At 39.8% G+C, this 57,671-nt stretch carries 43 protein-coding genes (1 of these 43 cut by a window edge); 20 read left to right on the top strand and 23 right to left on the bottom strand.

What is annotated here, in order from left to right; all coding sequences use genetic code 11:
- The 10 genes from ACFE6N_RS01755 to ACFE6N_RS01710 all read right to left on the bottom strand — a co-directional run.
- On the bottom strand, positions 1 to 463 hold the beginning of the coding sequence (locus ACFE6N_RS01755) for an L-serine ammonia-lyase (RefSeq protein ID WP_378933208.1). 965 nt of this gene lie to the left of the window's left edge; the window shows 463 of its 1,428 coding nt (coding positions 1–463); the start codon lies at positions 461 to 463; its stop codon lies beyond the left edge, outside the window.
- A 568-nt stretch (positions 464 to 1,031) separates the two neighbouring features.
- The gene (locus tag ACFE6N_RS01750) at positions 1,032 to 1,691 is read right to left on the bottom strand and encodes an MgtC/SapB family protein (RefSeq protein WP_090983549.1); all 660 of its coding nucleotides are present in this window, start codon (positions 1,689 to 1,691) and stop codon (positions 1,032 to 1,034) included.
- Positions 1,692 to 1,714: 23 nt separating this feature from the next.
- The gene (locus tag ACFE6N_RS01745) at positions 1,715 to 2,728 is read right to left on the bottom strand and encodes a PorP/SprF family type IX secretion system membrane protein (protein ID WP_166672346.1); all 1,014 of its coding nucleotides are present in this window, start codon (positions 2,726 to 2,728) and stop codon (positions 1,715 to 1,717) included.
- Between the two features lie 3 nt (positions 2,729 to 2,731).
- Entirely contained in the window at positions 2,732 to 8,695 is a 5,964-nt protein-coding gene (locus tag ACFE6N_RS01740; protein ID WP_378933204.1) for a PKD domain-containing protein, read from the bottom strand.
- 293 nt (positions 8,696 to 8,988) lie between these two features.
- On the bottom strand, positions 8,989 to 10,623 hold the full coding sequence (gene groL / locus ACFE6N_RS01735; RefSeq protein WP_090983555.1) for a chaperonin GroEL: 1,635 nt from the start codon (positions 10,621 to 10,623) through the stop codon (positions 8,989 to 8,991).
- A 104-nt stretch (positions 10,624 to 10,727) separates the two neighbouring features.
- Positions 10,728 to 11,018, bottom strand: coding sequence for a co-chaperone GroES (gene groES / locus ACFE6N_RS01730; RefSeq protein ID WP_025141798.1), 291 nt, complete (start codon positions 11,016 to 11,018; stop codon positions 10,728 to 10,730).
- A 234-nt stretch (positions 11,019 to 11,252) separates the two neighbouring features.
- Positions 11,253 to 12,014, bottom strand: coding sequence for a TIGR03915 family putative DNA repair protein (locus ACFE6N_RS01725; protein ID WP_378933201.1), 762 nt, complete (start codon positions 12,012 to 12,014; stop codon positions 11,253 to 11,255).
- Between the two features lie 156 nt (positions 12,015 to 12,170).
- Entirely contained in the window at positions 12,171 to 13,427 is a 1,257-nt protein-coding gene (locus tag ACFE6N_RS01720) for a putative DNA modification/repair radical SAM protein (protein ID WP_378933199.1), read from the bottom strand.
- A gap of 102 nt (positions 13,428 to 13,529) precedes the next feature.
- Complete coding sequence (locus ACFE6N_RS01715; RefSeq protein WP_378933196.1) at positions 13,530 to 14,174, bottom strand: HD domain-containing protein; 645 nt, start codon at positions 14,172 to 14,174, stop codon at positions 13,530 to 13,532.
- Between the two features lie 70 nt (positions 14,175 to 14,244).
- A complete protein-coding gene (locus ACFE6N_RS01710) occupies positions 14,245 to 14,520 on the bottom strand; it encodes a helix-turn-helix domain-containing protein (protein WP_090983563.1) in 276 nt (91 codons plus the stop codon).
- Positions 14,521 to 14,634: 114 nt separating this feature from the next.
- Between ACFE6N_RS01710 and ACFE6N_RS01705 the strand changes: the two genes are divergently transcribed.
- A complete protein-coding gene (locus ACFE6N_RS01705; protein ID WP_378933193.1) occupies positions 14,635 to 14,793 on the top strand; it encodes a hypothetical protein in 159 nt (52 codons plus the stop codon).
- Between the two features lie 35 nt (positions 14,794 to 14,828).
- Here the strand turns inward: ACFE6N_RS01705 and ACFE6N_RS01700 are convergent, their stop codons facing one another.
- Both ACFE6N_RS01700 and ACFE6N_RS01695 read right to left on the bottom strand, forming a co-directional pair.
- Positions 14,829 to 15,323 carry a hypothetical protein gene (locus ACFE6N_RS01700; protein WP_090983565.1) on the bottom strand — a complete coding sequence of 165 codons (495 nt, stop codon included), beginning with the start codon at positions 15,321 to 15,323 and terminating at the stop codon, positions 14,829 to 14,831.
- Between the two features lie 62 nt (positions 15,324 to 15,385).
- Positions 15,386 to 16,564: a class I SAM-dependent RNA methyltransferase gene (locus ACFE6N_RS01695; protein WP_378933827.1), complete on the bottom strand. Its 1,179-nt coding sequence runs from the start codon at positions 16,562 to 16,564 to the stop codon at positions 15,386 to 15,388.
- A gap of 71 nt (positions 16,565 to 16,635) precedes the next feature.
- Between ACFE6N_RS01695 and ACFE6N_RS01690 the strand changes: the two genes are divergently transcribed.
- The 3 genes from ACFE6N_RS01690 (at position 16,636) to ACFE6N_RS01680 (ending at position 19,917) form a co-directional block, all read left to right on the top strand.
- Positions 16,636 to 17,001: a DUF3127 domain-containing protein gene (locus tag ACFE6N_RS01690; protein ID WP_090983567.1), complete on the top strand. Its 366-nt coding sequence runs from the start codon at positions 16,636 to 16,638 to the stop codon at positions 16,999 to 17,001.
- Positions 17,002 to 17,242: 241 nt separating this feature from the next.
- Entirely contained in the window at positions 17,243 to 19,063 is a 1,821-nt protein-coding gene (locus tag ACFE6N_RS01685) for a sensor histidine kinase KdpD (RefSeq protein WP_090983569.1), read from the top strand.
- Positions 19,064 to 19,221: 158 nt separating this feature from the next.
- Positions 19,222 to 19,917 carry a response regulator transcription factor gene (locus tag ACFE6N_RS01680; RefSeq protein ID WP_293742371.1) on the top strand — a complete coding sequence of 232 codons (696 nt, stop codon included), beginning with the start codon at positions 19,222 to 19,224 and terminating at the stop codon, positions 19,915 to 19,917.
- Between the two features lie 94 nt (positions 19,918 to 20,011).
- On the opposite strand, the gene ACFE6N_RS01675 is transcribed toward ACFE6N_RS01680, so the two are convergent.
- Positions 20,012 to 20,860: a menaquinone biosynthesis family protein gene (locus tag ACFE6N_RS01675; protein ID WP_378933189.1), complete on the bottom strand. Its 849-nt coding sequence runs from the start codon at positions 20,858 to 20,860 to the stop codon at positions 20,012 to 20,014.
- 118 nt (positions 20,861 to 20,978) lie between these two features.
- Positions 20,979 to 21,602, bottom strand: a complete 624-nt coding sequence (gene mqnB, locus ACFE6N_RS01670; RefSeq protein ID WP_378933186.1) for a futalosine hydrolase — start codon at positions 21,600 to 21,602, stop codon at positions 20,979 to 20,981.
- Positions 21,603 to 21,807: 205 nt separating this feature from the next.
- Between mqnB and ACFE6N_RS01665 the strand changes: the two genes are divergently transcribed.
- From ACFE6N_RS01665 to ACFE6N_RS01650, 4 genes are all read left to right on the top strand, one after another.
- A complete protein-coding gene (locus ACFE6N_RS01665; protein ID WP_090983578.1) occupies positions 21,808 to 22,218 on the top strand; it encodes a 6-carboxytetrahydropterin synthase in 411 nt (136 codons plus the stop codon).
- Positions 22,219 to 22,230: 12 nt separating this feature from the next.
- Entirely contained in the window at positions 22,231 to 22,866 is a 636-nt protein-coding gene (folE, locus tag ACFE6N_RS01660) for a GTP cyclohydrolase I FolE (RefSeq protein WP_090983580.1), read from the top strand.
- A gap of 84 nt (positions 22,867 to 22,950) precedes the next feature.
- Positions 22,951 to 23,832, top strand: coding sequence for an ACP S-malonyltransferase (gene fabD, locus ACFE6N_RS01655; protein ID WP_186462300.1), 882 nt, complete (start codon positions 22,951 to 22,953; stop codon positions 23,830 to 23,832).
- An 89-nt stretch (positions 23,833 to 23,921) separates the two neighbouring features.
- The gene (locus tag ACFE6N_RS01650; RefSeq protein ID WP_378933182.1) at positions 23,922 to 27,653 is read left to right on the top strand and encodes an ATP-binding protein; all 3,732 of its coding nucleotides are present in this window, start codon (positions 23,922 to 23,924) and stop codon (positions 27,651 to 27,653) included.
- 40 nt (positions 27,654 to 27,693) lie between these two features.
- Here the strand turns inward: ACFE6N_RS01650 and ACFE6N_RS01645 are convergent, their stop codons facing one another.
- The gene (locus tag ACFE6N_RS01645) at positions 27,694 to 28,596 is read right to left on the bottom strand and encodes a hypothetical protein (protein WP_293742366.1); all 903 of its coding nucleotides are present in this window, start codon (positions 28,594 to 28,596) and stop codon (positions 27,694 to 27,696) included.
- Between the two features lie 204 nt (positions 28,597 to 28,800).
- Between ACFE6N_RS01645 and ACFE6N_RS01640 the strand changes: the two genes are divergently transcribed.
- Complete coding sequence (locus ACFE6N_RS01640; RefSeq protein WP_378933179.1) at positions 28,801 to 30,345, top strand: glycoside hydrolase family 10 protein; 1,545 nt, start codon at positions 28,801 to 28,803, stop codon at positions 30,343 to 30,345.
- A 6-nt stretch (positions 30,346 to 30,351) separates the two neighbouring features.
- Here the strand turns inward: ACFE6N_RS01640 and ACFE6N_RS01635 are convergent, their stop codons facing one another.
- The 3 genes from ACFE6N_RS01635 to nagB form a co-directional block, all read right to left on the bottom strand.
- Positions 30,352 to 31,371, bottom strand: a complete 1,020-nt coding sequence (locus ACFE6N_RS01635; protein WP_378933176.1) for a LacI family DNA-binding transcriptional regulator — start codon at positions 31,369 to 31,371, stop codon at positions 30,352 to 30,354.
- Between the two features lie 39 nt (positions 31,372 to 31,410).
- Positions 31,411 to 32,571 carry an acyltransferase family protein gene (locus ACFE6N_RS01630; protein ID WP_378933173.1) on the bottom strand — a complete coding sequence of 387 codons (1,161 nt, stop codon included), beginning with the start codon at positions 32,569 to 32,571 and terminating at the stop codon, positions 31,411 to 31,413.
- 210 nt (positions 32,572 to 32,781) lie between these two features.
- On the bottom strand, positions 32,782 to 34,707 hold the full coding sequence (gene nagB, locus ACFE6N_RS01625; protein WP_090983594.1) for a glucosamine-6-phosphate deaminase: 1,926 nt from the start codon (positions 34,705 to 34,707) through the stop codon (positions 32,782 to 32,784).
- A 151-nt stretch (positions 34,708 to 34,858) separates the two neighbouring features.
- Between nagB and ACFE6N_RS01620 the strand changes: the two genes are divergently transcribed.
- Positions 34,859 to 36,055, top strand: coding sequence for an anhydro-N-acetylmuramic acid kinase (locus ACFE6N_RS01620; RefSeq protein WP_378933170.1), 1,197 nt, complete (start codon positions 34,859 to 34,861; stop codon positions 36,053 to 36,055).
- A 139-nt stretch (positions 36,056 to 36,194) separates the two neighbouring features.
- On the opposite strand, the gene ACFE6N_RS01615 is transcribed toward ACFE6N_RS01620, so the two are convergent.
- On the bottom strand, positions 36,195 to 36,941 hold the full coding sequence (locus ACFE6N_RS01615; protein ID WP_090983597.1) for a DeoR/GlpR family DNA-binding transcription regulator: 747 nt from the start codon (positions 36,939 to 36,941) through the stop codon (positions 36,195 to 36,197).
- A 237-nt stretch (positions 36,942 to 37,178) separates the two neighbouring features.
- Here ACFE6N_RS01615 and ACFE6N_RS01610 point away from each other — a divergent pair, with 237 nt between their 5' ends.
- From ACFE6N_RS01610 to ACFE6N_RS01600, 3 genes are read left to right on the top strand one after another with little or no spacing between them, the layout of a single operon-like run.
- Positions 37,179 to 40,262 (top strand): SusC/RagA family TonB-linked outer membrane protein, encoded by a 3,084-nt coding sequence (locus tag ACFE6N_RS01610; protein ID WP_378933166.1) that lies wholly within the window; start codon positions 37,179 to 37,181, stop codon positions 40,260 to 40,262.
- A gap of 11 nt (positions 40,263 to 40,273) precedes the next feature.
- Positions 40,274 to 41,824, top strand: coding sequence for a SusD/RagB family nutrient-binding outer membrane lipoprotein (locus ACFE6N_RS01605; protein WP_378933163.1), 1,551 nt, complete (start codon positions 40,274 to 40,276; stop codon positions 41,822 to 41,824).
- Positions 41,825 to 41,844: 20 nt separating this feature from the next.
- Positions 41,845 to 42,651, top strand: coding sequence for a DUF4397 domain-containing protein (locus ACFE6N_RS01600; protein WP_378933160.1), 807 nt, complete (start codon positions 41,845 to 41,847; stop codon positions 42,649 to 42,651).
- 419 nt (positions 42,652 to 43,070) lie between these two features.
- Here the strand turns inward: ACFE6N_RS01600 and ACFE6N_RS01595 are convergent, their stop codons facing one another.
- Positions 43,071 to 43,673, bottom strand: a complete 603-nt coding sequence (locus ACFE6N_RS01595; RefSeq protein ID WP_378933157.1) for a porin family protein — start codon at positions 43,671 to 43,673, stop codon at positions 43,071 to 43,073.
- 246 nt (positions 43,674 to 43,919) lie between these two features.
- On the opposite strand from ACFE6N_RS01595, the gene ACFE6N_RS01590 reads away from it, so the two are divergent.
- From ACFE6N_RS01590 to ACFE6N_RS01570, 5 genes are all read left to right on the top strand, one after another.
- The gene (locus ACFE6N_RS01590; protein WP_145857900.1) at positions 43,920 to 44,135 is read left to right on the top strand and encodes a hypothetical protein; all 216 of its coding nucleotides are present in this window, start codon (positions 43,920 to 43,922) and stop codon (positions 44,133 to 44,135) included.
- 88 nt (positions 44,136 to 44,223) lie between these two features.
- Positions 44,224 to 45,057: a prolyl oligopeptidase family serine peptidase gene (locus ACFE6N_RS01585; RefSeq protein ID WP_378933154.1), complete on the top strand. Its 834-nt coding sequence runs from the start codon at positions 44,224 to 44,226 to the stop codon at positions 45,055 to 45,057.
- A gap of 191 nt (positions 45,058 to 45,248) precedes the next feature.
- Positions 45,249 to 46,940 carry a S41 family peptidase gene (locus ACFE6N_RS01580; protein WP_378933151.1) on the top strand — a complete coding sequence of 564 codons (1,692 nt, stop codon included), beginning with the start codon at positions 45,249 to 45,251 and terminating at the stop codon, positions 46,938 to 46,940.
- A gap of 23 nt (positions 46,941 to 46,963) precedes the next feature.
- On the top strand, positions 46,964 to 48,289 hold the full coding sequence (locus tag ACFE6N_RS01575) for an alpha-L-fucosidase (RefSeq protein WP_378933148.1): 1,326 nt from the start codon (positions 46,964 to 46,966) through the stop codon (positions 48,287 to 48,289).
- Between the two features lie 322 nt (positions 48,290 to 48,611).
- On the top strand, positions 48,612 to 51,218 hold the full coding sequence (locus ACFE6N_RS01570) for a glycosyl hydrolase 2 galactose-binding domain-containing protein (protein WP_378933146.1): 2,607 nt from the start codon (positions 48,612 to 48,614) through the stop codon (positions 51,216 to 51,218).
- 520 nt (positions 51,219 to 51,738) lie between these two features.
- Here ACFE6N_RS01570 and ACFE6N_RS01565 read toward each other — a convergent pair.
- From ACFE6N_RS01565 to ACFE6N_RS01555, 3 genes are all read right to left on the bottom strand, one after another.
- A complete protein-coding gene (locus ACFE6N_RS01565) occupies positions 51,739 to 52,065 on the bottom strand; it encodes a 2Fe-2S iron-sulfur cluster-binding protein (protein WP_025141835.1) in 327 nt (108 codons plus the stop codon).
- Between the two features lie 36 nt (positions 52,066 to 52,101).
- On the bottom strand, positions 52,102 to 53,112 hold the full coding sequence (locus tag ACFE6N_RS01560) for an NAD(P)/FAD-dependent oxidoreductase (protein ID WP_378933142.1): 1,011 nt from the start codon (positions 53,110 to 53,112) through the stop codon (positions 52,102 to 52,104).
- Between the two features lie 309 nt (positions 53,113 to 53,421).
- Positions 53,422 to 55,548: a prolyl oligopeptidase family protein gene (locus ACFE6N_RS01555; RefSeq protein WP_378933139.1), complete on the bottom strand. Its 2,127-nt coding sequence runs from the start codon at positions 55,546 to 55,548 to the stop codon at positions 53,422 to 53,424.
- Positions 55,549 to 55,582: 34 nt separating this feature from the next.
- Here ACFE6N_RS01555 and ACFE6N_RS01550 point away from each other — a divergent pair, with 34 nt between their 5' ends.
- Positions 55,583 to 56,278: a hypothetical protein gene (locus ACFE6N_RS01550; RefSeq protein WP_378933137.1), complete on the top strand. Its 696-nt coding sequence runs from the start codon at positions 55,583 to 55,585 to the stop codon at positions 56,276 to 56,278.
- 245 nt (positions 56,279 to 56,523) lie between these two features.
- A complete protein-coding gene (locus ACFE6N_RS01545; RefSeq protein ID WP_378933134.1) occupies positions 56,524 to 57,273 on the top strand; it encodes a UDP-2,3-diacylglucosamine diphosphatase in 750 nt (249 codons plus the stop codon).
- Positions 57,274 to 57,671: the final 398 nt, after the last annotated feature.

The following is a 57,671-nucleotide window of genomic DNA, read 5'->3' as shown; positions in this document are numbered from 1 at the left end:
CAAAACCACCGCCAATGGAGTAATAGGTTTCTGAAAAAGCTTTTCCATCTGTTAAAAACGCCTGAAAAGTAACGGCATTGGGGTGAAAGGGTAAACTTTCGGCAAAGAGAAAAAGCAGATCGTTATCGTAATCAAAATCAATAGTTAATTGATCAGCAAGATTTAATTTTTTATCTCTTTGGATACTTTCGAAGGTAGGGGTAACTGCATCCACATCAAAAGTTACCGGATCTGCGCCTGTTAATCCCAATAAAATGGCAACATCGGTTCCATGACCTTTGCCTGTTTTGGCTAAAGAACCATACAGCAATATTTTGATGCCCTCAACATTGTTGATCAGGTTGTGCTGTGTAAGGGAAGCCGTAAATTGCTGGGCAGCCCGCCACGGGCCTAAAGTATGTGAACTGGATGGTCCGATACCAATTTTAAAAATATCGAAAACCGAGATTTGTTCCTTGATCATGATGAAAGTTAGTTATACAAAGCTATGATTGTTTTATGATTTCGGCTAAATTTATTTTAGGCTGGAAAACGAAAATATTATCTTAGGGCAATCCAATCCCAACACGCCAAAAATGGACTTCAACTATCATGCTCGGGAAATCGACCTAAGCTATTGTCGCGCCAGCTCAGGTAAAAGATTTGCTGGTGATGTCATCGACCTGATTATTTCTACGTTTTTCTTTTTGGTATTACATCTGTATCGGAATTTTTTTGCCTGGAACTTTAGATGGAACCGATGATTTTGTAAACAGGTTGGTTGTGATGGTTTATTATAGTTTGTAATGTGTTTAACAGAAGCTGTTTCACGTGGATCAATCCGAAAACTTAGTACAGGAGCTAAAGCCGTAAACTTAGACGGTAGTGAGATTGATTTTTATGAGCATTTACAAGGAATATGATCCGTGCGATTCCCTTTAATGCAATCAGTGCAATTCCTGAGGTCTATGGCACGATTGACTTTCGAACGCGATGGTGGTTGATGAGAAAATTAGCGCTGCAAACCCAAAGGGCAGAGCTGTTTGATTCACTTAAAAATCAAACTCAATAATATCTTCGTCTTTAAGCATTCGCTCTACAAATTTCTGGTGGTTTTGCGGTGTACCGGTAGCCGTCCAGTTTCCGGTAATAATATTGTTTACCAGCTGATGCTTGCCACGTTGGGGTTTCAGTTTACTTTCCCTAAAAACTTCTTCGTAACTTTCTAAATCGCCGTGTGTATGTTGTTTTTTAACAATACGGTAAATCCTTTTGGTAAAGCGCCGGTCGCCAATTTCTTCTAAAAAAGGGAAGATGATCAAAGCCAGCATCACCACGGCGGTAACACCAATGGCTTGTTCATAATAACCAGAACCTACTGCCATGCCAATGGCGGCCACGATCCAGATGATACAGGCTGTGGTAAGGCCTTTAACGCGGTTTTCTTCCTTAAAAATTACGCCAGCACCAAGAAAGCCAATGCCTGTAACAATATTCGAAGCAATCCTATCCTGGCTGGTAGGGCCTATTTTGATGGATAAAATAGTAAACAGGGTTGCGCCTAAACCAATCATCATCATGGTTTTTAATCCGGCAGACTTACTTCTGTATTCGCGTTCTGCTCCAATTATACCGCAAAGTAGAGTTGCCAATAAAAATTTATTGATTTCACTTTGGGTAATGAAATGGTTTTGATCTATAATTTCATTCATCGCCTTTTGTTATCAACGGCAAATTAATAAAAATCATAACATCTCAGTCCGTTTGCGCGGCCACCGTTTGAACTATTTGGAAAATATTTTTCGTAACCTACACCAATTTCGGATGTTCCACCTGTATTGCTATAATTAATTTTTGAAGTTGTAGCATCGTGACTGATGCCTAACCTAAATTTTTCACCATTGGTTCTGCGGTTAAAAATATCAAAGATTACCGAAAATACAATTGCATCATTTCCGTTCGAACTGCCATCATTGCGGTACCAGATGCCTGCATTTATACTGGCATACTTATATTGCATGCCCGCGCTAAACGATTTAATGTTACCTTGTTTATAAGCAATAATAGATGGGATAAGGTAATTTCCATCCCGGTCGTACTCATCTGGCACCAAAGTTAATTTGTAACTTAAATTACCCGATATGCGCATGGGTAACTTAGCCTGAAAACCAGATAAAGATTCATCCGGACGATTAAGGTGATGCATGGCTAATCCCATCATGAATTTTCCGACCACGAGATTGGCGCCCGCATTTGAATCGAAATAATATCGGCTATCTACACTTGGCCTTTCTGCACCCGAAATACTGCCCGGAATATAGCCAATGACATCGATCTGATCGCCAAACACGAGTTTGTCCCAATTTAGCTTTTGGTTGGTAATGCCTGCCTGTAATCCAAATGATAGGGCAAAATCGTCTCCTCCGATGATATAGGAATAGCTTAAGGCAATGTTGTTCTTCACCAGGTAGGCGGTTCCTTCGCTGCTGCGGTTAAAAATAATTCCAACACCACTGTTTAGGCTACTCAGGTTGAGATCTCCGGAAGCGGACATGTACGAATAATCACTGGCCAAGCCTGTCCACTGGTTACGGTAAAGCGCATTAAACCTGATGTCGCCTTCAAACTGGCCTGTAAGTGCCGGATTTAAGTAAATTGGCGCATTGTAAAACTGTGAGTAAATATGGTCTTGTGCCCATGAAACAATTGGCAGTAACCAAAATAAAATTATGATTATCCTTCTCCTCATTATCTATCTGATTAAATATATTACACCTGTTTTTTTCGGGGGAGATGAATCGTGGCTTATGCCTCTCCAATCGCTTCCATTAATAAATTTTACGTCAACTTTCCAGTAATAAATGCCCTGCGGCTGATCCTGGCCTTTATAAGTTCCATCCCAACCTTCCACAGGAGCACCATCATCCAATTTGCTCGTTTCCCAGATTAACTTGCCCCATTTGTTGAAAATAGACATGTTCCATTCTTTAATGCCGCGACCTTTGGCCATAAAGGTTTTAATTTCATTTTTAGCGCTCGGCGGCATAAAAGAGTTGGGAATACTTAAGTTGCCAGGTACACTAATAATCCTTACTGATTGAAATGTATTAGCCGAGCAGTTTTCCTTATTTAATACTTTTAAGGTTACAGTATAAGTACCTTCGTTCGCATAAGTATGGTTAGGGTTTTGCAAGGTAGATGTAGTTCCATCGCCAAAAGACCATTCCCAGCTTACCGCTCCTGTACTGGTATCTTTAAAGCCAAAGCTATAGTTTGGAGCGGAAAGTTCATTGCCAGGAATTACTACGAACGTAGCAACAGGAGGAGCTACAAGCTGAATATAATCAGCCAAGCTCAATGTGTTTTGGCATCGCTGGCTGTTTATTGCGGTAAGGGTAACTTTATAGTTTACGCCTGAGCCCGTGTAAGTGTGCTGAGGCTCAAAATCTGTTGAAGTTGGCGAACCATCACCAAAATCCCATACATAGGCAACTGCACCAACGCTGGTATTTTTAAATTTAACGGTAAGATTAGAACAGCTAATTGTTTTATCGGCCATAAAACCAGCGGTTGGTTGTGGCAGGATTGTAACGGTTTCGCTTATTGAGCTTTTTGAGCAGTCGTTTTCTGCATCTAATCTAATGGTGTATTTCCCGGGCTTGTCGAAAGTTTTTGGAAAAACACCTGTAGTATTGGAATACGCCGTACTGATTTTGCCCGTATCGTCATTCGTAAATGTGTAGGTAAAATTGCTTGCGCCGCGTGTATTATTGATGAAGTTAACGGTAAATGGTACGCAACCAACCTTCTCGTTACCGTTTACTACGAGTCCTGGAGTGATATCATTCGGTGAAACCCTGATGATTACTGGGATTGCATTTGCCTCGCCGCAACTGCTTTTAGCGGTCATGGTTACCGTAAAATCTTTTACTACAAGCGTTTTGAAGGTATGGCTTATTGTTCTTCTATCTGTTAGGGGGCCTGACGATGTGCCATCACCGAAATCGTAGGTATATGTTGTGCCTGCACTTTCCGGGCTGTTATTTACAAAGGTAACAAGGAGATCAGCGCATCCTCTTGTTTTATCAGGCGAGAATATGGCAACAGGTTTAGCATGTACAATAACCGTTGCCGATGTAACCACAGCCGGACCGCATGGTAAGGTTGTGGTTAGCGTAATTTTATAGGTTTTATCTTTCCCGGTTGGGTCAGCCAGAAAAGTTATTGCTTCAGGTTGCGCGAGGTTAGAAGATTGTCCATTACCAAAATCCCAGGCATAGGTGGCACTATTAAGCGGACTGGTGGTGTTGGTAAAAGTAACGCTAAGAGGTCCGCAACCTTCTGTTATGCTTTGTGTAAACGCTGGGGTAACAACAGGAAAAGTGCTGAATACCTCGCTTTTTTCATCTGAAGTACAACCCAGGCTACTGGTAACAATAAGTTTTATGGTCACACTTTCGTTGCCATTTGCAATGGTATAACCTGGAAATATTGGCCCTACTCCGATTGGTACATTATTGGCAAACCAGGTATAAGTACTGTTTCTATCAGGATATAAGGTTGCGGCAATATTGTTAGCGTCGAGTATAAAAGGAGCACAACCTGTTTTAGTATTGTAGGTTATTTCGGCTTTTGCATTTGGGTTTACCGTTATCTTAATTTGGTTGCTTAAAATGTTGCTGCAAACCCCACTGGCTACCGATCGGCGGTAATAAATGCTCACTTTCGGTGTTGGCGGTGTAAAGTTTATACTGTTAGCGCCCAGTACATCGCTCCAGGCAGTTCCATTTAGACTTGATTGCCATTGATAGGTGTAAGTTCCGCTACCGCCGCTGGGTGTAGAGCCTGTTAAAGTTGCAGCAGCTGTGCCGACACAAATATTTTGATCGGCAGAAATGGTATTGTTGGTTAGCCCTGGTAAAACGGTAACCTGTACCGAATTGCTGATCGAAGTACAAATGGTGCTGTTAACCAATCTCCTGAAATAGGTAGAAACTGTGGCCGTTGTGGTTAAGTCCTTATCAATAGCTGATGGGATGTTGGCCCATGTATTGCCATCGGCACTGCTTTGCCATTGGTAGGCAAATGTTCCTGTACCTCCAGTTGGTTTATCGCCTGTAATGGTGATGGTTTGTTCGGCACAAACCGGAACTGCAGATGCGGAAATGTTATTGGTAACCGGCGAATAATAAGTAATGACTACATCATCGGTAGAAGGAGGGCAACCACTAAAACCAGTAATGGTCCACCTGAAAGTATAAGTCTGACCAGGTACAAGGCCCGTAACATCAGTATTTCTACGTGTGGGCTCAATGATGGTCACGCCAGTTTGTGCAGATACCAGTGTCCACATACCACTATTGGACAATGGATCGTTGCCGTTTAATGTGATGCCATTGCCACTGCACAAGCTTTGGTCTGAGCCAGCGTTCGCTGCAACTGTGCCAGGATTAACCGTGATGGTAGTTACCGTTGATACGGCTTCTGCACAACTGCCACTTTGTACTACCGCACGATACTGCGTGGTAGTGGAAAGGTTGGAAAATACATAAGGATTTGCATTTGAAGTAATGGTCGACCAGTTTGTCCCATTATCTATGGAGCTTTCCCAGCGGATAATGTTGCCAACCTGCCCGGTTAAATTGATATTTCCATCGTTTGCACCCGCACACACACTTACATCGCCTGTTGTTGTGCCACCAACACTGATTGGATTTACGGTAATCTGTACATCATCGCTTGATGTGGAGCAATTGGCATCGCTTATCGTCCATTTTAAAGTATAGCTGTTTCCAGCCTGTAATCCCGAGATTGTTGTATTATGCTGCGTGTCATCAGCGAACGTTACAGTTGTCGGTGCAGAAACCACGGTCCATTTACCTGTTCCCACTACCGGACTGTTTCCTTTTAAGGCGTAAGATGTGGCATTGCATACCGCTTCATCCGGGCCCGCATTGGCTAGTGTTGCATTGGGTAAAACAGTAATGGTAATGGTTGTGGGTGTGCCGGGACAGCCGTTTGTAGATATTGGGCTGATGGTATAAGTTACTGTACCTGATGTGGTACCCGAATTGGTTAAAATATCATTAATCCCGGTATCTGCAGATGCCGTCGCTCTGTCGCTATTACCCGTTATTGCACCTGTCACTGTACTGGTATAGGTATAATTAATGTCTGCTAGATTTGCTGATAAAGTGATAGCAGATGAAGTGCCATTACAAATTGTTGATTTCGCTGCCGTTGCGGTTGCAATAGGATTTGGTTTAATTACAACGAGCAGTGAAAAAGGTGTGCCATTGCATCCGTCCAAATGAGGTGTAATGGTATAGGTAACGTTGGCATCTGCATTGATATCATTATTAGTCAATACATCATTAATATCACCTGTTCCGGTTGTAGTCGTGTAGCCAGCGGCAGATGCTGTTCCTGTGGCCGTCCAGGTATAGGTAACACCTGGAACTGCGGAGGTTGGGGTATAAGCCACACTATTCCCTGTACAAATGGTTTTGCTTGCACTACTTGTTAAGCTGATATCTGGTTTGATTTTTAAGATGACCTCATCATCGATCTGGTTGCACGGAGTAGCCAATGCGGTGGTAACCCTTAATGTTAAGGTAACCATACCAGCTGCTTTTTCGGCAGCAGTAGGGGTGTAAGTTGCATTCAGGTCGTTTCTACCTGGATTAAATTGACCTTCACCCCCAATCCATGTTTGTGTGGTTGTAGTTCCGTTTATTGTGCCGCTTAAAGTAAAGCCTGGATCATTAAAGCAGATGTTTTGATCTGGGCCGGCATCAACTATAGGAGCGGTACTGAAAGTTAATACCTGGGTATCTTCGGCCGTGCCGCAGTTGTTTTTATGGACAACTTTTACGGTATAGGTATCATAGCTGTCAAATTTTATCGATGGATACTTTGAATTGGCAGTTGTATTGTCAGTAAAGCTATAGGTTCCTGTTCCAGAAGGAACAACCGTCCAGGTATAAGTATCGGGTAGATCTTGTGTGGTACCTGTAAGTAACGTTTGGGTTGGTCCTGTTGTGGTATTGTTAAAATTGTAAGTGGCCAGGTTGCAGAGCGTAATATCGGGCGAAAGTGTAGCCTTTGGACTTTCGTTTACTACAACAGTTTGTGGCGGGCTGGTAATTAGTCCGCATGATGGAGTAGCGGTGCTTAAGGTGATGGAATATGTCCCTGCCGTAGGAAAGCTGAATACAGGTTCTTTGCTTGCTGCACTTGTGCCTCCTGCAAAATCTACAGCTGGGCTAACAGACCAGGAATATGTGTTAGCGGCATCGCAGATATTATCGAAAACAGAAAGATCGGTTGCTTTTAATGTTGTTCCGGCACAAATTGTATTTGATGGCAAACTGAAATCGGGCTTTGGCGAATCTTGGATGCAGATTTTCATTTCTACAGGATCGGCGTCGCATTCACCGGTGATATTCTTTGACTCCAATCGGATAACATGCTCGCCATGACTGGAAAAAACATATTGAAAGTTGAATGATTTTGGTCTGTCTGCCGCTTTAAGTACACCATCTACATACCAGTTGTAGGTAACATTATTCGGTGCGCAGGCTGCGGTATTGGTGTTTGGGTTTTCGCCCAAAACAGATGTATTGGTAAATACAATATTGGCATTGGTACAACCCGGGCTAGTGAAGGTAAAGGAGTTTACTGGTTTTGTTACTACTTTGGCCGAAGAAGAAACTGGTGTGCCCATCGTTGGGCAAAATGCATTTGATACCTTAATGGATACATCAAAAGCATTATAAATTGTTCCCGAGCTGGAGCTGGAGACACTGCCGCATGAGGAGCGTTTGTAAAGGTGTTCAACTAAGCCGTTATTGTTAATGATTTCGCAGAGCGTATACGTTGTAGTGGTTTGATCTCCCCATGCAATTGTATAAATATCACCCGGGTAGTTGTTTTGTATACCCGAGGCAGAAGTTACATCAACGTTAAATTTAAAAGTAGCTGATGGAAGGCATAATACATTATTCCCTGAGTTGGCAAAAGCCGTAATCGCTTTGTTATTGATCAAAAGATAAGCCTTTGTAGCAACCGTTCCATCGGGCATTACCGCTTTTGTATAAATGGTATAATGTGATTGCTGGGCGGTAAAAGATTGTAAAGGTGTAGCAAAAGAAATAGTAGCTGATGTAGAGCCAGTCATCTCGTCAGTAACTGTTGCGGTTACCGAAGTGTTTGCAGTAGATTCATTGTTGAGGGAAAAAGTATTATTCGCTCTGCTGGTACAGTTTCCGAATGTCTCATTATTCACATTCTCATTTAATAGTGTAGAGGTTAATTTTGCTTCTACAGCTGGCCCCGCCTTCACTTCAAAAGGCGAAGATTGCGCACTTACTGTAGCAGGGATGGTTGTTTTTACCCGAACCCGGTAACCTGTACCCGGTGTTAGGTTGTTAGGAAGTAATCCGTTTATGTAAGTGCTGTAAAAGCCTGCGTAATTGCCTATAAGGATTTCTGTAGCGAAATTTCCATTCTGATCTGATAAGTAGAGCTGGAACTGATTGCCTTGCGATATACAGCTTGTTGGTACTTTAAACGGAACAGCAATGGTGCTGCCTGGGGTATATGGCCCCGGATCTACCGGGCCAATGCTTACCTGAGCTAAAACGTTCGACGTGAGTAAAAATGTCCAAAAAAATAGGACAAAAGAAAACCACTTCCTTTTACAACGAATCTTCATAGACATTTAATAATAAGGATTGATTTTTATTGCGTTCCGGGGGGATTCATTAGTTACCTGATTTTATCAATATCAGAAATGAGTACTAGGCCTAAGACACATCAATAAATATTCGCTTTAAAGTACGTAGTTTTTGGCTTACATCGCCAAAATTTTACACCAAAAATACTGAACCTGTAGGTGAAGGCGTGATAAAGCTTCTTTATGATATAATAAGGCATAAAAAAAACCCTCAGGTAATTATACCTTGAGGGTTTTTTTACACGAAATTATTTCGCTGCGATAGAATGGTATTACATCATACCACCCATGCCACCGCCGCCCATTGGAGGCATTGGAGCACCACCTTCTTCAGGTTCATCTGCTAAAACAACTTCTGTGGTTAATAACATGGCTGCAATTGATGCTGCATTTTCTAAAGCTACACGGCTTACTTTGGTTGGGTCGATAACACCAGCGCCAATTAAGTTTTCGTAAGCACCGGTACGTGCATTATAACCAAAATCAGCAGTACCTTCCTTAACTTTTTGTACTACGATTGAACCTTCAATACCTGCGTTTTCGCAAATTTGACGTAATGGTTCTTCAATAGCACGGCGGATAATCTGAATACCTGTGTTTTCGTCTTCGTTAACACCTTTTAAATCAGCGATAGAAGCTACGGCGCGGATGAAAGCTACACCACCACCTGCAACAATACCTTCTTCTACAGCCGCACGGGTTGCATGTAAAGCATCATCAACACGGTCTTTTTTCTCTTTCATTTCAACCTCACTGGCTGCACCAACATAAAGTACTGCAACACCGCCAGCTAATTTAGCTAAACGCTCCTGTAATTTTTCTTTATCGTAGTCAGATGTAGTGGTTTCGATTTGCGCTTTAATCTGGTTAACACGTGCTTTAATATCATCTGTGTTGCCTGAACCGTTAATTACAGTCGTATTGTCTTTATCAACAACAACTTTCTCTGCAGAACCTAAGTAAGTTAAATCAGCGTTTTCTAATTTGTAACCTCTTTCTTCAGAAATAACAGTACCTCCGGTTAAGATCGCGATATCTTCTAACATTGCTTTTCTTCTGTCGCCAAATCCTGGAGCTTTAACAGCCACAACTTTCAATGACCCACGGATTTTGTTTACTACCAATGTAGCTAAAGCTTCTCCATCTAAATCTTCTGAAATGATTACTAATGGTTTACCTGTTTGAACAGTTTTTTCTAAAACCGGCAACAATTCTTTCATGTTGCTGATTTTTTTATCGTAGATTAAAATGTAAGGACTGTCTAATTCAGCTTCCATTTTATCTGCATTGGTAACAAAGTATGGAGATAAGTAACCTCTGTCAAACTGCATACCTTCTACTGTTTTAACTTCAGTTTCAGTACCTTTTGCTTCTTCAACGGTGATTACACCATCTTTACCAACTTTGCCCATTGCTTCAGCAATTAGCGCACCGATTACTTCATCATTGTTAGCAGAAATAGACGCAACCTGTTTGATTTTGTTATTATCTTCGCCAACTGTTTGTGATTGTGTTTTTAAGTTTTCTACAACAGCAGCAACGGCTTTATCGATACCACGTTTTAAATCCATTGGGTTTGCACCGGCGGCTACGTTTTTAATACCAGTAGTAATAATTGCCTGAGCCAATACAGTTGCAGTAGTAGTACCATCACCCGCAATATCAGCTGTTTTAGATGCTACTTCTTTAACCATTTGAGCCCCCATGTTCTCAACCGCATCTTTTAATTCGATTTCTTTCGCTACCGTAACACCATCTTTGGTAATTGCTGGTGATCCGAATTTTTTATCGATAATTACGTTACGTCCTTTTGGACCTAAGGTTACTTTTACTGCATTTGCAAGAATATCAACACCTCTCTTCAGGGCGTCGCGTGCTTCTACGTTATATTTTACTTGTTTAGACATTTTAAATTTTGTTTTTAAAGTTTTAATGTTGGAAGGTTGAAATGTTTCAATCCATCCGATTTATACAACATTGTAACATTCAGCGTTACAACATTTCAATTGATCTACCCAACAACAGCGTAAATATCGGTTTCGCGCATGATCAGGTAATCTTTACCTTCATAAGGGAACTCTGTACCACCATATTTACCATAAATTACAACATCGCCAACTTTTACGCTCGCTTTTTTACCTTCAGAATCTTCTTCAGAAACAGAAACTACAGTTCCTTTAGATGGTTTTTCTTTTGCAGTATCAGGGATATACAAACCTGATGCAGTTTTTTCTTCAGCTGCGGCCGGTTCAACGATTACTCTGTTCGAACTGCCAGCAATTGGTTTAAGGTTTAACGCCATAACTTTTATTATTTTTTATTTTGATTTGAATTTTTAACTATGCATACAATTAACACTTTTTATGCCAAGTGATTTTCAGGGACAAATTTTCACCAAACTGTCAATCTTTTCATGCTAATGGTTTGTGGGTGTGTCAGCATGGCAGTTTGTTACGGCTTTTAGCTAACCTGTTTATTCAATGAGGCCGGAGATCACGTTTTGCGTAAATCGACATTAATGATAGTAGAATCCTAACTATAGTTCCTTTTCAGTTAAATATTTCCAATACCTTTTGGGCACGTGCTGAACATGAAGTTTAGTATTTTTACGGGCTACAATATTGGCGCTTTTGAAATAATCTTTCCAGAGTGTTGCATACAAAGCTTCGCTATCATCCATTAAAATTGATGCCGGGCTCTGTTTGTTTATTCCATTGGTAAAACTGATCGTAATTTCTTCAACCGAGGTTAAATTATAATGCAAACCATATTTCCGTTTTAAATCATAAATAACCCATTGCTGGTCGGCATACCGGTACTTAAAATGATTGGATATTAAAGGTAGCACATTAAAATCAGGATCGATACCTGCATAAAATATACCATCTCCGGTTTTCTGAAAGCGGATAAAGGCCTCCATCCGGTGTTTTTCCCGTTCTACGCTTTTAGCATATTTAGAAAGGGCAATGATATGCTCGTTTCCATAATTGCTTTCCGCACCTGAAGCATGGTTAAAAATGTAAATTGAGAATTGAAAAAGATGATTGTAAGCTTCGGGAATTTCGGATAGATAGCTGCAATAAAATTTGCGGAGCCAGTCTTTCTTTAACTTTTTCTGAAGTCCGGCCCAAACACGGTCGGCCTTGGCTCCATCAGTAATTACCGTAAAACTTTCTGCAAAAGCTTCCGGCTGGAACATTTCGGTGGATTTGAGCATCACCCTGCCTGGTTTGCGTTCAAACCATTCAAAAACGGCTGTTAAAAGTCCTTGTAGCGAACCATCAAAAATGTAGGTCATATTTTTATTTACAGGTTTTACATCAGTCGTCATTCCAGCACAAGGGGGGATATTAGTGCAATAGCTTTAAGATTATTGATAAGTATTCCCTTATTTCAAAGGCATTGTGTTCCCGATCAGTTGGGGCTGGTGCATCTCCCTGAGCGGACAGCGCAATTAAAACAAAATCATCTGGTTACTATCGGTTTTTAGATATTTACTTTTGCTTTCGGCCAGAATAAAAGCCTTGATCTGCGTACCTTGATAATCTTTTAACTGATAAGGGCTATCACAGCAAACAATAAAATGTTTGGCTTTATTGTAGGCTATACCTATTTTTCTGAGCTGATCAATCCTGAGTTTACCAAATTTACGCGCCTGAACAATTTTCTTTGCCGACATTACACCGATTCCGGGCACCCGCAGTATCATTTTATAATCAGCAGTGTTGATATCCACCGGAAAATGTTGCATGTTTCTGATTGCCCAGCTTAATTTTGGATCAATATCAATATCAAGGTTAGGATTAGCATCGTTTAAAATTTCCTGTACTTTAAACCCGTAAAAACGCATCAGCCAATCGGTTTGATACAAACGGTTTTCCCGTAACAACGGTGGTTGGGTACCCAATATAGGCATTCTGGTATCGTTGCTGATGGGTACATAACCGGAATAGTATACCCGTTTTAAAGAAAAATTTTTGTAAAAGGCATTAGCTGTGTACATAATGTCTTTATCACTTTCCGGTGTGGCGCCAATAACCATTTGGGTGCTTTGTCCTGCAGGTACAAATTTCGGGATATGTTTGATCAGTTTTTTATCTGCTGAAAACTGGGAGATCTGTTTTTGCACAAAGTCGAGTGGTTTAATTACGTCTGCATGGTTTTTTTCAGGGGCCAGAAGTTTTAGCCCGGCTTCGGTAGGCATTTCCAGATTGATGCTCATCCGGTCGGCATACAAACCCGCTTCTTTAATTAATTCATCGCTGGCGCCGGGAATGGTTTTTAAATGGATGTAACCATTATAATTTTGCTCTAAACGTAACTTTTTTACCACTAAAAGCAGTCGTTCCATGGTAAAATCGGCATTTTTAAAAATCCCTGAACTTAAAAACAAGCCCTCTATATAGTTGCGGCGATAAAAATTCATAGTCAGTTCCACCACTTCATCTACGGTAAAAGCCGCACGCTTTATATCATTACTTTTACGTGAAACGCAAAATAAACAATCGTAAATGCAGTGGTTAGTGAGCAGGATTTTTAAGAGCGAAACACATCTGCCATCTTCTGTGTAGGTATGGCAAATGCCCGAACTGTGGCTGTCTCCGAGTCCTTTGCTGTCATTTTTTCTCGTGCCGCCGCTTGATGAACAGGAAACATCATATTTAGCAGCGTCGGCAAGAATATTTAATTTTTCACGGATACGATCAAACATAGGGATATATTTTACTAACAAAGATAGTCTAAATAACTAAAAATATTAGTAAATAAATTAGTTTAATCCATTCGAATAGGGAATAATCGCATGCAGTTAAGGTTATTTACCTTCCCATTCTTTGTAAAAGTGTTCCAGGTAAAGTAGCATAAAATCGTGTCTTTCTGTTGCCATTGCTTTTCCTGCTCCGGTGTTCATCAGATCTTTTAATAAAAGCAGTTTTTCATAAAAGTGGTTAATGGTTGGTGCGGTTGTATTTTTATAGCTTTCCTTATTGAGGTGTTTTTCCGGTAAAATTGCAGGGTCGTAAAGCACTCTGTTTTTAAATCCTCCATAGGTAAAAGCCCTGGCGATACCGATAGCCCCTATGGCATCTAAACGGTCTGCATCCTGTACAATTTGCAGTTCTTTCGAAGTAAAACCTGCACCATCAAAACTATTTTTGAACGACATGTTCTGGATAATCAGTTTAACATGCGCAATTATATCAGCATCAATATCAATCGACGATAGGAACGATGCGGCTATGTTTGGTCCAATTTCTTCATCACCATTATTGAATTTAGGATCAGCAATATCATGCAATAAGGCGGCGAAACAAACTACAAGTTCATCGCCATTTTCCTGTTGATTAATGGTTTGCGCAGTTTTAAAAACACGCTCAATATGAAACCAATCGTGACCTGCTTCGGCATTAGCCAATGTTTCTTTTACAAAGTCGATGGTTTTTTGAATGGAGACCTGCATAGTTGAAATTTTGCTCCAAAGGTATTGGAATTATCTGCAGGGCACAAGAAATGATATCAACAGCAACAGTTTAGCTTGCTGTTCTTTTCTCGTCATCAGCAATGATTTTTATCAAGTCACCGTGGTTTAAGGTCAATAAATGTGCTACATCAACTTCCAAAATGGCTGCAATCTGAAATAAACGATCGATAGTTAATTTGCTATAACCGAGCTCAATTTTGCTGTAAGCATTTTGGGATATTTTTAGTTTCGCTGCCAGATAATCTTGAGTGTAATCTCTGTATTCTCTAATTTTTCTAATATTCCCCGCAACATTCCTTGTTTTTAAAGCTAATACATCTTCCATAAATCGGATAAATTTTTAATATTTTTTACTTATGTACGAAAGTTTTACTCCTATAGATTTTAAGAGCATAACTTTTAGCGCATTTAAGAATTACACGTAAAGGGGATGAATTATATGGGTAACAAAGTCAGGCGTAAAATGTTTGGTGTTTACTTTAGCCAGGGGTTAGATTTTGTAAAAGTTAGTCTTCTTGAAATTGCAGAAGCCGGACGGAAGCAGTATGATAATAAAAGATATGAGGTGAGAAGCGGTCAACAAATTAAGGAAAGCTAAAAAAAAAGCTAGAAAGATACAGTTATCATGAAGGACTAATATAGGCCCCAGTCATCTTCAAACTCATCTTTTTCAAAATATTTAACCCACTCTATAAAAAGTAGACGAAATTTTTCAATTTCGTCTAAAACGATGTCTTTATATTCCGGGGTACATATTTCAAACATGTCTGCGGCTCTTACCTGGGTTTCCAGTTCGCGGCAGTTGGTTCTGATGATAGAGGCATTTTCCATCCTCAAAATATACATGTCTGCACCTTCTGCACCAACAATTTTGGGGCATAACATCATGGCATTTTGCATAATCAGGTTAGCAGTCATTTCCGCCATTTCTCCCTCAAGTGTTTCGCAGAACAGGGCAGCATATTTGTAAAGGGCTCTGGCCTGATTGTACAGGCTTTTAGCCCGGGTCACTTTCAACCTAACCTTTTCAGCATCATCGCTTGAAAGGCTTTCATCCGCCTCATCGTCCCGGCCAAATCGGCTAAAATGTTCCCATTCGGGCATATGATCCATGTCATCAAATTCCATACTTGTCAAATTTCTGCGTTGATACGTAACAAAGCGTAATATATTAATTTCCAGTAAAAAGGCTATGCATCGGTTAATGGTGCCCTGCGAGATCCTTCATATAATTCATATTCTAATAAACGGCAATCTAATTTACCGTTATAAAATTCAATTTTTTTAGCCGCTTTTAACCCAATTTTTTTTGCAAGATCAGGATTTCCGGTGAAAATATAACCAGCGTAGCCCTTACATTTTGTCTTCATAAAATCACCCATCCGTTTATAGGTCAGTTCCAACTTACTGTGCACACCTAAACGTTCACCATATTCGGGGTTAAAAATCACAACACCTTTACCATCTTCAGGAACAGGCGTTAATTCAAAATCGCAGACCTGAAATTCAATTAATGTGTCAACACCTGCTGTTTTTGCATTTCTGCGCGTTACTTCTAGCGCATCTTCCGACAAATCGGAAGCTACAATTTTGAAATCAACGCTTTTAATTACCTGATCTTTTAGGATTCTGCGTTCAGCAAAAAAAACTTCCTCATCATAACCCAATATGTGCATAAAGCCATAATTCATGCGGTATAAACCAGGAGCGCGGTTAGTGGCCAAAAGGGCGGCTTCAATAGCTAAGGTACCTGATCCGCACATGGGGTTGATAAATGCTGATTTTTTATCCCATTTAGTTGCTAAAATAACTCCGGCAGCAAGTGCCTCTAACATCGGGGCTTTCCCTGGTATTTTTCGATAACCATGTTTGGCAAGGGTTTCGCCAGATGTATCCATAAAAACATCAGCATCAGCATCTTTCCAATATAAATGCACAACCGTTTTATTGGCGTCCGATCCTGAGTTCGGACGAATGCCCTTTTTCGCTTTCATGCGGTCTACAATTGCGTCCTTAACCTTTAGGTTTGCAAAAAGTGGTGTAGTAATATTTGGGTTATCAACATTTGAGGTTACGGAAAAATAACCCGAAAAATCAATCAGTTCTTCCCATTCAATGGCTGCAATTTCATTATATAGATCATCTGGAGTAACGGCTTTGAAACTTTTTATGGCATATAGAATCTGGCTGGCGCAGCGCAGGTTCAGATTTAGTTTAATACACTCTGTAAGGGTGATATTGAGTTCAACGCCGGTAGCAAAAGACCGCTCAATGGTGTAGCCTAAAGCCGTAACTTCTTCTTGTAAGTAGGGCGAAAGGCGCTTATTGCAGGTAATAATTACCTTGCTTTTATTGTGGAAAACTTGCATCATAATATATGCGAAGTTATCAATAAAATTATAGAGATTTGATGTTTATAGTACATTAAGTAGTATTAGTTATGGAAATTAAAGGAAAAGTACACGAAGTAGGTGCCACGCAACAGATAAGTGAAACGTTTAAAAAACGTGATTTAATAGTAGAATACGCAGAAAATCCAACATACCCAGAATATATCCGTTTTGAGGCTTTACAAGATAAAACTGCATTATTAGATACATTTAAAGCAGGCGATGAGGTTGAGGTTTTCTTTAATTTACGTGGTCGTCCCTGGACAGATAAAACGGGTAAAACATCATATTTTAACAGCTTGGTTATTTGGCGTATCAATGCAGTTGCTGCAGGCGCTCCGGCAGCCACGCCAGCTTATGCAGCTCCGGTTGATGTAAGCAATGCGCCAGGAGAAGATGATGATTTGCCTTTCTAAATAAAGATTCTTTTTTAAGCAAACAATTTTGAACCATGCCGAGGCTTAGCTTCGGCATTTTTTTTGACCCGCCAGGCTTCCGAAGTTTATATGCCCCATGCCGGATAAACATCGGAAGTCTTCCCGCTGTTAAAATATGTTAAAAACAAACACTTCGCTCTACTAATCAGTATTTTTGATATCTGTTTAAATTTAAGAAGATTATGCCCGGTTTTTTTGTTTTTAAAAACCGATCTGGTTTATGAAGAAAAGAAGTTTTTGGCTAATTACGGTTTTAATGACGGTTGCGCTGCTTGGCGTATTCGTAATGCAATTGTATTACATACGGGAATCGTATAAACTCAAATCACAGCTTTTTGATGAACAGGTAAATCAAACACTAACTTCGGTTGTAAATAAACTACAGCGTAGAAATGTTGCCGATCACTTAAACCGCAAAGATGCTGAAAATAAGTTAAAGCAGTTGCAGGATTCCAGACAGCGTGCACTGGATATTAAGGATTTACGGCAACAGTATGCGCAGGAAGCAGAACTGCGGCAGGCGGAGCGCGAAAACCAGATTGAGAGTTACCTGAACCAACAGGACAGTATTATCCGGGTATCTTATCGTGCACCAAATGTAATTTCTGAACGGGAATATACTTCATTGAGTTCGGAAAACGGCGATAAACTGGATTTGCAGATGGATGCCATCATTGACATTAAGAGCCTGATCTTGAAGGGTTATAGCATGCGTACCAAGCCTTTTACCGCACCACCCAAAACATTCGAGTTTAAAAGTCTGCAGAGTTTACCTGATACATTGAGATATCTGGTTTTTGATCCGAGGGATGGTAGCCCGGGTTTTGCAAACGTTCCAAAAATTCCGAACGATTTACAGAAAAAATTTCAACGTGAAGATGAAATTGAACGTAAAAAATTGGCGCTTAAAATTGCAGCGCTAGGTAAGGATACTTTCTCGTATACCCGTTCAAGTGTAGTTGAGGATGTATCCAAAGAAATGCAGGAAACCAATGTGCCTATTTATAAGCGCATTAATTTTAGCGCTTTGGGCCGTTTATTAAAACAGGAACTCTTAGCCAATAACATTACGTTAGTGCCTTCCTACCGGATTTCGCTTGCCCGGAAAGATTCGACCATTTTTATGATGGCATCTCATGTTAAAGGAGCTTTTTTGCCGGAAAATACGTATAAAACGCCTTTGTTCGGAAATGATATTTTTCGCGATCCCGGCATGCTAGTTGTCAGTTTTCCAAACAAAAATTCAGCTATTATCGCTAATTTGAGTGCTACGCTTGCATCGTCAATTGGTTTGTTGCTGGTGCTGGTTTTCATCTTTTCTTATACCCTTTATGCTATTTTGAAGCAGAAGAAACTGTCGGAAATGAAAACGGATTTCATTAATAACATGACGCATGAGTTTAAAACGCCTGTAGCAACGATTATGATTGCCAGTGAGGCCTTAAAAGATCCGGAAGTGACAGAAGATAAGGCACGGTTGAAACGTTTGGCCGGGATCATTTATGACGAGAATGTTCGCCTGGGAAGCCATATTGAGCGTGTTTTAAGCATTGCCCGCTTAGAGAAGGGAGAGCTTAAAATGGAGAATACAGAAGTAGACGTAAACGACTTGATTGTGATTGTATTGGATAGCATGGAGTTGCAGCTACAGAAAAGGAATGCCATAATTAATGTGCATACCGATGCAGAAAATGCTGTGGTATATGGTGACGAGCTTCACTTATCTAACGTCATTTATAACCTGATTGATAATGCGAACAAATACAGTCGTGATACCCCTGAGATTACCATTACTACCCGTAATGCCGGTAAGAATTTAGTTATCGAAATAGCGGATAAAGGCATTGGCATGACCAAAGAGCAGTCAAAAAGGATTTTTGATCAGTTTTATAGGGTACCAACCGGTAATTTACATGATGTTAAAGGCTTTGGCCTGGGTTTAAATTATGTTCATGATATTATTAAAAAACTGAACGGGACGGTTAAGGTTAGTAGTGAAAAGGATAAAGGAACGACGTTTGAAATATCTTTACCTTTATAATACAGAAATGTTGATACGAAGGCTAAGTTTATCGGTACAGCAAAAATGAAGGGGCTATATAGTGGCGTATTGATCTGATCATGATGGTAAAACCATCAGATATCCTTAATCGAATACTAATTTGGCTTTAAAGCCATTTATGTAATAAAAACAAGAAAATGAAAAAAATACTTCTGGTAGAAGACGACCCAAATTTAGGTTTATTGTTACAAGACTATCTGCAGCTGAAAGGTAAGTTTGATGTGGTGCTTTGTACTGATGGGGAAGATGGATTAAAGGCATTTAATAAGCAGAATTTTGACTTGTGCATTCTGGACGTGATGATGCCTAAAAAAGATGGCTTTACCTTGGGTAAAGATATTAGAAAGGTAAACACACAGGTGCCTATTATTTTTGCAACGGCAAAAACCATGTTAGAAGATAAATCTGCTGCTTATGATTTAGGTGGAGATGATTACATTACCAAGCCTTTTCGGATTGAGGAGCTTCTATTGCGCATTAACGCGATGTTTAAGCGGATAGCAAATAAAACAGATAACAATGATGAGGTGGCCGAAACGCAGTTTTCTATTGGTCGGTATCATTTCGATTATACCACTCAGATTATCACCGATAATGATCATCAGCAAAAACTATCTACCAAAGAAGCTGAGCTTTTACGGCTATTGTGTTTGAAAAAAAATACCGTTTTAACCCGTGAGGAAGCTCTGTTAAGCATTTGGCACGATGACAATTACTTTAACGGAAGAAGTATGGATGTATTTTTAAGTAAACTGCGTAAGTATCTCAAGGCCGATCCTTCGGTTGAAATTATTAACGTACACGGAAAAGGTTATAAGTTGCTGGTGAGTTAGATCAGTGTTAAATGTTGGAATGTTGTAAAGTTAATATGTTCCTGGCGCCAAAATTAACTTTCCAAACATTAAACCTTACAACTTTTTACTCCTCTTAAATATACAGGTTCTCCTGAATAGCCGGAATGATGCCGCGTTCCTGTGCCAGTTTAAACAAGGTATCAACTGCTTTACGGCCTTCTTCGCCAAGGTTGATGCTGTATTTATTTACATACAGTTCGATGTGTTTGTACATCACGCTTTCTTCCATGGCCTGCGCATGTTGGCGGATAAAATCGATACCTGATTTTGGATGGGCAAAAGCAAACTCAACGGATTGGCGGATCAGGCGGTTAACTTTTAGCTGTACCTCGCGGTCTAAATTGCGGTTAATCACAATTCCCCCTAATGGAATAGCGCAACCGGTAAGTTTTTCCCAATAATCACCCAGATCAACAATCCTGGTCAAACCCTTGTCCTGATAGGTAAACCTGTTTTCGTGGATGATCAGGCCTAAATCAATCTGCTCATTAATCAAGGCTGATTCAATTTCTGAAAACACAAGTTCTTGTTTGTTTTGCAAGTGTGGATAGGCAATTCCCAATAAGAAATTGGCGGTAGTATATTTTCCGGGTATCCCGATTTTGAGTTTATTGTTTAGCGTTTGGAGTTGAGGATCATCCGGACCTTCAAACTGTTTTTGGCTGATCAATAAGGGGCCGACACCGAAGCCCAGGGCGCTACCGGCATCTAATAAAGCGTACTGATTAGCTACGTAGGCAAATGCATGGAAACTTAACTTGGTAATATCTAATTCGCCCCTAAGTGCCTTTTGGTTTAGGGTTTCAACATCATCATAGTAAACCTCAAATGTTAATCCTTCCGTATCAATTTTATGGTGAATGAGCGCATCGAAAATAAATGTATCGTTAGGGCAGGGAGAAAATCCAAGTGTAAGTTTCATCTATTTATTTTTTTGTTTTCAGTTGTTAGATGGAGCCTTTTACAATTAAAATAATTATTTCAATTGTGTTTGGTTCATAAACCAAAATTAAGTACTGCGGTAAACTAATTGGTCATAATCAGTTCATTTCTCCAATAAACGAGATGGCCCAGTCGTTTAAGTTCTTAATGGCCAAACCAATTTTCCAATTGTCTTTATTTCTCGGTTCTACATAATTAGAGATGCTTCTGATCTGCAAACTTTTAATATTTAATTGTTTACAGGCATAAAAAACAGCGGCACCTTCCATGCTTTCAGTAGTTGGATTTAACCGGTTTATCAAATTTTTAATGCTTTTCTCACTTCCCGTTACACAGTTTATGGTAATGCCGCTAACAGTGGGCAGGTTAATGTTTTCTGTTGTTGTTGAATTATAGTAGTTCTCCCCAAAACCTAAATCTACGATGGTCAGAAATTCATCTTCATTCTCTGCACCCAATTCAGCAAAGGTATCTTCAGTAATATTTAGTACGGTACCTAAGGCGATACCACGGTCGAAGCTGCCGGCGATGCCTAAATTAACCACCAGGCTATATTTAGATGAAAGGTATCTTCCCAGGGCAAAGGCTGTTGCTACCATTCCAACTCCGGTAATCAGCAGGTCAAAATTTTTACTTTCAACAAAATCAGTGTCGGGTAAATTAAAGTGCTGGTATAAGAAGGTAAGTTCAGCTTTTGTAGCCGCAACAACTAAGGTTTTCATTAAGTAAAGTTAACGAAATAAGTGGAAGGTAAGGTGGGTGAGGAAAACAGGACCGGTATAACCTGTGATAAAAAATGTAAAATGTAAGATGGAAGATGGAATGCGAACAGATCTGGGATGAATTTGGGCAAGACATATTTACATCATCCATTATCCGCCAAACATCATCCATTTTATCCGTATATTTGTATTTTATTTTATAGTAATGATTTACATAACGAGAAAAGCATCATTTAATGCGGCGCACAAATTGGCGCGTACCGATTGGGATGATGATAGAAACAATGAAGTTTTTGGTAAATGTGCCAACCCGAACTGGCATGGCCATAACTACTGGTTATATGTTACCGTTAAGGGCGAAGTAAATCCGGAAACAGGTTTTCTGGTTGATTTAAAATGGCTGAAAGACGTAATGAATGACTATGTGGTAGACAAGGTTGATCATAAAAATTTAAATCTTGATGTGGATTTTATGAAAGGCAAACTGGCTTCGACCGAAAATCTGGCCATCGAAATCTGGAAACAGCTTTGGGGTCCGATCGAAGCTAGCGGCGCAATTCTGCATTGCGTAAAAATCTATGAAACCGAAAATAATTTTGTTGAATACTTTGGTTAAAAACCTAAATTAATGAGCAGTAAAGACATATTAAAAGGCGAATCGAGAGACGGCTATGTAAAAATAGACCGCTATAACGAAAATAAAATTGAAGCGGTAGCCTCACATTATAAAGATATTCTTAGCCAGTTGGGCGAAAACCCGGAGCGCGAAGGTTTACTAAAAACGCCTGAGCGTGTAGCTAAAGCATTGCAGTATTTAACACATGGCTACGATTTAAAGCCAGATGAAATTCTAAGGTCAGCCATGTTTGAAGAGGATTACAGCCAAATGGTGGTGGTTAAGGATATTGAGGTTTATTCGATGTGCGAACACCACATGCTGCCATTTTTTGGCAAAGCACATATTGCTTATATCCCTAACGGGCATATTGTAGGTTTAAGTAAAATTCCTCGTGTGGTTGATGCTTTTGCACGTCGTTTACAGGTACAGGAACGCTTAACGAACGAAATCAGAGATTGTATCCAGAATACCCTTAGCCCGATGGGTGTGGCGGTAGTGATGGAGTGCAGGCACTTATGCATGTCTATGCGTGGAGTGCAAAAGCAAAATTCGGTCACCACAACATCGGCCTTTACGGGCACCTTTTTAAGTAACGATAAAACAAGAGCCGAGTTTTTGAGGTTAATTACCGCGAGTTTAGATTAATTGTATCAGGTAAAAAGTAATAAGTATCAAGTAAGGTATAAATAATAACGCTAGCCGCCAAACGCGATACACCAAACTATTATAATGAAAGCATATATTTTTCCCGGACAGGGAGCACAGTTTGTAGGTATGGGTAAAGATCTTTATGAAAATCCAAAAGCTGCAGCATTATTTGAACAGGCCAACGAAATTATTGGTTTCCGCATTAGCGACATTATGTTTAGCGGAACAGATGAAGAGCTTAAACAAACAAATGTAACCCAACCGGCAATTTTTTTGCATTCGGTTATTTTAGCCAAGGTTTTAGGCGATGATTTTAAACCAGATATGGTTGCGGGTCACTCTCTAGGCGAATTTTCGGCTTTGGTTGCTGCAAATGCATTGAGCTTTGAAGATGGATTAAAATTGGTTATTGCCCGCGCAAATGCCATGCAAAAAGCATGTGAGGCACAACCGTCAACCATGGCAGCAATTTTGGGTTTAGCTGATGAAGTGGTTGAAAAAATCTGCGCAGAAATTGATGCCGTGGTGGTGCCAGCAAATTATAACTGCCCTGGCCAATTGGTTATTTCAGGAAGTATTGAAGGTATTGATCTGGCTTGTGCCAAATTAACGGAAGCAGGAGCAAAAAGAGCCTTAAAGTTGAATGTTGGTGGTGCATTTCACTCCCCTTTAATGGAACCGGCAAAAATTGAATTACAGGCTGCTATTGAAGCCACTAACATCGCATCTCCAATCTGCCCGGTTTATCAGAATGTTGATGCCAGGCCATATACAGACCCCGCTGAAATAAAAGCCAATTTAATTAAACAATTAACCGGTGCTGTGCGTTGGACACAAACAGTAGGCAACATGCTTGCAGATGGTGCAACTGAATTTGTAGAGGTTGGTCCGGGCAATGTATTGCAGGGATTGGTTAAAAAAGTAAGCCGCGAAGTACAGACAAGCAGTGCTGTTTTAGCTTAATTTATTCAAATAGAATGAATAGTGCCAACGCCATAAACGAGAAGTTTATGGCGTTGTTTTTTATCAATATTTAATATCTTTATCCGTAGATGAAAATGAGCTTTGGTATAAAAATAAGATTTCTATTGCTTGTTTTGGGCTGTTGCCTTATTGCAACCTCTATTTCGCTAAGCAGGTTTACCACCAAAAGTGAACTGTTAGAACACGATGGAGCGGAAATCCAGCAAAACCTTTTGCTTAAAGAAAAAGCCGTACAAACATTTTTGGCCAATAAGCAGGAAGTGGCTAAAGCCAAACAGTTTCATCTGAACCCTAAAGATGCCATTGATTTCATTACAACCTATCGCGAGAGTAATGGAATAAATTTATTGACCTTTGAAAATAACCAGCTCAAGTTCTGGAGTACTTATAAAGTTTCTGAAATAGACCCGGCTACTTTAAAGGAAGGCAGTTCGGTACTGTTTTTTTATAATGGCTGGTATGAGGTCATTAAAAGTACGCAGGGCAATTTCAGTCTCGTTTTCCTGATTTCCATTCAATCACAATATCCTTTTAAAGAAACCAAGTATTTTAAGAGTGATATTGACCCTATTTTATCCAAAACAAAAATACTAACCTTTGCCTCTTTTACAGATAAGGATGTTTATGTTATCAAAAATCTGGAAAATAAGTTTTTATTCGGATTAAAAGTAAAACCTGGTTATGCTGAAACCCATTATTCAGGTACACAATTGTGGTTGTTTGTTGCGGGTATGTTGTGCATCTGCATGTTCTTCAATTCTTTAAGTTCATTCATTGCCAGGCGTGGACATATTGTTTGGGGTACGTTTTTGCTGTTGTTTTTCTTTCTGGCTTTTCGGTTAACAGATCTGTATTATGGCTGGTTTAACCACCGGTTTACCTTGGATCTGTTTGATCCGAGGATATATGCAGATAATTTTCTGATGCCTTCTTTAGGCGATTTTCTCTTAAACGTTATCGCGCTCACCTGGCTACTCCTTTTTATGTATAACCATAAGGAACAATACAAGTTTCCGGGATGGATAAAGCGGAGTAAAACAATCGGAGTTATTATCCAGGCTGTGTTAATGGTGTTGATAGGGCGGATTGTTTGGGATACAGATGATATCTTTTTTGGATTGATATTTAATTCGAAAATTAATTTTGATATCGTTAATATCCTTAAGCTTAGCGGAACAAGCTGGGTAGGTATTGTGATTTTATGTTTGGCATGGTTCCAGATTTACCTGATCACCGCTATCTCAGCAACGGTAAGCAGCCAGTTAAACGTAAGCAATAGGATGCGCGTAATTATTTTCCTGTTCGGCTTTACTGGCGTTTTTATCTACAAGTTAGTGGTAGGTTTCAATGCATTTTTTATCGTTTTTGCCCTTGTATTATTTATTGTGGCGAGGGCTGTTTATTTAAAGGAGAAGAACTTTTCAATCGGCATGTTTGCCATTGTGTTTTTCTGTCTCGCTTTCAATACATCTATTAAGTATACCAAGTATAAAGACATTAAAGAAAGAAGTTTACGTGAACCTCTGGCCAGAAAAGTGCAATCTTCTGAAGATCCGAATGCTATTGTTGCTTTAGGTACTTTAGGCAATGAAATTGTTAAAGATAGCTTTCTGACGAGCTACTTTAGTCAAAATAGGGAAGGTAATTATGCTGTACTCAAAAATCACATTAAAGATTATTTAGATGGCTATTTAAGCCGCTACGACTATCAGATCTATCCCTATAATAAACTGGGTTCTGCAATCGAAAACGCTGATACACCCCCGATTGATAAGTATAAAAAGCTAGTGGAGGCTGGTTCAGTTAAAATAGATGGATCTAACTTTTTTTATCAGGTAAACAATACTTTTGGTTATCAGGATTATTTCGGAATCATCTCAGTGGTAAACAATGGCAGTTTACTGGGTACGCTGGTTATCGAACTCAGGTCCAAGCCATATAATTATAATAACCGGCTACCCGATCTTCTCGGAGATCAGAAAATGATCAAAGACGAAGATTTTAAAGGTTATTCTATTGCTTTATACAGCAATAATAAGTTGCTGAATCAGTCGGGAAACTATACCTATCCTTTAGACGGAAGCATATTTAAAGGCAAAAAGGACGATTTCATCATTAATAATGATGATAAACAGCATTACAGCCATTTGATCTATAAGCCTACTGAAAGCAAAATGGTTGTGATTAGCAAAGAGAAAGTAGATTATGTAGAACGTTTGGCTGCCCTATCATTTTTCTTTTTGATATTTATCATTTTCTCCCTGGTGCTCTATGGTTTAATATGGTTAATCAAAAATCTCGATGATGATAAAGTAGGCTGGTTTAGCATCAACAGGTCTTTAATGATTAATGCCAATAAGATTTTGTATAAAACCAGAATCCAGGTATCTATTGTATTGGCTGTAGTGGCCACACTGGTTATTGTGGGTTGGGGAACCTACTACTATATGAACAATGAATATCGCGGACAGCAAGACACGATATTAAAAGATAAGATAAGAAAAGTTCAGCAGAATTTTGAAAAGCAGGTGTTCAGCAATGGTATTATTGCAAACGATGAGAATGCCGCAGCAGATTTTAATAATTTTGCCGATATCAACAATGCTGATTTAAACTTGTACGATCTGAGCGGAAACCTGATCATGACCACATATCCAAAGCTGTATAATTATAAAATTATTGGTAAAAAAATGGGGCCAAAAGCGTTCTTTTCATTAAGTGGTCTGCACCGTTCAGAATATATTAACCCTAAGGAGAACATTGGAAGTTTAATTTACGCTGCCGCCTATGCCCCCATCAGGAATGCCCAGAACAAAACGATTGCTTATATCGGTTTGCCGAACTATTCTAACGAAGAGGAGTATAGCGATAAACTGGCACTTTTTGTAAGTAACCTGATTAATCTGTACGCGCTGGTATTTGTGGCTATTGGCGTATTGGCTGTATTTTTAGCTAATCAGATTACCAATCCGTTAACCTTCATTCAGGAGAGTATCAGTAAGACCAAAATAGGGCAGAAGAACGAGCCCATAGTATGGCGGAGGCATGATGAAATCGGGTCTTTAATTAAGGAGTATAACCATATGATTGCTGCTTTGGAAGAGAGTGCGATCAAACTGGCCAGATCAGAAAGGGAGAGCGCCTGGCGTGAGATGGCCAAACAAGTGGCTCATGAAATCAAGAATCCGCTAACCCCGTTAAAGTTAGGTGTTCAGTTGTTGGAAAAATCATGGAGAGAGAAAGATCCAAATTTCGAACAAAAGTTTAATAAGTTCAGCAAATCATTTATAGAACAGATTGACAGCCTTTCTAAAATTGCTTCCGAGTTTTCTAATTTCGCCAAAATGCCCGATACCAATCTGGAACGACTTTCTTTACTTCCAATTATCGAACAGGCAAGAGAAGTATTTAAAAGTACTGAAAATGTAACTATCGACGTGCAGAACAAGAGCGAAAAGGATATCATGATCCTGGCAGACCATGATCAGCTGCTGAGAACATTTAACAACCTGCTTAAAAATGCGATAGAAGCTATAGACGAAGAATCGTTATGCTGCATTACCATCATTATATATGCCGATATGAAAAATGCATATATAGAAATAAAGGACAATGGAAAAGGCATACCACCTTCATTGCAGGATAAAATATTTGTGCCGAATTTCACTACTAAGACATCGGGTACAGGCTTAGGCTTGGCTTTTGTTAAGCAGGCTGTAGAAAATGCTGGCGGTTCAGTTAAGTTTACCTCAATAAACGGTTTAGGAACAACATTCTATCTGAACTTTCCTTTGATTTAAGTTAAAATAAGGTAGATGGATTAATCTGATGGTAGATATGTTATTTCAACTCCACTTGCGCTTTGCCCATGGTATTGCCATCCGCATATAAAATAACGGTATATATGCCCTTTATAAATGGCTTAGGATTTGTCCAATCGATAACGTAGGTGCTATCGTCATTATTGTAATTGATAAAAATAGAATGGCTGAACTGCATGTCCTGTCCGTCAGCCTCAAAATGGTTTTCCTCGTTGGCAAGCAGGTTTCCTGCCGGATCAAATACCCGAAGATAAATGTTATGATGTCCTTTTTCTGCCAACTGATTAGGTACAATGTTAAAACGTACGCTTAACTTTTGGGCAGTAGATGATTTGGTAACCTCAACTTTTTTGCCGCTTGATTTTGTTCTGAAAGCAATAATTTCGGCCCATTGTAACTTTAATGCTGCGGCCGTTTTAACTTTTGCATTTAAATTGGAGTTTTCGCTCTCTAAGTTCGCAGCTTTGTTACTGATGTTTCTGAGCGTATTTTGCAAGCTATCGCGGCTGTTTTTTAGGAAGATATTATCTTTCTGTAGCTGAATAATCTGATCGTTGTAGTTTTTTACAAATGTTTTCAGTTCATTAATCTTTGCATTGGCCCTGTCGATTTCGGCCTGGGTAATCTGGTTCTTTTCTAAAGCTTTCTTTAACTCTTCTATTTTTGTTCGCGCAAGCTTCTGCTCCTCAATGAGTTTTTCGTTCAAATCGAGATTCAAAGCATTAACCTTGTCAAGTTCAACCTCAATTTTTTCTACTTCAAGCCGGAGTTTATCTTTTTCTGCACTAACGGTAACAAATCTTTCACTTTGCTTTCGGTCTTTAAAAAACAAGTAAGCATTTGTGCCAATTAGAGCGGCAATAACGATGACAAGGAAGTAAATTTTGTTTCTATCACCCTTATTAATCTTTTGTGGTTCCATTTAATAACACTGTATCTTCTATAAATTAATATACTTTTGTTCTCCATAGGTAAATGGGGGTACACAATTAATTTTATCAAGGCGCAAATTAAAATTTTTAATAAAGTTATAAGAGTTTTTAAAAAAAATCGTTTACTTGCTAATGTTCGATTTGTATACAAATCTACACAAACACACAACCTGAAAAAAATAAGATAAGAAATAATGCTTAAAAACTTCCTATACGCACTTTTATCCTTAACTATAGTACCATATATATTAAATGCACAACCTTTATCAAAAATTGCACCAAAAAGGGAATTTAGAGGCGTTTGGGTGGCTACTGTTACCAATATAGATTGGCCGTCGAGGCCCGGGCTGACCATTGATCAGCAGAAGCAGGAGTTGATTGGTATTTTAGAAAGACATAAAAGCCAGGGAATGAATGCCATTATATTGCAGGTCAGACCCGCAGCCGATGCATTTTACGCTAAATCCAGAGAGCCCTGGAGCCAATGGTTAATGGGTAGGCAGGGACTGGCGCCGGCACCTGGTTACGATCCGCTGGCTTTTGCCATCAAAGAAGCCCATTTCAGGGGAATGGAGCTGCATGCCTGGTTTAACCCTTATAGAGCCAGTATGAGTAGCTCGGCCGTGTTAAGCGAAAACCATGCTTATCGTAAACACCCCGACTGGTTTTTTACCTATGGCGGTAAAAAGCAGTTCGATCCGGGTATTCCGGAAGTGAGGGAATATATTGTACAGGTAATTTTAGATGTGGTAAAAGGCTATGACATTGATGGTATCCACTTCGACGATTACTTTTATCCATATAAATTAGAAGGCCAAACCATTAATGATAGCAATACTTTTAACAAATACCCTAATAATTTCTCAGACATAAAAGATTGGAGGCGCAATAATGTCGATCTGCTTATCAAACAGCTTGATGATAGTATCCACCACTATAAAAAATGGGTAAAATTTGGGATCAGTCCGTTTGGTATCTGGAAAAATAAAAATGAGGATCCCGAAGGCTCTGCCACCAGCGGGCTATCTAACTATGCTGAACTTTTTGCTGATAGCCGTAAATGGGTTAGAGAAGGTTGGGTGGATTACATTAATCCTCAGATTTACTTTACGTTCACCAGAAGAGTGGCGCCTTATGGCGTTTTGGTTGACTGGTGGAGCAATAATACTTTTGGCAGACATGTTTATATCGGGCAGGGCGCTTACCTGGTAAACTCAAGGGCAGAAGCCGCGTGGAGAAACCTGAGCGAAATACCGAGGCAGATTAGATATCTGAGAGAGAATAACCGCATTCAGGGCAGCGTATTTTTCAGTTCAAAATCATTAAGTACGGTTGCTAAGGCAGTTGGGGATTCGTTAAAGAACGATTTTTATAAATACCCTGCTTTGCCGCCGCAAATGCCATGGCTGGATGAAGTGCCGCCAAACGAACCTCAGGCCTTAACTGCCGATGCATTGAGAGATGGGGTACATTTAAAATGGCAGCTTCCATTGAAGGCAAAGGATGGAGAAACAGCTTCGGGATTCGTGATTTACAGATTTGATGAAGGAGAGAAAATCTCGATACTTGACCCGAAGAACATTGTTAAAATAAGCTTTGAAGATTATCTTTCATTTATTGATACGAGTGTAGAAAGTGGAAAACGGTACAGTTATCTTGTAACGGCATTGGATCGGTTAAAGAATGAAAGCGAGCCGAGTGGGCCTGTTGGTGTAGAGATTCCGCTGGCAAAGGAATAAAAGCGTTTAGTTTTTTTTATTGGTCGATTCTCTTTCTACAACACCCGGATCGAGCACAATATGTTCCATGTTGGCGTATGGGCTTTCCTGATTAATCATTTTCAGAAACATTTTAGCACATTCCTGGCCGATTTTTGAGGCATGCTGATCAATAGTGGACAGGTTGGGTGTAATGTAAGCGGAAAAGGCTTCATTTGCGAAACCGATTACCCCTATTTGAGGTGGGGTTTCATTTATTTCTTTTAACTTTTTAATTACGCCTAATGCCGTAAAATCATCACCTGCAATAATTGCATCGGGTTTATCGCTGCTGCGCATTAATTTTCCTGCGCCAAACCGACCATCTTTGATAGATAAACCGCCAAAAATAATATGGTCTTTTATTACCGGAAGGTTATGGTCTGCTAAAGCTGCTTTGTACCCTTCTAACCGATCGTTAAATATTTTAATCTGGTGAACAGTGGTTACAAACGCAATTTTTTGATAACCCTGATCTATTAAATGTTTTGTAGCAATATAACCGGCCTTAAAATCATCGAGTGTAATGGTTGGTACTTTTAAATCGGTGTTTACGCGGTCAAATAAAATCAGGGGCTTGTTTTGCTTGATAATTTCGCTAAAGTGGGCGGTATCTTCTGTTTCTAAAGACATTGAAGCCATAATACCATCTACCTGTGCTTCTAATAAAGTTCTTACGCCATTAATTTCATTTTCTACTGATTCATTAGACTGGTAGATAATCACACGGTAGCCGCTGTCTTTCAGGCCATCCTCTATGCAGTGGATAATGGATGCAAAAAAATGTGCCTGTACACTTGGTACAATTACACCAATAATATGGGTTTTGCCGGATTTTAATGCCGATGCGAGTTTATTCGGGCTATAATTTAATTTTTTAGCCATTTCAACAACGGCTTTTCTGGTCGTATCACTTATCGCCGGAAAGCCACTGAGTGCCCGGGAAACAGTTGACACTGTAATGTCAAGCGCCTTGGCAATGTCGTATATGGTAGTTTTCTTTTTCAATTGGATAAGAGAGGGACAATCAATTATAGCATTTTTTTACTAAACCTTAATGATAATGTTTTTTTTGTACATAAAATATAATAATACATAAAAACCAAGTACATAGGTTATGGCCCAAACCAGTGAAGCATTTATCGGGCTGAAAAACGGTATATAACAAGTCTCGTAAAACCAAACCAGGATGCCTTTTTTGGTGCCATCTGTCTTGGTAATCTGAATGAGGTTTAATACTCTTGGCATTAATCCGGCAAGAAAGAAAACTGTAATGGCATTTACACCATACACAACAAAAGGGGTAGTAAATTTTTTGTAACCCTGCACATCAATGATCCAGTAGCAGAGCGCCAATCCAATAGAGGCCAGGCCACCTGTATATAACGCAAAAGAACTGGTCCATAACGATTTGTTAATCGGGAACTGGAGGTCCCAGAGTAAGCCTAAAATAACTGCAACAATTCCAGTGGTAAACAACCAGGCCACTTTTGTTGGATTATCTACATCTTTTCTGCGCATCCAAATGCCAACCAGAATGCCAAATAAACAGGTACCTGTTGCCGGCAATGTGCTTAGAATTCCTTCAGGGTCCCAGGTTTTAGATGAAGCCCAGGTATGTGCCTCTGTTAAAATTCCACGATCAATCCAGGCCGCTAAATTTGTTTCTTTTTCCAAATTCGGGTATCCAACTCCCGGTACTGGGATAAAAGTCATTAATGCCCAGTAAACGGCAAGTACCACAATTAATATTTTAAATATCGTTTTGTTCGAAAATTTAATGAAAATGATACTGCTGATGATGAAAACAATTCCTATTCTTTGTAAAACACCCAGTAACCTAACCGTTTTAAAAGCTTCGACAATGGTACTGTCGGTTGTTAATGCACTGATGATTTTCCCGAAGATAGCTAGAAAGAAGCCCAATAAATATAGGATAATACCACGCTTAACCGCTTTTATGATTGTTTTTTGATGTATAGAGCGATCTGCTTTACTGTTGCTCATGGCAAAAGCGATGGAAACACCAACAATCCATAAAAAGAACGGAAAAATCAAATCGGTAGGTGTGCAGCCGTTCCATTCTGCATGCTCCAAAGGTGCATAAATGTGGCCCCAACTACCAGGGTTATTCACTAAGATCATCGCGGCTACTGTTAAACCTCTAAAAAAATCCAGAGATAGCAAGCGTTGTTTAGGTTCAGTCATGATTAGCTGGGTTTGGTTTAGCAAACTAATTTAGACTATTGTTCTTAGAATGAGAAATTACTTGCAAAGTTTAGGCGGATAGCAGTGAGCAGCAAACTTCGTAAGTCTATGAAAAACTTTCGAAGTCTTCCCACGCCCATGGCATTTGAAACTTCAGAGGATAAAAAAATCCTGCTTTGAGCTAACAAAGCAGGATTGAATCATATTTTATTAATCTTCAAATTTCCAGCGAACAAAAGCTTCCATCGCTTCGTATTCTGCTAGTCCAAGCTCGTCATAAGCTTTTGCTGTATCCCGGTTACGGTCTTCAGCCCGTTGCCAGAACTCTCTTGCGTCATCGCCAGGGAAAACCGCCCTGTCTTTCTGGCTCTGGTGTTTAAAAATAGCATATTTTTTGCGCTCAAGCTCTTGCGGAGAGATTGGAACCGCCATTTCGATTTCATGGGTTTCAAATTCATGCCATGCACCGCGATACATCCATAGCCAGCAATCCTGCGCCCAGGCTTCGGTTTTACGTAAGCGTTTCAGGGCTTCTAAAACAATTTTGAAACAAACAATATGTGTTCCGTGAGGATCTTCAAAATCACCGGCAGCATAAACCTGGTGAGGTTTTACCTGCTGCAACAGGGCTATTGTAAGTTCGATATCGGCATCGGTTACCGGGTTTTTCTGAACCTTTCCGCTTTCATAAAAAGGAAGTGCCTGAAAGTGGATGTGATCATCTTCCAGGCCGCAATATCTTGCCCCGGCAATTGCTTCACCTTTTCTGATAAGCCCTTTAACCGTCTGGATCTCAGGGGTGTCGATCTGGTTTGGTTTTTTCTGCTCAATAAAGGTTCTCATGTTGTTATAAAGCTCCTTTAACTGCGTATTGTCCATGCCCATTTTCTCGGTAAAATCTACATTAAATTCCACAAAACGAAGTGCATCGTCATCCCATACGGCAGTATTGCCCGAAGTTTGGTATGCTACATGTACATTATGCCCCTGATCGACCAGGCGTAAAAAAGTACCGCCCATCGAAATCACATCATCATCCGGGTGAGGAGAGAATATAATTACATTTTTTTGAGCGGGTATGGCTCTTTCCGGACGTTGGGAGTCGTCGGCATTTGGTTTGCCACCCGGCCACCCGGTTATGGTGTGTTGTAACTTATTAAAGATATGGATGTTGATATTATAAACCGGTCCTTTTTCAGTAGCCAGTTGCGCCATGCCATTATTGTTATAATCGTCTTCAGTTAATTTTAAGATTGGTTTTTTTAATGTATTGGCCAACCAAATTACTGCCTTTCGGATCAAAGCATCTGTCCATATACAATCTTTAACGAGCCATGGTGTATCAAAACGGGTAAGTTCTGAAGCTGCGGGAGCATCAAGTATAAATTCTACATGATCAGAAAGCTGAAGGTATGTTGCCGGAACTTCACCTGAAATTTCGCCTTCAACAGCTTTTTTGATAATGGAGGCCTTTTTACGGCTCCAGGCCATTAATATAATTTCTCTTGCTTTGAAAATTGTACCGATACCCATGGTAATGGCCTTTGTTGGTACAAAAGTTTTTCCACCAAAATCGCGTGCCGCATCCCGGCGTGTCAAGTCATCTAAAGTAACTAAACGGGTGCCAGAATTTGGTGCAGAACCTGGCTCGTTAAAACCGATGTGACCAGTACGGCCGATTCCTAAAATCTGGATGTCAAGGCCGCCAAGATCGCCTATTTTCTTTTCATATTCCACGCAGAAAGCCGGAATATCTTCCAGTGCAAGCGTACCATCAGGGATGTGGACATTTTTTTTGTCAATATCGATATGATTGAAAAGGTTTTCGTTCATAAACGTCACATAACTCTGTGCCGCAGTTGGCGCCATTGGATAATATTCATCCAGGTTAAAAGTGATTACGTTTTTAAAACTCAAGCCCTCTTCTTTGTGCAGTCTAACCAGTTCGGCATAAACTGCAATTGGGGTAACACCTGTTGCTAAGCCCAGTACTGCAGGTGCGTTGTTTGCTTGTTTTGATTTAATGAGCTCGGCAATGCGATGTGCAACATTAATTGAAGCAATTTTTGGATTTTCGAACACGCTTACGGGTAATTTCTCGAAACGTGTCTCCTCCAGTAGATTTAATCTAGCCATTTTTTTTATATGGATTTTAATGTACGGAGCAGTAAATATAAAGAGTTATGCCCAATTTATAATAAAGGTTATTTACATTTATTGCAAGTATTTGCATAAAATCCATTAAAGGGGGTACACAAACGTTTGATCTTTTTACGATAAAATCAGTATGAACGCACAGATCCAAAAGTTATATTCTAAAGCAGGCAAGCCGGAACGGCTGATTATCGGGTTGATGAGTGGAACTTCTATGGATGGGCTGGATATTGCCCTTTGTTCGGTTAAGAAAAGTGGTGCCGAAACCGATATCAGGGTTTTAAAATTTAAAACAGGTGATTATACAGCTGATTTCAGGGCGAAAATAAAAGCCATATTCTCTAAAAAGGAAGTTGATCTGCAATTGGTTTGCCTGATGAACGAGTACATTGCAAATACCCATGCCCAATTAATCAATGAAGCCTTAAAGGAATGGGGGTATAAAAACGACGACATCGATTTTATTGCCAGCCACGGACAAACTATTTTCCACGCACCAAAATCTTTGCACCAACTGGCCGATTATCCTAATGGTACTTTACAGATTGGAGATGGCGACCATATAGCCGTTAAAACCGGGATTATTACCTTATCTGATTTTAGGCAGAAACATTTGGCTGCAGGAGGTGAAGGTGCTCCTTTGGCTGTTTATGGTGATTATCTGATGTTTTCAAAAGCGGGGGAAGATCGGGTAATGTTAAATATTGGAGGAATAGCAAATTTCACGTACCTGCCCGGGAACACCAATGCCAGCGAAATTTTTTCGACAGATGTTGGACCAGGTAATACGTTGATGGATCAGTATATGCAACAACAGTTTAATCAATTTTATGATAAGCACGCGGCTGTTGCCCGGAGCGGTCATTCAAATCCCGGCCTATTGGCGGCATTGCTAGATTGTGAATTCCTCATGTTGGATTTTCCGAAAACTACCGGGCCGGAATTATTTAACCTGGAATATTTGGTAAAGGCGCAAGAAAAATCTGCAACAACGCATTTAGGCCAGGAGGATGTAATGGCCACCCTGTGTCATTTTTCCGCCGAAGCCATTTCCAATGCCATAAAACGTTGTTTTGGAGCGGACGCCACGGTGCAGGTATTTATGAGCGGGGGCGGGATGCACAATCCGCTGCTTGTTCAGCTTCTTCAAATCAAGCTGCCATTTTGCAGCTTCTTAAGCACTGAAGATCTTAATGTTAATCCTGATGCAAAAGAGGCTGTTTTATTCGCTGTTCTGGCCAATGAAACGCTATGCGGTGAGCCGATTGATTTTGGCAACCGGCAAGGTGTGCCATCGGTTTGCATGGGTAAAATCAGTTTGCCAAAGTAGGTTTATGAACTAGTTTTCAGCATCTTAGTGTCCATTCGAAAGTTGAACTGACACTCAGATTGGTACCTTGTACTTTCAGCGGTTTTGACTTTCAATCATTTCAACTGTCGGCCAGATCAGGAAAAGATGGAAAATTAAGTTATAAAATATTCAGCTCCTTTTGGCGGTAGGTCGAAAGCGATTCATGATCTATATCCAGCTCGGTAATCAAATAACTAATGCTTTCTATCGGACAAACTCTTAAGCGTAAAGCAATGTTGAGTTTTTCTGAAATGCAAAGTACTACTGTTTTTTTTGCGCAGGCCAACATGGCTTTTTTAAGTTGGTTAATTTCCCAGTAGGTGTCGGTTAAGCCTTCTTCGGGATGGATGGCACTCGTTCCCATCAGGCATAAATCGGCCTTAATTTCCGATAGTTGAGTAATTACTTGTCCGCCGTAAGTTATTTGCGAATTTTTTGAAAACAGGCCGCCAATCAAAATCACTTCAATATTGTTGTATTTCGCCAGTTCTACAGCAACCAGCGGACTAATGGTAAAGAAAGTGGCTGATAATCCCTGCGGAAGCAGTTTTACAAACTCTAAAATTGTTGTTCCGCCGCCTGTTAAAATCACCATGCCATCCTTGATCAGGCGAACAGCTTTTTTGCCGATAGCAATTTTACTATCTCGGGCGTATACCGTACTGTCATCGAAAGAACTATGATACGACTTGGATAATGCACCTCCATGAACCTTATAGAGCAGGTTTTCGTCAACAAGTTCCTGTAAATCCCTTCTGATGGTATCTTCTGAAACATTGAGCTGCTGCACCAGATCGGAGGTTAACACGCGGTTGTGCAAATTAATCTGTCGCATGATGAAGTCGTGGCGTTCTTTTTTTAGCATAGTGATGTTTGGCTTAAGCGAAAGTATAAAAGATTTTTAGATTTTCTTTATGCTGCGCGTTTTTGCGTGTTGATGCGTGTTAATGTGATTAGGTGCTGGTAAATAGTTTGTTAAATTGTTTTTTTATTCCGAAACATTTATGATATTAGCATAAAAATGCGTTATTGTGCGTGTTTGGCAAACAACTATTTAACTAACTACAACTAACAAATCAATCATTCCTTAAACAGGCAGTTTATGAAAAAAAAATTACTACTAATTTTTATTGGTACGTTTTTGTTGCTGGCCCATGCTTTCGCGCAACAAATAACCGTTACCGGTAAGGTTACGTCTACTGACGGGCCTATACCTGGTGTTTCTATACGTGTGAAAGGAAGCACTGTGGTTGCACAAACCAATGCAGACGGAAATTATTCCATTAAAGCGTTAAAAGCCGATGTACTTGTTTTCTCTTACATAGGCTTTAAAACACAGGAGAAAGCTGTTGGGGGAAATGCTTCCATCAATACAGTGATGGCCAGCGATGCCAGCAACCTTGAAGAGGTGGTGGTTACTGGTCAGGGTATTACCCGTAACAAAAAGGCGTTGGGTTATTCTGCTCAGATACTTAAGGGGGCTGAAATTGCTGATACACAACGCGACAACTTCCTTAATGCGTTGCAGGGACGGGTTGCTGGTGCGATTATCACACCTACAACCGGTTTGCCGGGATCTTCTTCGCAGATTATCATCAGGGGAGGTGTTTCACTGGATGGCGATAATCAACCTTTGTTTGTGGTAGATGGGTTACCAATCTCTAACAAAACGTTTTCTGATTACAGTTTGGTTGGACAAGGTAGTTTTAACCGGACTAATGATTACGGTAACCGTGTAATGGACATTAATCCGGAAGAAATTGAATCCATAACCATTTTGAAGGGACCTGAAGCGGCTGCATTGTACGGAACGGAAGGGGCTTCAGGTGCAGTTGTGATTACCACAAAAAAAGCTAAAGCGGGTACTGCGAGGGCTACATATAGCAACTCGTTCAGGGTAGAAAATATCTATCGTTTTCCTGATTATCAAACAGTTTATGGCGGCGGTGCTGGTGGTATATTTGATGAAGAAGTAAGGACACGAACCTATTTTGGAGCAAAATATCCAGAAAAGCTGCCGACCTATGATAATCTTCAAAATTTTTACCAAACAGGCTTCACGCAAAAACACAATGCCTCTGTAGAAGGTGGATCAGAAAAACTATCTGTAAGAACCAGTTTAGGTTACACAGATCAGAAAGGATATATTCCTGGTACCGGTTTTAACAGTTTGAACTTTAAGTTAAGTGGTGTTTCGAAAATCAGTGATAAATTAAGCCTTAATGCATCTTTAAATTTCATCTCGTCCAAAACAGATAAAACATATAGGGGGGCAGGTAGTCCGATGTTAAGTTCATTATCATGGCCCAGGGTTGATGATATGCGCAATTATATCGATCCTCAAACCGGAGGTAGGAGAATTTTAGGTACAAGCTTAGGTGCTGAATTGGATAATCCTTACTGGGGCGTAAATAAAAATCCTAATTACGACAAATTAAACCGCGTTTTAACCAATGTGAGTTTAGATTATACACCAGCCAAATGGGTTTCAGTTACAGGTAGGGTTGGCGCAGATATGTATGCCCAGACAGGTTTATCTGCTTATCACCCGCAATCCTACGCATCTAATGTGAGTGGTACGGTCTATTCTGGAGGAGGTATTAACACTTATCAGAATATCAAGCGTTTATTTAACGCGTCAGTTGTTGGTACCTTTAGAAAGGATTTCGGTAAGTTTAAACCTATTCTGAGGATAGGGGGGGATTTAACCGATGATGACGATGCTACCAACGCTCAGTTTGGAACAAGATTTTTTGAACAGGATTATTACAGTATCAATAATACCGATCCAACAACCCAGCGTGTAGCCTATTCTGATTTTGTTAAGCGTAAATTTGGAGGTTTTGCACAGGCAGAGTTGGGTTATGATGAATTTCTTTACTTAACATTCACTGGTCGTGAAGATGTTTCATCAACACTTCCGGTTAAAAACAATAGTTTCTTTTATCCGGCAACATCGTTAAGTTTTATCTTTACAGAGCTACCTGCCGTAAAAAAATTAAACTGGCTATCCTTTGGTAAATTAAGAGCTTCGTGGGGTCAGTCTGGCAAAGATGCCAGAACAGCCTACATTACTAAAACCAAGCTTATTGCACAAACCACAACTGGTGGTGGTTTCGCTACAGATGTAACGGCAGGCAACCCTGATTTGGTTGCAGAATTTACCACTTCAAAAGAGGTGGGTATGGAATTGGGCTTTTTTAATAATAGATTGTCGTTCGATTTTTCATTGTATGAAAACCTTTCTGATAAGCAAATTACTGCTCCACGTTTAAGTTATGCAACAGGTGCAATTTTAGGCTATATCAATAGTGGGAAAATCAGGAATAGGGGATTCGAACTACTGATTAAAGGAACACCTATTAAAACCGAAGATTTTACCTGGGATATTTCTGCAAATATTTCACGTAACCGCGGTTATATTCTGTCTCTTCCAGCTGGCCAGGATGTTTTCTACCTATCAGATACCTGGCTAACAGATGACGTTAGGGCGCAATACACGGTAGGCTCTTCAATTTCGGCATTTGCAGGTCAGAATTATCTTCGTAATAATGCCGGTCAGGTGCTGATCAATCCGAGTAACGGTATGCCGATACGCGATACCAATTTTACACCTATTGGCGATCGGGCTCCTGATTTTGGTGCTGGTGTCACCAATAGCTTCACTTATAAAAACTTTAACTTATCATTTCTGCTCGACATCAGGAAAGGCGGTGATATTTATAATGCGACAGAAGAATATCTCTATCAAAGAGGCTTGTCTAAGTTAAGTTTAGATCGCGAAACGCCACGCATTATTGAAGGGGTTTTCAGAGATGGTTTAGAAAATAGCGCTAATCCAACAAAAAATAATATCGTGGTAATTCCTTATATCACTACATCTTACTATTCTACCTACTTTAATACTGCCGATTTTCTTCAAAAAGATGTGAATTGGATCAGATTAAAAGATATTACCTTGAGCTACAACCTTCCTAAAAGCTTATTTACAAAAAGTAAAGTAGTTAAAAATGCAAGTGTTTTCTTTACGGGTACGGACTTGCTTTTAATTACTAATTATAATGGGGTAGATCCTCAGGTAAACGGGCTCAATGCATCTTCAGGTGGTTTAGGTGGATCGGGAATTGATTATGGTTCTGCAGGTCAGCCAAGAGGTTATAATTTTGGTCTTAGACTTGGTTTTTAATTCGAATTAAAATGAAAAAGATATATATATTATTTGTTGCGGCTGCAACTATGATCAGTTCTGGTTGTAAAAAGTACTTAGATATTAATACAGATCCGGCAACTCCACAGGATCCTGAAAGCAGAACATTAACACCGCCTTTATTTGCGCAGATGGAAAGAGGGGTACAGTTCGACTCCAGGTATCTGGGGGGCGTTATTCAGTACTTTGGTGGTGCTGTCAATGTTGGAGAATCTCACGGGTGGATTCCGTCAAGTGATGCGGCCGGAGAAATCTGGCGGACAAATTATTACGGATTAGGTGCTAATTTAAACCTTATTATCGATAAATCAACGGCTAAAACAGAGTGGAATTATGTAGGCTTGGCTCAGGCCTTAAAAGCATGGAGCTGGCAGATTACAACTGATTACCACGGCGATATTATTTTGAAAGAAGCCTATGAGCCTAACCGTTATGTTTTTGATTATGATTCACAAGCTGATGTATATGCTGAAGTGGTAAGATTGGCTAATCTTTCAATTGCTAATTTCAGCAGAACAGATGGTTCCGGAACTGTAGCTAAATTAGCACCTGCTGATTTAATATATGCAGGAGATAATGCTAAATGGATCAGGTTTAATTATGGTATTTTAGCAAGAAACGCCAATAATTTGATTAACAAGGCTAATTATGATCCTGCTAAAGTAATCGAATATGTGGATAAATCCTTAACAAGTAATGCCGACAACTTTATCGTTCCAAATTTAGGTACAACTGCTACAAACGGTAATTTCTTCGGGCCTTTAAGGGCAAACTTAGCATCATACCGCCAAACCAGAATTATTGTTGGTCTGTTAGATGGAACTTATCTAGCTGGTACACAGGGCGCTGTGATTGATCCACGTAGAAACAATATGATTACCGCTTCTGCTGATGGTGTTTTCAGGGGGACTACCCCAAATACTTCAGATCCCGGAACTGTTGCTGCCAAAAACCAGATTCCTAATCCTTGGGGAACTTTAGGCTCGGTCAATCCCGGCCCCACTTTTGGTAAATACCTGTTTAAAGATAATGCTGGCTTTCCGATCATGACTTATTCGGAAATGCAGTTTATTAAAGCAGAGGCTGCATTCAGAAGCGGAAATACTAGCTTAGCACTAGATGCTTATACTAAAGGGATTTCGGCCAGTATTGATTTTGTTAGCGCACTTGGTACAGCAATTACTTCTGCGGATAAAACGGCTTATCTAGCCAGTGCAGCAGTAAAACAAACGGCAGCTACGTTAACATTAAAGGATATTATGTTGCAAAAATATTTGGCACTTTATGGTTATGGTTTTGTCGAAACCTGGAGTGATTTACGTAAATACAATTATTTCGATGGTGATTCTAAAGGAAATAATCCATATTTAGGTACTTTCTTTTTTCCTGCTTCGTTTTATGCCGATAACGGAGGTAAGCCAATTCAGCGCTACCGTCCACGTTACAACTCAGAGTACATTTGGAATTTAGAGGCACTTAAAAAAATTGGGGGCGATCAGCCTAATTATCATACTTTTAAAATGTGGTTCTCTCAACCGTAACGAATACTAAATAAAAGAACATGAAAAAGATATTATATTTAATTGCCGTTTCTACTGTGTTGTTTGCCGCATGTAAGAAGCAGGCTTTAGTGGAGAACTCAGTCTACGAAAAAATTCAACCAGGCGACCCAAAATATTCTTACATTAAAATTTTGAATGTAACGCCGAATAGTCCAACCGTTAACTTTTTTGTAGATGGGACCAAGTTTTCTGCAGGACTTTCATCTTTGGGGGTCGAAAATGCAGGATATAATTACACAACAGCTACGTCCTTATTCCCGGATCTTGGTTATGCAACGACCACTCCGGGATCACATAAATTAACAGCAAAAATCATAGCTTCGGCTACAACCGATGCAGGATTGGAGGTTTTTAATACCTCGATAAATCCGCAGGCAGGAAAATATTATACAATTTTTACTACAGGGCAATACAATACCACAACAAAGCAAATACCTTCATCGTTGGTAGTTGAAGATATCAAGCCATCTCTGGATACCTCGAAGGTTTTTGTCCGTGTTATTAACGTATATAATGGTGGCCCCAATGTTGATCTGATTAAAGGTGATGTTCCTACCGGACCAAAAATTATTTCGAATGTGGCTTATGGAACATCTTCTAGCTGGGCAGAAGTCCCTAACCCCGGTTCTGGCACGGCACCAAGCATTAAGTATCTTTTATATAATACTTCAACGGGAGGAGCCGTTATTGCAGGTACATTTACACTGTCTTTATCAAAGGGACGAGCTTATACACTGTATCTAAAGGGAGTAGTTGGCAATACAGCCTTTCCGCCAACCATTACCAGTTATACCACATTTTATTAGTTAAAACTGTCTCTGTTTTAAACCAAGTCGATTATCGGCTTGGTTTTTTTTATTGATGATCCTGCTCAGCTATTTTCGGTAGTGTTAATCAGTATATGCCTTAGTTAGGACTATTACTGATTATTTAATGATTTAGATTATATATGCCAATTAGTTGTGGAATAGCTTATTAGGTAATTCAATGCTGATCCGTTAGGCCCTATGAGGGAAAAGCTATGGCTTGTATTCATAATTCAACTGATGTAATTATCATTTGTGAAATAAACCGAATTTTTTTAGTGGGAAGTATGCCGGAATTCTTTCTTCCATTGTTATTCCATATGCAAACTGGTCAGCGATTAAAAAGCGATAGCTTAACTATCCTGAAATAAAAAAAAGCGGCCATTGGCCGCCTATTACTACTTGTTCTCTTGTAAAAACTACAAAATCTTAAACCCTAAACTTAATTGAAATAAGTTGGGCTTTTGTGTATATTTTTCGCTTTTGCTGATGTTTGATAAACCAGCTTCGTAGCGTAAATCAACTGAAATGCTGCCTACATCTACACCTGCACCGGCTTGTAAGCCCAATGCCTGGTTTTTGTAATTGCTAAAATCTGTTGCTTGTTGATAAGCAGAACTAAAAGAAGAATTTTCATCCAACACAAATGAAATAACCGGGCCGGCCATTAAGCGGAAGTTTAAATTTTTGGCGCCAAATTTTGTTCCCAATAAAACAGGAATATCCAAAGTCGTGAATTTTACTTTCCCTTCTGCAGATACCTCATTGCCATTATCCTGTTGAATGCTGATAAATTTATTGCCTTTGCTGCCAATATAAGCCTCAGGCTGTACATAAAAACTGGCGCCACCAATACGTGCCCAGGCACCGATCTGATAACCTAAGCGGTTTTCTTCACTTGCGAAATCTGCATTTAACTTAGCCACATTTACACCTGCTTTAACCCCCAGGTTAAAAGTTTGTGCCTTTGATGTTGCCCAACCCAGGGTTAGGAAAACAATGGAGAAAATGATTTTTTTCATGTTGTTTAATTTGTTTTTAGTTGTAATTCCAAAACAGTGCTCAAGAGATTTTATGTGCGTTTTGCTCTTATGGTTTCTTTTTACCTCTTTAGCTGTTTTCTGTTCCGGGATTTGGTTTTATAACGCGCATTTAACACAATTATCGTGCAATTTTTTTTTGCGGATAGCTACTTTTTTTATTCCGTCACATAAAAAGGTGTCAACCTGAACAAATATTTTTTACTTTTGCATCAAACAAAATATGCCATGGCTAATTTTCAACTTACTCCCGAAACCGCATTTAAGGTAAAAACTAAATTTTTAAGAAAATACCGCGATCTGGCAAATGAGCCTTTGGAATTTACACCTGGCAAAGAAGATCAATTGGTTGAAGATTTAATGCGTTTGGTAAAACGCGACCGTACCTACATCGAATTTACCATTCAAAAAGCACTTGCCGATACTAAAGGAAACAGGCTTTAAGATTTTCATTTTTTTAGCAAAAATTTTAATTTAAACTTTCTTTAGGCAATTTAAATACACAAATAGCTTCAGGTATTTTGCTCTTGCTATGCAACGTAATTCTTTTATATTGGCATCCTTGCTTTGGTTAGTGGCGTTTACCGCAACAGCACAAAAACAGGTGTTTAACGATGCTTTCACCGATAGTTTAACTTCAGCGCAGACAAGAAAAGAATTAAATAATTTATCTGCCAATGACTACCTTAAGCAAACTTTAAGTAAAGGAAACCAATCTATTAATTATAGATTGCTATTGCCAGTGAAGAACAGAAATCAGAAGAAGTATCCACTGGTGATTACATTTCATAACTCAACACGGATAGGTACAGATAATGAAAAGCAATTAGAACCATTAGCCAGGATCTGGTTACGGCCAGACATACGCCGGAGGTACCAGGCATTTGTAATTGCTCCGCAGTTTCAAACACGAGCATCAAATTATTATCCAGATTCAGTAAGAAATTGCTTAATCTCGAAGCCATCTGACGATGTACATTTATTATTGGATTTGATCCGTGAGGTAAAAAATAAATATCCTCAGATAGATCCTAACCGTATTTATCTGGTCGGTTATTCTATGGGGGCATCTACGGCACAGAACCTGATGAACATGGCTCCTGAAACCTTTGCCGCCATGGTTTCAATTGCTGCAGTTCCCGATTTTGTTAATATAAAAGCAATAAGTCAGAAGCCGATCTGGTTAATTCATGGCAGGCAGGATTATGACAATCCATATGAGGGGAGCGAGCATTTATATCGCGCTTTAAAAGGCAATCGTAATCTATTGTTTACGACTTATAATAAGTTAGATCATAACCTGATTACAATTCCATTATTGCTTACACCTCAAATACCGGCCTGGCTGTTTTCCCAGCATCAATAGAATACACTGCCTTAGCCTTGAAACTGGTATTTAAATGGCCTGTTGCGTAACGCTCAATTTACGCTTTGCCCTCCAGCGGTCGTTTTTTATATTTATCGCTTTTTGTACATTTACATTGTATATAACACTAAGTATCTTTCAAAAAGGCGGTAGATTATTGGCCCGCAGCAGCGAAATTAAATAAAAGGGGAATGAAGAAACTAAAATACGGTCTTTTAGCAGCAGGTTTTGGGGTGGCTGTTTTATCTTTTTCGTTTAAAGAAGATTTATTTCTGGTATCTAAAAACCTTGATATTTTTGCTTCGCTCTACAAAGAAATTAATATCAACTACGTTGATGATACCAACGCTCCTCAATTGATGAAGACCGGTATTGATGCCATGTTGGATAGTTTAGATCCTTATACCGAATATGTGCCTGAATCTGAAATTGAAGATTATAAGCTGAAATATGTAAGCACGCAGTATGGTGGTATTGGTGCCAGTACTGTTTTTATTGATGGGAAGCTTTTTATTAACGATATCAGTGAAGGTTATCCGGCTAACAAAAGCGAGCTTAAAGCAGGCGACCAGCTGGTGAGCATTAACGGAATCCCGGTAAAGGGCAAAAACCGTCAGGAAATTAGTCAACTTTTACGTGGCCCCAAAGGCACAGCAGTAGATTTGCTGGTGGTTAGAGAAGGGAAGGAAATAACGAAAAAGTTGGTAAGAGAGGAAATCAAACAGCCTAATGTTTCTTATTCAGGAATGGTAGGTGATGGAATCGGTTATATCAAACTTGATAAATTTTTAGAAAATTCCGGACAGGAGGTTAAAGATGCATTGTTGGCCATTCAAAAAGAAAATCCAAAAGGAGTTGTTTTAGATTTAAGAAACAATGGCGGTGGCATTTTGCAGGAAGCAGTTAAAATTGTGAACCTTTTTGTAGATAAAGATCAACTTATTGTAACTCAAAAGGGCAAAAATGCTGAGAAAACTATTTCCTACAGAACACTTTCAACCCCGGTTTCAACGTCAGTTCCATTGGTGGTGCTCGTAAACGGAAATTCTGCCTCAGCGTCAGAAATTGTAGCGGGTTCTCTGCAGGATTTAGACCGTGCCATCGTGATCGGGCAGCGGAGCTATGGTAAAGGCCTGGTTCAGCAAACTTTTAATCTCCCTTACAACAGCCTGGTTAAAGTAACGGTTGCCAAATATTATACACCTTCCGGCAGGTGCATCCAAAAGTTGGATTATGCACATAAAAATGCCGACGGTGTAGCGGAGCGTTTTGCCGATTCTACCATGGTAATGTATCCAACTAAAGCAGGTAGAAATGTATATAGCGGCAATGGCGTTTACCCGGATATTGTGGTGGATGCTGCCAAGTTAAGTCCAATTACCATTTCGATGATCAATAAGAGCCTTTTCTTTAATTATGCCAATCAATACAGGAAAGAAAAACCAACACTAGCTTCGGCCAAAACTTTCCGGTTGTCTGATGCAGATTATGCCGCCTTCTCCAGTAGCCTTGCCGATAAAGACCTGTCTTACCAAAGCCGGACCGAGCAGTTACTATCCGATCTGCGTGCAGAGGCTGAAAAAGAAAATAAATCTGAAGATGTAAAAACCGATCTCGAAAATCTTAAATATAAACTTACTTCGTCTAAAAAAACCGACCTTGTAAGCCATAAAGCAGAAATTAAGCGGGTTTTAGAAACACAGATCGTAAGTCGTTATTTTTACGAGAAAGGAAGGATTGAGCAGAGCTTTCAATACGATAAAGAATTGGCTGCGGCGAAGAATCTTTTTGCTAATCAATCGCAAATGCTGGCCATTTTAAAAGGCGATGGGAATTATAAGGTGATCGGAAAACCAACCAAAGCCACTGCATCAATAGATTAACCTAAAAACCTATACCATTTCTTATGAAGAAATTGACCTTGTTGGGCCTTGTGCTATTTATTGCATTACAGTTAAAAGCGCAAGATTATACACCTACAGCTGCAAATTTAAAACAAAGAGCGTGGTTTAATGAAGCCCGGTTCGGCTTATTCATCCACTGGGGGTCTTTTAGTATACCCGGAAGTGGCGAATGGGTAATGAATGATCGAAAGCTTACCGTTCATAATTATACCAACCTTAAAGATTTTTTTAACCCTGTCGAGTTTAATGCGGCAGAATGGGTACGCATGGCGAAAAATGCCGGAATGAAGTACATTACATTAATTACCCGTCACCATGATGGCTTTAGCATGTGGGATACGAAATATTCTGATTTCAACATCATGAATACTCCTTATAAAAAAGATATTGTTAAAATGATGGCTGATGAATGCCATAAGCAAGGTATACAATTGTATTTATACTATTCGCTTTTAGATTGGCGCAGGGAAGATTATCCACATGAAACCGGACGTACAGGGCAGCATTCCGGCCGGACCGGTAAAGGCGATTATGCCAGTTATTTGCAGTTTATGAAAAACCAGTTAACCGAGCTCTTGACCAATTACGGCGAAATAGGCGGAATTTGGTTCGATGGGCACTGGGATCAGACCGAACCAGAAGGATCGAAAGACAGAACCTCCAGGATTGATTGGAAATACAATGAGATCTATGGTTTGATCCACAAACTTCAGCCACAGTGCATGATCGGTAATAACCACCACTTAACGCCATTTCCAGGTGAGGATTTCCAGATGTTTGAACGCGATCTTCCCGGCGAGAATAAATCCGGGCTAAGTTTTCAAAAAGCATCAGATAAGCTGCCATTAGAAACCTGTGAAACCATTTCAAATTCGTGGGGCTATAATTTAAGCGATACCTACTATAAATCCGATAGAGAGCTGGTGCATATGTTGGTTAAAGCAGCCGGTTTGGGTTCCAATCTTTTACTGAACATCGGCCCGATGCCGAGTGGCAAAATCCAGCCGGAATTTCAAGACCGTTTGGCGGGCTTAGGTGCCTGGCTTAAAATTTACGGTGAAAGCATTTATGGGACAAAAGCAGGGTATATTAAACCTCAGAACTGGGGAAGCATTACGCAAACCGATAAGAAAATTTATATCCACATTCTGGATGGCAAAACCACCAGGCTTGATTTGGAAAACGTTCCGGTAAAGAAAATAAAAAAAGCATATTTGCTAAAAGATAAAAGCGTAGTAAACTTTGTTTTCAAAAAATCGAAACTCACTATTGATACGGTACCAAATACAGATGCACCAGATCAGGTAATTGTTTTGGAGATTGAGTAAAGCATTTGTCATCATTGAACACAATGAAGAATCTTTTTCACCAATATTTTTAACGGTCCAGCCAGCTTAAATATTCTCATATCGTAAAATATGGCATTTCAATTTTAAATCAATCGTTTTATCAATAGTAGTCGCCTGTAGTTAATAATCTTTTTCTTTCAAAACCAGTTAAGAACCAAGGCTTTTAAGTAAAACCCACAATTTTTGATCCTTTTAAGTTAAAATAAAGGTAAAACGTTTTATTTTTAGCGCGTTAATCTGTTATTGGAAACCATAAGCATACATCAATTCAAAAAAACTTTATCGATTCTATTTTAAATAAATGAAGAATATTTTTCTACTTTTCATATGTTGTTCAGCCTTTTTAGTCAATGCACAGCAACGATACGAGTTAAACTCGGGCTGGGTTTGTGCCAACATCAAAAATACCCAATCCAGCGGTCTGGAAATTTCTAAAACTAGTTTTTCGCTTAACAGCTGGATGCCCGCAACGGTGCCTGGAACGGTTTTAACTACTTTACTGAATAACAAAAAAGTGCCTGATCCATTTTATGGAATGAATAACGAAAAGATTCCTGATGTATTCCACACAGGCAACGACTATTATACTTATTGGTTTGTAAAAGATTTTCAGGAGCGCGCAATCGGCAATGAACAGGTTTGGTTACAGTTTAGGGGGATAAATTATAAAGCCGAAATCTATTTAAACGGAAAAAAGGTCAATCCAAAAACGCAGGTGGGCATGCACCTCAGGGCGCAGTATAATATTACCAGATTGTTATCTCCCAATGGAAAAAACAGGCTTGCTGTAATTGTTTACCCGCCAGATTTTCCCGGCAACCCAAATGGTGGCCAGGGGGGCGATGGAACGATAGCTAAGGGTTTAACCACCCAATATACTGCAGGCTGGGACTGGATTCAGCCTACCCGCGACCGCAACACGGGCATCTGGGATAAGGTAACCATCGAGAAAACCAAAAGCATCAACATTCAAAATCCGCAGGTAATCACTTTAGTGCCAGGAAAACGTTTGCCGGAAGGCAAGCAAAGCCCTGCCACGATTAAGGTTTCGGTTGAAGTAGAAAACCCAACCAATCAATCTGTTTCAGGTATTCTACAATACCAGATCGACGGAAAATTGGTTAAACAGCGTGCAACTATTACCGCAAATAAAACTACTGCGGTTAAATTTCCTGATTTACAGCTCGAAAATCCGAAATTATGGTGGCCAAGCGGATATGGACCGCAGAATCTGTATGATGTGAAAATTGAATTTATAGCGTCCAATCAGGTATTGGATGAGGAACAGCTTAAAGTTGGGGTTCGCCAGATTGATAACATCTGGAATGAGCATACCGGGAGTATGGGTGCTTTTGTAAACGGACAAAAGATTTTTATTAAAGGTGGTAACTGGATCATTAGTGATGCCATGTTACGCTTTAGCGATGCCCGTTACGATGCAGAAGTGCGTTACCATAAAGATATGAATCTTAACCTGATCAGAATCTGGGGTGGGGCAATACTGGAAAGACCTGAGTTTTACAATGCCTGTGATAAGTATGGCTTGCTGGTTTTTCAGGATTTCTGGTTTAGTGGCGATTGTAACGGTCGCTGGGTAGACCCAATGAAAAAGGAAGACCAGTGGACACGCAGAAATTATCCCGATGACCATCATCTAACCTTAGCTGCTATGGAAGATCAGATTAAAATGATCCGAAATCATGCCTCCCTTGCTTTTTGGTGCGGAGGGAATGAAATTACCCCACCCGAAGATATTTTAGAGCCATTGAAAAACGATATACTGCCACGCCTGGATGGTACCAGGAAATTTTTCGATTTTTCTAACAGTGATGAAATGTCGTATAATTCCATTGGCGGAAACGGCGATGGTCCGTACGGTATTCAGGATATTAAAACTTTCTGGGGAACCCGAACTTTTCCTTACAACTCGGAGGTCGGTTCGGTAGGGGTAGGCGATTACGCTTCGCTGCTCCGTTTTATCCCAAAAGAAAATCTGATTGCGCCACAATACAAGGGCAAACCCGATTCGGTGTGGGATTATCATAAATATATCTCATATGAGCAATACCTGAACCCATATGGTAAGCCAAAAAGTGCCGAAGATTTTGCAATGAAGGCGCAATTGGCTAATTACGATCAATACCGGGCTTTGATGGAAGGTTTCTCTAACAAAATGTGGGATTGGTATACGGGCTCCATCATTTGGAAAACACAAAACCCATGGACGGCCATGCGCGGGCAGATGTATGATTATTACCTTGATCCTAATGCGTGTTTATATGGCTTAAGGAAAGGAAGTGAGCCTTTGCACGTGATGATGAACCCTTTGGATAGCATGGTTACAATTGTGAATAATGGGTTTTCTACAAAAAATAACCTGATGGTCCAGGCAAAAGCTTACGATATGGACGGCAAAGATTATTTTTATTCTCAGGTATTCAACTCTGTTGGTCCATCTTCGGTAAGAAGGTTATTTCCGTTAAACGATTTCCTGGCTAAACTGGATAAAAAAGAGGGTCTATTTGTTTCATTAAGAATTTTAGATCAGAAACAAAGCATTTTAAGCGAGAACATCTACTGGCTGGCCGGAAAAGACGGCGAGTATTCGGGCTTGAAAAACATCAAAAAAACGCCCTTAAAAGTTGCAGCGTTTGATCAGAAAAATGGAAAAGTTGCGGTAACCTTAAGTAATGCAGCCGAAAATCCTGTAGCATTTTTTAACCGGATTGCGTTAATAAATGGCAATACCGGCGAACGTATACTCCCGGCATTTTATAACGATAACTATGTGAGCATTTTACCTGGAGAAAGCAAAACGATAACTGTAGAATATACAGGTAAACACAGTAATCTGGCGATAGAGGTATATGGCTGGAATGTAGAAAAGCAGAAAGTAAATATCCGTTAGTCGGGATTTGTAATCCCGGCTGTAGAGTTAAAGATTTTTAATCCTCAAAGTTGATCGTGTAATTTGTTTTTTGGAAAAGATGGGTTCTGATGTCTTGGCGGATGATAGTCCTGCTATCGCTGCAAGTCCTCGCTGCACTCCAGGCTTTTCGCTTTATCAGGTTTAGCAACAAAGGCCGGTACTCAAGAACTTTTGCTGTATTCCGTGGGGATTAAAATTTACCGTTAGTCGGGATTTGTAATCCCGGCTGTAGAGTTAAAGATTTTAATCCTCAAAGTTGATAGCGTGATTTGTTTTCTGGAAATGATGGGTTCTGTTGTTTTGGCGGATGGTAGTCCTGCTATCGCTGCAAGTCCTCGCTGAGTTCCGGGCTTTTTGCTGTATCAGGTTTAATAACACAGGCAGCTGCACCAAATGCTCCAGACCTCTCAGGTTTTTTAAACCTGGGAGGTCTAATTTTAGCCAATAAAAATGGCGATACTTTTGATATCGCCATTTTCTTGTTATGATTTTCTACTACTTAACTTACGCCGTGTAATTTCACTTTTAATCCATCCATATTATTGTTTAATTGCAATTGGCAGGCTAAACGTGAGTTTGGTAACAGGTCAGGCAGAGTATCCAGCATGGCATACTCATCATCTGTCATTTCATTAAGTTTTTCTTCGCCTTCCAATACATCAACACAGCAGGTTGCACATAAAGCCATTCCGCCACAAGTAGCCAGAATATCGTACTCTGATGCCTTTAAAAACTCCATCAGGCTCAGGCCCATATCGGTTGGGGCAACGTGTTCTGTAACCGAGCCATCCGGCTCCTGCATATATATATTAATGTTGTTTTCCATTTTGCTTTCTTTATTAGCGCAAATATAACAGAAAGCTTAAAATTCTGAAACTCCGTTTACAGTGGTATATTTCATCGTATATTTCACGCCAGGATTCATGTAAGAATAAGCGCTGTGGCTCATTAATGCCGCCTCGTGGAAACCGCAAAGAATCAATTTAAGTTTGTTGGTATAGGTATTGATATCACCAATAGCGTAAATACCCGGGATATTGGTCGAGTAATCATCAACATTTACTTCGATTGCACTTTTGCTGATGTTTAAGTTCCAGTCTTCAATCGGACCTAACTTAGGGCTCAAACCAAACAAAGGAATTAAGTGATCGGCCTCAACAACTGTTTTTTCCATGGTACGGTTCTGTACAATTTCAACCTTTTCCAATTTATCTGTTCCGTGTACGGCCTGTAGGTTGCTGTTTAAAATCAGATTGATTTTTCCGCTTTCTGCCAACGCCATTACTTTTGCAACCGAATCAGGGGCCCCACGGAAACTTTCACTTCTGTGCACTAAAGTCAGTTCAGAACAAACTTCTGCCAGGTAAATGGTCCAGTCTAAAGCAGAGTCACCACCGCCGGCAATCACCATTTTCTGGTCTCGGTATTTCTCCGGATCAAGGATCATGTAGTTTACACCTTTACCATTTTCAAAGTTTTCTAAATTTTCTACAGCAGGCTTGCGCGGCTCAAAACAACCTAAACCGCCCGCAATAACTACAACTTTAGCTTCGATAACGGTACCCATATTGGTCGTTAAAACAAAATCAGCTTCACCACGCTTTTCCAAACCTTCAATACGCTCACCTAAAGTAAACGTAGGATGGAAAGGTTTGGCCTGCTCCATTAAATTATCGATAAGTTCCTGTGCCAGTACAGAAGGATAACCAGGGATATCGTAAATCGGTTTTTTAGGATAAATTTCAGACAGCTGACCACCAACCTGAGGAAGGTAATCAATTAAATGACAACGCATTTTTAATAAACCGGCTTCAAAAATGGCAAATAAACCAACCGGACCAGCGCCTATTATGGCTATATCAGTAGTGATCATTAAAAAAAAATTTGACGCAAAGTTACGAAATAAAGTCATACCAAATCAGCTATTTAGAAATATTCTAGATAATTTTGCAATCCTGTTATATTCAGTATTTTATATGCTTTGAGCTAATTGAAAACAAAAGTTAAAGGTTTTTAGTGGTTTAAAGCAAATTATAATTGGTCTATAGGTTTAGTGGGGAATGGAAGTTTTGTCATCCTGAGGAACGAAGGATCTTTTGCCTTTTAAAGTTCCAATAGTCATTAAAGATTTGCTTCGCAGAGCCTCCGGGTTCTTCACTTCGTTCAGAATGACAAAAGAACGCTACCAGCTCATCCCTAAATTCTGAAATACAAAACTCCATACATCGGTTGCTTCTTCAATCAATTTGGTTGTGGGTTTACCTGCCCCATGTCCGGCATTGGTTTCTATCCGGATTAAAACCGGGTTTTTACCTTTATATTTCTCCTGTAGCGTTGCTGCAAATTTAAATGAATGTGCCGGTACTACACGGTCATCATGATCGGCAGTGGTTATTAAAGTTGCCGGATAATTAACGCCGCTTTTGATGTTATGCAACGGCGAATATTTGATCAGGTAATCAAAGTCCTCTTTTTTATCGCTGGTGCCATATTCAACTGCCCAACCCCAGCCAACGGTAAATTTGTGGTAGCGAAGCATATCCAGCACACCAACGGCAGGTAAAGCTACCTTGAAAAGATCAGGCCGTTGGGTCATGCAGGCCCCAACCAGCAGACCGCCATTTGAGCCGCCCGAAATCGCAATTTTGGCTGGATTGGTATATTTTTCTTTTACAAGGTATTCCGCTGCGGCAATAAAGTCATCGAAAACGTTTTGTTTTTTAGCTAACATGCCGCCTTTGTGCCAGGCTTCGCCATATTCACTACCTCCACGTAGGCTAGGTTGAACGTAGATGCCTCCGCGTTCCAGGAACAACATCCTGGAGAGACTGAATCCTGGTGTTAGACTTACCTGGAAGCCGCCATATGCATAAAGGTAAACCGGATTATTGCCATCCAGTTTGATGCCTTTTTTGTGTACGATAAACATGGGTACTTTTGTGCCATCTTTCGAGGGATAAAATACCTGTTTGGTTTCATAATTATCTGTATTGAAATTTAGCTCGGACTTTTTATATAAGACTGATTCGTTCTTGGCTACATCGTAACGGTAAATGTTGCCTGGAGTGGTAAAATTAGAAAAAGTATAAAAAAATTCTTTATCTTCTTTGTAACCCCCAAAACCACCCACGGTTCCGATGGCCGGTAGTTTTACTTCGCCGATTTTCTTTCCGGTTAAATCAAACTGAATAATGTTGGTACTCGCATCTTTTAAATAGGTAGCCCAGAGAAACCCTCCACCAGTTCCAACAGCTTCCAAAGCCAGTTTGGATTCAGGGATAATTTTCTGCCAGTTTTTAGGATCTGCATTTTTTGGATCGACTAAAACAACCTGTTTGTTTTCTGCACTAAGATCGGTATTGACCAATAATTTATCTCCGACATTGTCAACAACGCTGTGATTATGGTCATAACCTTTAATCAATAAGTCAATTTTGCTATCGGGCGTTTTTAAATCCTGGCAATATAGCGCATTGCCAGAGGTTCCCGCACTGGCATAAACGATTAAAAAGCGTTCGTCTTCTGTAACGCTAGCACCCAGATAGAGGTTCGGATTAGTTTGATCTTCAAAGACCAACTGATCATGCTGCTGCTCGTCGCCCAGTTTGTGGAAATACACCTTTTGCGATTTGTTGGCTGCAGAAAGATCGGTTCCTTTGGCAGGCTCGTCAAATTTACTGTAATAAAAGCCATTACCTTTCCAGACTGCGCCTGAGAATTTGGTCCATTTTAACTCATCTGCTAATTTGGTTTTGGTTGCAATATTCATTACATAAATTTTGCTCCAGTCTGATCCGGCCTGCGCAACCGAATAGGCCAGGTATTTTTTATCGTGCGAGAAACCGAGTAGTGAAACGGCCGCTGTACCATCTTTGGTAAGTGTATTAGGATCGAGAAAAACTTCTTCTTTGCCCTCTAACCCTTTTTTAATAAACCAGATACTCTGGTTTTGAAGACCATCGTTTTTGGTGAAAAAATAATACTCGCCAACTTTAAAAGGGGCGCTTTCTTTCGGGTAGTTCCATAATTCAGTTAGTCGCTTTTTTATATCGGCACGATAAGGAATCTGCTCCAGGTAATTTTGAGTGACTTTGTTTTCGGCCATTACCCAGGCTTTTGTTTCTGCCGAGGTGTCGTTCTCTAACCACCTGTAGGGGTCGGCAATGGCTGTACCGAAATAATTATCTTTTGTGCTGTCTTTTTTTGTTTCAGGATATTTCATCAATGTTATTTTTTCTGCAGGTTTTTTACCCTGGTTACAGGCAAAAAGGCTTAGTGCAAATAAACTTAATACAAATTGTTTTTTCATAATTTTTGATTGAAGAGAAATGCTAATTTAGTGAATGGCACTGATTAAGTTATTGATGATGAACGAATATTTCGGTTTAGCCTTATTTTTAACCGGGATTTGGGCGGTGGTTTTTATACTGATGTCTCAATCCTGGCAGCTCGCCATTGCATTACTGCCATTTAGTATGTACCTGCTATTCAATCCGGCTAATTGGTCCTATTATGTGCTGTTTTGCCCGGTTTTGTGTTTGCTCGTATTCGATATTCATGTACTACCAGCGGATATGAGTTGGAAAGGATGGAAAAAATATTTGCCATATGTTTTTAGTCTGCCTTTTATCGCCCGGTTTATTTACTATACCCCTGCTCTTTTTAAAGATAGTTCGACAGTGTTTAAAGTATGGTGTATATTCATTGTTGTTTTGATATTGATACTTGTTGGTAAGATGTGGGTTGGCGATGTAATCATGTTGCTTCTAAACCGGCTGAAGTTAAAATCGGTAACCGAAATAGAATGTACCTTTAAGAAACAAAAGACTGAGCGTACTTACCGGCATATTCGCTACATGGTACAGTTAACCGGAATGGAAATGCTGGAAACTTCTGGTTTTTTTTATTGGTACCTTAAGTTTAAAAATGTAGAAGAAGGCGATATGTTAAAAATTAAAATTAAAACAGGGTGTTTAGGGCTGCAATTTATCAGCGGTTTCCCAAAAATTGTAAGTAGAAAAAATCAATCCACCAGTTAAAATTAATATCCATCTATAAAATTTAAGAATCTGTCTCTGTCTCTAAGCTTTTTATCTTCGGAATCATTGTACGGATTTGAGATTTTTTAGTTGTAATAAATAGGTGTTTTTTATCCGATAAAACACAGGTTTAAAACGGGTTAAGTGCATAAAATTGGCGTTTTTGCGGGTTGATTATACAGGTTCCTGTACTTTAGGCTTTCATCTTTCCGCTTTCATCTTTTTCCGTTAACTTTGAGGAATCCATGACAAAAAATATTTACTTCGCTTCTGATTTTCATTTAGGAACACCCAATTATGCTGAAAGCCGCGCTCGTGAAGCGCGAATTGTGGATTGGTTGAATTTTATCGAACCAGATTGCAGTGAATTGTTTTTGATGGGCGACATTTTCGATTTCTGGTTCGAATACGCTAAAGTGATTCCCAAAGGATTTATCCGTTTGCAGGGTAAACTGGCATCTATGACTGATGCAGGGATAAAAATCTATTTTTTTAAGGGTAACCATGATATGTGGGTGCGTAATTATTTCACTCAGGAAATTGGCATGGAGATCATCAGTGATGAGCTGGTGATTGAGCGTGGTGGAAAGAAATTTTACCTGCACCATGGCGATGGCTTAGGGCCTGGCGATCATAAATATAAATTTTTAAGAAAGATTTTCAGGAGCAGGTTTTGCCAATGGTTATTTGCGCGTTTGCATCCAAACCTCGGGATCGGTATCGCAAGCGCGTGGAGCCAGGGTAGCAGGGCTGCACAAACGGAAAAAGAGGTGTTTTTAGGAGAAGATAAAGAATGGTTGGCCATTTATGCTAAAGAGCAACTACAAAAATCGCATTTCGATTATTTTATTTTCGGACACAGACACCTGCCGCTCGATATTGATTTAGGCAATGGTAGCCGGTATGTAAATATTGGCGAATGGCTTCACTATAATTCTTACGGAGTGTTTGATGGGGTAGATTTAAAACTTGAATACTATAAGCCAAAACTATAATATTGCTGCATTAGGAAGGCAACGCCTGTAGATTTGTTTGATGTTGATCGGGCTTTTCCATTGCAGGATGCATTGCCTTTTGTACCTAAACCCAATAGAACGGAAAGCCCGGAGCGCAGCGAGGACTTGAAGGGATAGCGGGACTGCCGGCCGCCATAGTATCGGAACCGTCCATTTTCAAAACTGCTAAAATAATGTCTTACCTGTTAATCGATCTTTAAACTGAAAACTGATGTGTTTTTGGAAAGCAGTGTCTGTAGCATTGTTTAATGTTCGTCGGGCTTTTCGTTATAGTCCCGATTTTGAAGGAAATCGGAAGCTGCCACTGCAATCCCGTTTATTAAGGCAGGCCGGTACTACTATTTGAGGTTGTATTAAGCCAAAAATCTGCCATACTT

Source organism: Pedobacter sp. BG31 (assembly GCF_042464845.1).
GTDB lineage: Bacteria > Bacteroidota > Bacteroidia > Sphingobacteriales > Sphingobacteriaceae > Pedobacter > Pedobacter suwonensis.
This window is presented reverse-complemented; position numbering and strand designations above follow the sequence as displayed.

What these genes read in the sequence shown, in the direction of transcription:
- ACFE6N_RS01720 (WP_378933199.1), bottom strand. Translation starts at nt 13,427, where the DNA reads ATGTTTGATCGTATCCGTGAAAAATTAAATATTCTTGCCGACGCTGCT.
- ACFE6N_RS01620 (WP_378933170.1), top strand. Translation starts at nt 34,859, where the DNA reads ATGAACGCACAGATCCAAAAGTTATATTCTAAAGCAGGCAAGCCGGAA.
- ACFE6N_RS01630 (WP_378933173.1), bottom strand. Translation starts at nt 32,571, where the DNA reads ATGACTGAACCTAAACAACGCTTGCTATCTCTGGATTTTTTTAGAGGT.
- ACFE6N_RS01715 (WP_378933196.1), bottom strand. Translation starts at nt 14,174, where the DNA reads ATGCAGGTCTCCATTCAAAAAACCATCGACTTTGTAAAAGAAACATTG.
- ACFE6N_RS01565 (WP_025141835.1), bottom strand. Translation starts at nt 52,065, where the DNA reads ATGGAAAACAACATTAATATATATATGCAGGAGCCGGATGGCTCGGTT.
- ACFE6N_RS01745 (WP_166672346.1), bottom strand. Translation starts at nt 2,728, where the DNA reads ATGAGGAGAAGGATAATCATAATTTTATTTTGGTTACTGCCAATTGTT.
- ACFE6N_RS01690 (WP_090983567.1), top strand. Translation starts at nt 16,636, where the DNA reads ATGGAAATTAAAGGAAAAGTACACGAAGTAGGTGCCACGCAACAGATA.
- ACFE6N_RS01610 (WP_378933166.1), top strand. Translation starts at nt 37,179, where the DNA reads ATGAAAAAAAAATTACTACTAATTTTTATTGGTACGTTTTTGTTGCTG.
- groES (WP_025141798.1), bottom strand. Translation starts at nt 11,018, where the DNA reads ATGGCGTTAAACCTTAAACCAATTGCTGGCAGTTCGAACAGAGTAATC.
- ACFE6N_RS01615 (WP_090983597.1), bottom strand. Translation starts at nt 36,941, where the DNA reads ATGCTAAAAAAAGAACGCCACGACTTCATCATGCGACAGATTAATTTG.
- groL (WP_090983555.1), bottom strand. Translation starts at nt 10,623, where the DNA reads ATGTCTAAACAAGTAAAATATAACGTAGAAGCACGCGACGCCCTGAAG.
- nagB (WP_090983594.1), bottom strand. Translation starts at nt 34,707, where the DNA reads ATGGCTAGATTAAATCTACTGGAGGAGACACGTTTCGAGAAATTACCC.
- folE (WP_090983580.1), top strand. Translation starts at nt 22,231, where the DNA reads ATGAGCAGTAAAGACATATTAAAAGGCGAATCGAGAGACGGCTATGTA.
- ACFE6N_RS01545 (WP_378933134.1), top strand. Translation starts at nt 56,524, where the DNA reads ATGACAAAAAATATTTACTTCGCTTCTGATTTTCATTTAGGAACACCC.
- ACFE6N_RS01560 (WP_378933142.1), bottom strand. Translation starts at nt 53,112, where the DNA reads ATGATCACTACTGATATAGCCATAATAGGCGCTGGTCCGGTTGGTTTA.
- ACFE6N_RS01665 (WP_090983578.1), top strand. Translation starts at nt 21,808, where the DNA reads ATGATTTACATAACGAGAAAAGCATCATTTAATGCGGCGCACAAATTG.
- ACFE6N_RS01600 (WP_378933160.1), top strand. Translation starts at nt 41,845, where the DNA reads ATGAAAAAGATATTATATTTAATTGCCGTTTCTACTGTGTTGTTTGCC.
- ACFE6N_RS01585 (WP_378933154.1), top strand. Translation starts at nt 44,224, where the DNA reads ATGCAACGTAATTCTTTTATATTGGCATCCTTGCTTTGGTTAGTGGCG.
- ACFE6N_RS01705 (WP_378933193.1), top strand. Translation starts at nt 14,635, where the DNA reads ATGGGTAACAAAGTCAGGCGTAAAATGTTTGGTGTTTACTTTAGCCAG.
- mqnB (WP_378933186.1), bottom strand. Translation starts at nt 21,602, where the DNA reads ATGAAAACCTTAGTTGTTGCGGCTACAAAAGCTGAACTTACCTTCTTA.
- ACFE6N_RS01590 (WP_145857900.1), top strand. Translation starts at nt 43,920, where the DNA reads ATGGCTAATTTTCAACTTACTCCCGAAACCGCATTTAAGGTAAAAACT.
- ACFE6N_RS01700 (WP_090983565.1), bottom strand. Translation starts at nt 15,323, where the DNA reads ATGGAATTTGATGACATGGATCATATGCCCGAATGGGAACATTTTAGC.
- ACFE6N_RS01680 (WP_293742371.1), top strand. Translation starts at nt 19,222, where the DNA reads ATGAAAAAAATACTTCTGGTAGAAGACGACCCAAATTTAGGTTTATTG.
- ACFE6N_RS01605 (WP_378933163.1), top strand. Translation starts at nt 40,274, where the DNA reads ATGAAAAAGATATATATATTATTTGTTGCGGCTGCAACTATGATCAGT.
- ACFE6N_RS01575 (WP_378933148.1), top strand. Translation starts at nt 46,964, where the DNA reads ATGAAGAAATTGACCTTGTTGGGCCTTGTGCTATTTATTGCATTACAG.
- ACFE6N_RS01740 (WP_378933204.1), bottom strand. Translation starts at nt 8,695, where the DNA reads ATGAAGATTCGTTGTAAAAGGAAGTGGTTTTCTTTTGTCCTATTTTTT.
- fabD (WP_186462300.1), top strand. Translation starts at nt 22,951, where the DNA reads ATGAAAGCATATATTTTTCCCGGACAGGGAGCACAGTTTGTAGGTATG.
- ACFE6N_RS01650 (WP_378933182.1), top strand. Translation starts at nt 23,922, where the DNA reads ATGAAAATGAGCTTTGGTATAAAAATAAGATTTCTATTGCTTGTTTTG.
- ACFE6N_RS01645 (WP_293742366.1), bottom strand. Translation starts at nt 28,596, where the DNA reads ATGGAACCACAAAAGATTAATAAGGGTGATAGAAACAAAATTTACTTC.
- ACFE6N_RS01595 (WP_378933157.1), bottom strand. Translation starts at nt 43,673, where the DNA reads ATGAAAAAAATCATTTTCTCCATTGTTTTCCTAACCCTGGGTTGGGCA.
- ACFE6N_RS01750 (WP_090983549.1), bottom strand. Translation starts at nt 1,691, where the DNA reads ATGAATGAAATTATAGATCAAAACCATTTCATTACCCAAAGTGAAATC.
- ACFE6N_RS01710 (WP_090983563.1), bottom strand. Translation starts at nt 14,520, where the DNA reads ATGGAAGATGTATTAGCTTTAAAAACAAGGAATGTTGCGGGGAATATT.
- ACFE6N_RS01640 (WP_378933179.1), top strand. Translation starts at nt 28,801, where the DNA reads ATGCTTAAAAACTTCCTATACGCACTTTTATCCTTAACTATAGTACCA.
- ACFE6N_RS01725 (WP_378933201.1), bottom strand. Translation starts at nt 12,014, where the DNA reads ATGACCTACATTTTTGATGGTTCGCTACAAGGACTTTTAACAGCCGTT.
- ACFE6N_RS01550 (WP_378933137.1), top strand. Translation starts at nt 55,583, where the DNA reads ATGGCACTGATTAAGTTATTGATGATGAACGAATATTTCGGTTTAGCC.
- ACFE6N_RS01685 (WP_090983569.1), top strand. Translation starts at nt 17,243, where the DNA reads ATGAAGAAAAGAAGTTTTTGGCTAATTACGGTTTTAATGACGGTTGCG.
- ACFE6N_RS01570 (WP_378933146.1), top strand. Translation starts at nt 48,612, where the DNA reads ATGAAGAATATTTTTCTACTTTTCATATGTTGTTCAGCCTTTTTAGTC.
- ACFE6N_RS01675 (WP_378933189.1), bottom strand. Translation starts at nt 20,860, where the DNA reads ATGAAACTTACACTTGGATTTTCTCCCTGCCCTAACGATACATTTATT.
- ACFE6N_RS01580 (WP_378933151.1), top strand. Translation starts at nt 45,249, where the DNA reads ATGAAGAAACTAAAATACGGTCTTTTAGCAGCAGGTTTTGGGGTGGCT.
- ACFE6N_RS01695 (WP_378933827.1), bottom strand. Translation starts at nt 16,564, where the DNA reads ATGCAAGTTTTCCACAATAAAAGCAAGGTAATTATTACCTGCAATAAG.
- ACFE6N_RS01555 (WP_378933139.1), bottom strand. Translation starts at nt 55,548, where the DNA reads ATGAAAAAACAATTTGTATTAAGTTTATTTGCACTAAGCCTTTTTGCC.